This is a genomic window from Cellulomonas endometrii (assembly GCF_949769265.1).
Taxonomy (GTDB): Bacteria; Actinomycetota; Actinomycetes; order Actinomycetales; family Cellulomonadaceae; genus Cellulomonas; species Cellulomonas endometrii.
In genome coordinates this window covers 1-47,917 of the sequence record NZ_CATKPC010000026.1, presented here as the reverse complement: position 1 = coordinate 47,917, position 47,917 = coordinate 1, and the positions used below count along the sequence as shown (strand labels likewise).

Genomic DNA, 47,917 nt, shown 5'->3' with positions numbered 1-47,917 from the left:
ATGATACGCACCGGCCCCCTCCCGCGCCCCGACGGGGCCGGTGCGTATCATGGGAGGCGTTCATCGGTTGCCCGGTCGTCTCGACCACGGTGCTCCGAGCGCGTCGCGACGCCCAGGTGTCACCGGCCGCCCTCGACTGACCTGCACGATCGGCTGCCGGACCACCTGTGGCGATGCCCGTCGCGGATGCCCCCACGCGGGCGCGACGTGCGGCACGCCACCTTCACGAGTGAAGAGCAGTCCGTGACCTCGACCGAACCCACCACCGACGACGGCCTCGCGCCCGAGGACGTCGCCGTGGAGACCATCGACACCCCGACCGCCGCGTCCGTCCAGGCCGCCGACGTGACCTTCGCGGACTTCGACGTCCGCCCGGAGATCGTCGCCGCGCTCGCCGACGCGGGCATCACCACCCCGTTCCCGATCCAGGCGATGACCCTGCCCGTGGCGCTGTCCGGCCACGACATCATCGGCCAGGCGAAGACCGGCACCGGCAAGACGCTGGGCTTCGGCGTCCCGCTGCTGCACCGCGTCGTGGCCCCGGACGAGGAGGGCTTCGACGCCCTGCCCGCGCCCGGCAAGCCGCAGGCCCTCGTCGTCGTGCCGACCCGCGAGCTCGCGGTGCAGGTCGCCGGCGACCTGGAGACCGCGTCGAAGCGCCGGTCCGTCCGCATCGCGCTGCTGTACGGCGGCCGCGCGTACGAGCCGCAGATCGACATGCTGCAGCGCGGCGTCGAGGTCGTCGTCGGCACCCCGGGCCGCATGATCGACCTGATGAACCAGGGCCACCTGGACCTGTCGCGCGTGAAGTGCGTCGTGCTCGACGAGGCCGACGAGATGCTCGACCTCGGCTTCCTGCCCGACGTCGAGAAGCTGCTCGCCCGGACCCCCGCGTCGCGGCACACCATGCTGTTCTCGGCGACCATGCCGGGCGCCGTCGTCGCGATGGCGCGCCGCTACATGACGCAGCCGACGCACATCCGCGCGAGCGAGCCGGACGACATCGGCCAGACCGTCAAGAACATCAAGCAGGTCGTCTACCGCGCCCACGCGCTGGACAAGGTCGAGGTGCTGGCCCGCATCCTGCAGTCCGAGGGCCGCGGCCTGACCATCGTCTTCGCGCGCACCAAGCGCACCGCCGCGAAGGTCGCGGACGACCTGGTCGAGCGCGGGTTCGCCGCCGGCGCGCTGCACGGCGACCTGGGGCAGGGCGCCCGCGAGCAGGCGCTGCGCGCGTTCCGCAACGGCAAGGTCGACGTCCTCGTCGCCACCGACGTCGCCGCCCGCGGCATCGACGTCGACGACGTCACCCACGTCGTGAACTACCAGTGCCCCGAGGACGAGAAGACCTACCTGCACCGCACCGGCCGCACGGGCCGCGCGGGCAACAAGGGCACCGCCGTCACGTTCGTCGACTGGGACGACGTGCCGCGCTGGGGCCTGATCAACAAGGCGCTCGAGCTCGGCTTCCCGGAGCCGCAGGAGACCTACTCCAGCTCGCCGCACCTGTACACCGACCTGAACATCCCCGCCGGCACCACGGGCCGGCTCCCCCGGTCCAAGCGGACCCGCGAGGGCCTGGGCGCCGAGGTGCTCGAGGACCTGGGCGAGACCGGCAAGCGGCACTCGTCGGGCCGCGAGACCGGTCGGGACGGCGGCTCGCGCGACGGCGGGCGCGGCGGCCGGGACGGCGGCTCGCGTGACGGCGGCCCGCGTGACGGCGGCCGCGGCGAGCACGGCGACGGCGGCCGGCAGCGCAACCGCCGGCACGGATCCGGCGAGCGCCCGGCCGAGGCCACCGAGGGCTCGACCGGTCCCGCCGAGGGCACGTCCGGCTCGACCGGCCCCGCCGAGGGCCGCACCGAGGACGGCGGCGCCCCGCGTCGTCGCCGCAACCGTCGTCGCACGCGCGGTGGCGGCTCGTCCGCCGAGGGCGCCGCGGAGCAGCCCACCTCCACGGAGGGCTGACCGCCCCGCACGACCCGACGAGGGCGCTCCCACCACCGGTGGGGGCGCCCTCGCCGCGTCTGCCCTGCGCTACGCCTCGGGCGCGCCGTCCGCGGAGGCGCGCTCCGGCCACTCCTCCAGGAGCCACCGGGCGGCCTCGTCCAGAGCGCCGAGGTGCTGGTCGACCGTCGCCCGGATCACCGCCAGGCTCCGGCGGTGGTAGTGGTGCGTGATGACGTCCCGCATGCGAGCGATCGAGCTCCACGGCACCTCGGGCCTGGCCTCGCGTGCGGCTACGTCGAGGTTCTTCACCGCCTCGCCGATCGTCATCACGCGGTAGGTGAGGGCGTCGACCACCACCGCGTCGACGTCGGCGGCGATGACGGCGTCGGCGCCGCTGCCGGCCACGTGCGCGCCGGTCGCCTCGATCAGCCGGATGGCTCGCACCGCCTCCCGGATGTCCTGCAGCCACCGGTCCTGCGCGCGGTCGGTCACAGCGCCACCGCCTCGGCGAGGGCGTGCTCCGCGACGTGCGGGGCGAGGATCGCCTCGGCGGCCACGTCGACCCGCTCCCCGAGGATGGCCTCCAGGTCGAGGCGCAGGTCGTCCAGCGGCAGCAGGCCGACCGTCTCGACGTCCATGTCCACCAGCACGTCGACGTCCGAGCCCGGACCGTCCTCCCCCCGCGCGACGGAGCCGAAGACACGCACGTTCCGAGCGCCGTGCCGGTGCGCGGCGGCGAGGATCTCGGACCGGTGCGCCCGCACGCGGGTCATCCGCGCCGTGCGCGCGTCGAGTCGCCGGGGCGCGCGCACCAGACGCAGGTCGAGGCGCGCACCGGCCGCCGCGAGGAGGCGGTCGAGCGTGGCGACCGACGGCGAGGCCAGGCCCGACTCGTACCGGGACACCGCCGGCTGCGAGGTGCCGGCGCGGTCCGCCAGCTCCGACTGGCTCAGCCGCGCGAGCTCGCGTGCTTCCCGGATCAGGCCCGCCGTGTCCATGCGTCGAGCATACCGGTACCGGTATGAGCGACCGGTATGCGCGACCGGCAGGCGCCCCGCGGCCGGCCCGCCGCGGCGGGCTGGCCGTCAGGCGAGGGCCGGGGGTGTCGGCGGCGGGGGCTGGGTCGCCAGGGCCCAGCGGACGGCGCGCGTGACCGCGTGCCCGCCGGCGCGCGCGAGCGTCGCGTCGACCCACGGCAGGTCCGGCAGGCCCAGCGGCCGGCGTGCGGCCCGGGGCAGCAGCGCGATCGCGGCGCCCGCGAGCACGCCGTACGGGACCAGCGCGGGCAGGGGCACGGGCGGGCGCGCGAGCAGGAACCGGGCGGCCTCCCGCGCCTCGGGGGTGCCGCGCAGCTCCGGCACGTACGCGTCCAGGTCGGCGCGGAGCTCCGCGACGGTCTCCGGCGGGTGCTCCGCGCCGAGCGCCCGCGCGACCCGGGCGGCCTGCGTCACGTAGGCGTCGCAGCCGGCGGCGTCGAGCGGCCGGGCGCCGTACCGCTGGTGCGCCGTGAGGAACGCGTGCACCTCCGTGATGTGCACCCAGCGCAGCAGGTGCGGGTCGGACGCCGCGTACGGCTCGCCCTGCGGGGTGACGCCCGCGATCTCGTCGTGGATGCGCTGCACCATGCCGACCGCCTGCTGGGCGTGCTCCGCGGTGCCGAACGTGGTCACGGCGAGGAACGTGCTGGTCCGCTGCAGCCGGCCCCACGGGTCGCTGCGGTAGCCGGAGTGGGCCGCGACGGCCGCCATCGCCAGCGGGTGCCACGACTGCAGGAGCAGCGCGGTGAGCCCGCCGACGAACATCGACGCGTCGCCGTGCACGCGGCGGATCTCGTCGTCGGGCCCGAACCACCGGGGGCCGGGCGTGCCGTGGATCCGGTCGCGGACCTGCGCGCCGCGCGGACCGGCGACGCGGGCGAACAGCTCGCCGCCGAGCCGCCCGCGCAGCCGGGTGGTGGTGGAGGTCGTCACGCCGCGATCCTCACCCCGGGGGCGCCGCGCCGCGACCCCGCGCTCTCAGCCGGTCCTCAGCCGGCCTCGACGAACGCCCGCACCGCGTCGGCGACCAGCTGCACCGCGATGGCCGCGAGCAGCAGACCGGCGATGCGGGTGACCAGCGTCGTGCCGGAGTCGCCGAGCAGCCGGTGGATGACGCCGGCGAACCGCATCGCGAGCCACAGGCACAGGTGCACGAGCACGATGCCGACCGCGATGGCCGTCCAGTCGGCGAGGGTGCCGTCGCTCTGCTGCACGAACACCATCACCGCGACGATCGCGCCCGGCCCCGCCAGGAGCGGCGTGCCCAGCGGGACGAGCGCGACGTTGACCTTGGCGTTCCCGGACGGCTGCGGCTCCTCCGACTTGCCGGTCAGCAGCTCCATCGCGACGAGCAGCAGCAGCAGGCCGCCGGACGCCTGGAGCGCGGGCAGGGAGATGTGCATGTACGACAGCAGGCTCTGCCCGAACACCGCGAACGCCAGGATGACGCCGAACGCCACGAGGATCGCTTGGCGCGCGGCCCGGTTGCGCTGCTGCCGGGTCATCGCCCCGGTGAGGCCCAGGAAGATCGGCACCGTCCCGGGCGGGTCCATGATGACGAACAGGGTGATGAAGACCTCGGAGAGGAGTCGCCAGTCGAGCACGGTGCTCATGGTCGCACCACCGCGGTCCGGCCCTGGCGCTCGATCTCGGCGAGCACCTCCGGCGCGGTGGTGTGCTCCCCGAGCCGGTTGTCCTTGCCGGTGCCGTGGTAGTCGCTCGACCCGGTGACGAGCAGCCCCAGGCGGTCCGCGAGCGCCGTGAGCCGCGCGCGCTGCTCGGGCGTGTGGTCGCGGTGGTGCACCTCGAGCCCCGCCAGGCCGGCCTCCGCGAGCTCGGCGATCACGGCGTCGGGCACGATCCGCCCGCGGCCGTCGGCGCCCGGGTGCGCGAACACCGGCACCCCGCCGGACGCGCGGATCGCCTCGACGGCCTCGACCGCCTCGGGCGCGTAGTAGGGCACGTAGTAGCCGCCGCGGGCCGACAGGAGGTCGGCGAACGCAGCGGTCCGGTCGGCGACGAGGCCGAGCGCGACCAGGGCGTCGGCGATGTGCGGCCGGCCGACGACCGTGCCGGGCGACTGCTGGGCGAGCACGTCGTCCCAGGTGATCGGCAGGTCGGCCGACAGCCGCTCGACGATGGCCCGCCCGCGGTGCAGCCGCGCCTCGCGGGTCTGCGCGATCAGCCGGCCGAGCGCGGGGTCGGCCGGGTCCTGCAGGTAGGACAGCAGGTGCACGCTGACGTCGCGCGACAGGGCGGACACCTCCGTGCCCCGCACGAGCGCGACGCCGTGGGTGAGCGCGGCCTCGGCCGCCTCCGCCCAGCCGGACGTCGTGTCGTGGTCGGTGAGCGCGACCACGTCGAGGCCGGCCGCCGCCGCCGACGCCACCACCCCGCCGGGGGGCTCGGTCCCGTCGGAGGCCGACGAGTGGGTGTGGAGGTCGATGCGCACCGCGGAAGCCTACTCACCGGTGCACCCGGGCTCGGCCCGCCGGGTCCCGGGCGGTGCCAGACTGGGGGCCATGGCCACCGACACCACCCCCGAGTCCCCCGCGCCCGCACAGGCCCCGGCCGAGCAGACCCTCGCCGACCGCGGGCAGAACCGCAGCCAGCGCCCGTCGTCCGCCGCGTTCCTCGAGTGGGTGACGTCCGGCTGGGCCGAGCGTCCCGCGAGCACGGCCGTGGCCGCCGACGTGGCGCCGTTCGCGGCCGCCCGCCGCGCCCGCCTGGCGGCGCAGTTCCCCGGCGAGCGCCTGGTGGTGCCCGCCGGCGCGTACAAGGTGCGCTCGAACGACACCGACTACCGGTTCCGCCCGCACTCCGCGTTCGCCCACCTGACCGGGCTCGGCGCGGAGCAGGAGCCGGACGCGGTGCTGGTGCTGCACCCCGCCGCGGACGGCGAGGGCGACGAGCTGCCCGACGGCGGCCGGTCGACGCACCGCGCCGTCCTGTACATGCGCCCCCTGGCCGGCCGGGACACCGAGGAGTTCTTCTCCGACGCCCGGTACGGGGAGTTCTGGGTGGGCCCCCGCCCGACGCTCGAGGACATGGCGACGGTCACGGGCATCCGCACCGCGCACCGCGACGAGCTGCACGACGCCCTGGCCAAGGACGTCGGCGCCGACGGCGTGCGGCTGCTGGTCGTCCCGGAGGTGGACGAGGCCGTCGAGGCAGTCGTCGAGGAGATCCGGGCGGCCGAGGACGCCGGCGAGCGCGACGCCGCCCTGGTCGAGGCCCTCTCGGAGCTGCGCCTGATCAAGGACGCGCACGAGGTCGCCGAGCTGCGCAGCGCCGTCGACGCGACGATCCAGGGTTTCGAGCAGGTCGTGCGGCGGCTCCCCGAGGCGGTCGCGCACCGCCGCGGCGAGCGGGTCATCGAGGGCACGTTCCTGTCGCAGGCCCGCGTCGAGGGCAACTACGTCGGCTACGAGACCATCGCCGCCGCGGGCGCGCACGCCACGACGCTGCACTGGACGGACAACGACGGTCGGGTCCGCGCGGGCGAGCTCGTGCTGATCGACGCCGGCGTCGAGGTCGACTCCCTCTACACGGCGGACGTCACCCGCACGCTCCCGGTCGACGGCACGTGGACCGACGCCCAGCGCCGGGTCTACCAGGCGGTGCTGGACGCCGCCGACGCCGCGTTCGCCGCCGCCGTGCCGGGCAACCGGTTCCGCGACGTGCACGCCGCCGCGATGGAGGTCATCGCCGCGCGGCTGGACGAGTGGGGCATGCTGCCGGTCCCCGCCGCGGAGTCGCTGGCCCCCGAGGGGCAGCAGCACCGCCGGTGGATGGTGCACGGCACGAGCCACCACCTGGGCCTCGACGTGCACGACTGCGCGCAGGCCCGCCGGGAGATGTACCTGGACGCGGTGATCGAGCCCGGCATGGTGTTCACCATCGAGCCCGGCCTGTACTTCCAGGTCGACGACCTGCGCGTGCCGGAGGAGCTGCGGGGCATCGGCGTGCGCATCGAGGACGACGTGCTGATCACCGCCGACGGCAACGAGAACCTGTCGGCCGCCCTCCCCCGGCGCCCCGAGGACGTCGAGGCCTGGATCGCGGGCCTGCTCGGCCGCTGACGCCCCGGACGCGACGACGGCCCGTCCCCCGCTGCGGGGGACGGGCCGTCGTCGTCGGGTCAGTCCTGCTTCGCCGGCGCCTCGGGGTCCTGCGGCTGCTGCGGCGGCTGGGGCGCGAGCTGGCCGTACCGCGGCTCGGCGGGCGGCTGCGGCGCGAGCTGCCCGTAGCGCGGCGGGGCGGGCGGGGTCGCCGGCTGGGCCTGCGGCGTCCCCGGCGTGGCCTGCGGGTGGGCGGCGGCCGGGTCCGAGGGGCGCACGCCGACGGGCGACGCGGGCGGCGGCACGGGCGTCGCGGCACCGACCCGCACACCGCCGACCTCGCGGAGCAGCTGCCGGGCGTCGTGGGCGCGGTCGGACTGGCACAGCACCGCGTACTGGGACGCGACGATCTGGCTCTGCGACGTGAAGTCCCGCTTGCCGCGGCTGGTGGCGTACACGAGCACCGCGAGCAGCAGGCCGGCCGCGCCGCCGAACAGCACGGCGGCGAGCAGGATCCCCTGGCTGCCGCCCGCCATGAGGAACAGCAGGCCGATGAACACGCCGAACCAGGCACCGGAGCCGAAGCCGCCGACGGCCACGCGCGCGTACGTGAGCCGGCCGGTCACCCGCTCGACCATGCGCAGGTCCGTGCCGACGATCGTGACGAGCTGCACCGGGAACTGGTGGTCCGAGAGGTGGTCCACCGCCTTCTGCGCCTCGAGGTAGGTGCCGTAGGACGCGACGGTCTCGCCCTGCGGCAGCGTGGGGGTGTTGGGGACGCGGGCACCACCGGTGAACGACATGCCCCCATCCTCGCCCCCGCGGGCGCGCGTTGGCCAGGCGTCACCCCCTGTACGCAGGGAGTTCATGCGCAGCTCCCAGGACGTGCCCAGCCGCCGCGGACGTGACGTCGGCCACGCGGACGGGCGCGCGCCCGGCGCCGACCCGGCGTCTACGCTGACCCCCGTGAGCGGACCCGGGACCCGAGTGTTCGTCGCGCGCCTCGCCGGAACCTCCGTCTTCGACCCGATCGGCGACCAGGTGGGGCGGGTGCGCGACGTCGTCGTGCTGCTGCGCCCCAAGGGCGCCCCGCGCGCCGTCGGGCTCGTCGTGGAGGTGCCCGGGAAGCGGCGGGTGTTCGTGCCCCTGACCCGCGTCACCGCGATCGACGCCGGGCAGGTGATCTCGACCGGCCTGGTGAACATGCGGCGGTTCGAGCAGCGCCCGTTCGAGACGCTGGTGGTCGGCGAGCTCTTCGACCGGACCGTGCAGCTCGCGGACGGCACGGGCACCGCCACGGTCGAGGACGTCGCCCTGGAGCGGCAGCGCAACGGCGACTGGCTGGTGTCGAAGGTGTTCGTCCGCAAGCACCGCCCCGGCCGCACGGGGCTGCTGCGGCGGCGCGGCGAGGCGGAGCTCCTGGACATCGACGAGATCGCCGGGCTGGCCCGCACCGCCGCCGACGCGCAGGGCGCCGCGCTGCTGCTCGCGCAGTACGACGGGCTCAAGCCCGCCGACCTCGCGGACGTGCTGCACGACATGGGGACGACCCGGCGGATGGAGGTCGCCACGGCGCTCGACAACGAGCGGCTCGCCGACGTCCTGGAGGAGCTGCCCGAGGACGACCAGGTCGCGATCCTGTCGAGCCTGGAGCGCACCCGGGCGGCGGACGTCCTGGAGGCCATGCAGCCCGACGACGCGGCCGACCTGCTGGGTGAGCTGCCCGACGACCAGGCCGCCGAGCTGCTCGAGCTGATGGAGCCCGAGGAGGCGCGCGACGTCCGCCGGCTGCTGGCGTACGAGGACAACACCGCCGGCGGCCTGATGACCACCGAGCCGGTGGTCCTGGGCCCGGAGACGCCGATCGCCGCGGCCCTCGCGCACGTCCGCCGGCGGGACCTCACGCCTGCGCTCGCGTCCATGGTGTTCGTCGTGCGGCCCCCGCTGGAGACGCCGACCGGCCGGTTCATCGGCGTCGTCCACCTGCAGCGGCTGCTGCGCGAGCCCCCGCACGAGGCGATCGGCACGCTGGTCGACACCGACATCGACCCGGTGCTGGTCGACGCCCCGCTGCTCGCGGTCACCCGCCGGATGGCCACCTACGACCTGCTGGCGATCCCGGTCGTCGACGCCGAGCGCCGGCTGCTCGGTGCGGTGAGCGTCGACGACGTGCTGGACCACCTGCTGCCCGAGGACTGGCGCGAGACCGACGAGGAGGAGCACCCCACCGGTGCGGTCCCCGCGGCCCCGCAGCCGCTCGCCGACCGCGCGGGCGCCCGGCACGTCGGACCCGCCCCGAGGGGAGGCCGGCGTGGCTGAGCGCCTCGACACCCCGAAGGCCGCCCGCCGGACGTTCCTGCCCAAGCTGCAGGAGGACGCGTTCGGCAAGGTGTCCGAGGGCATCGCCCGGTTCATGGGCACCCCGCGGTTCCTGCTCTGGCTGAGCCTGTTCTGCGCGGTCTGGCTGGTGTGGAACTCGTGGGGCCCGGAGGCCCTGCGGTTCGACAAGGCGGCGAACGGCTTCACCGCGCTGACCCTGATGCTGTCGCTCCAGGCGTCCTACTCCGCCCCGCTGATCCTGCTCGCGCAGAACCGGCAGACCGACCGGGACCGCGTGCAGGCCGAGCAGGACCGGCAGCGGGCCGAGCGGAACCTCGCGGACACCGAGTTCCTGGCCCGGGAGATGGCCGCCCTGCGCATCGCGCTGTCGGAGGTCGCCACCCGTGACTTCGTCCGCTCGGAGCTGCGCAACCTGCTCGAGGAGCTGGTGGAGGAGCGCGAGGCCGCGGCCGGTGAGGACGGCGACGGGCTCGACCGCCCGGAGCGGGCCGACCGCCCCGACCGCACCGACCGCACGGACCGGCGGGAGCGCACGGACCGCACCGAGCGGCGCGACCGCACCGACCGGCCGGAGCTCCGCGGGCGCGCCTGACGGTCACGGGCGGTCCTCGGCCCCGGGGTCCCGGGGGGTGCGCCCCGGCGCGCACCTACGATGGACGACATGCCGCCCGTCCTGGACACCCGTGACCCCGAGGCCGTCGCCGCCGCCGTGCGGGAGGCCCTCACCCGGGTGATCGACCCCGAGATCCGCCGACCGATCACGGACCTCGGCATGGTGCGCTCGGTGGACGTCGACACGGCGGCCCCGGAGGGCGCCCACGTCACGGTCGGCATCGACCTGACGACGGCCGGCTGCCCCCTGCGCGACACCATCACGAAGGACGTCACCGCCGCGGTGCAGGCCGTCGAGGGCGTCGCGGAGGTGCGGATGGCGCTGGGCGTGATGAGCCCCGAGCAGCGGGCGGCGCTCACGGAGCGGCTGCGCGGCGGCCCCGAGCCCGTCATCCCGTTCAGCAAGCCCACGTCGCTGACCAAGGTGTTCGCGGTCGCGTCCGGCAAGGGCGGGGTCGGCAAATCGTCCGTCACCGCGAACCTCGCCGTCGCGATGGCCGCGGACGGCCTGCGGGTCGGGGTCGTCGACGCGGACATCTACGGCTTCTCGATCCCGCGCATGCTCGGCGTCACGCAGCCCCCCACGCGCGTGGACGAGATGCTGCTGCCGCCGATCGCGCACGACGTCAAGGTCATCTCGATCGGCATGTTCGTCCCGCCCGGCCAGCCGGTGGTGTGGCGCGGGCCGATGCTGCACCGCGCGCTGCAGCAGTTCCTGTCCGACGTGTTCTGGGGCGACCTGGACGTGCTCCTGCTGGACCTGCCGCCCGGGACCGGCGACATCGCCATCTCGGTGGCGCAGCTGCTCCCGGGCTCCGAGCTCGTCGTGGTGACCACCCCGCAGCTCGCCGCGGCGGAGGTCGCGGAGCGCGCCGGGTCGATCGCGACGCAGACGCGGCAGGGCGTGGTCGGGGTCGTCGAGAACATGGCGTGGCTCGAGCAGCCGGACGGCAGCCGGCTCGAGCTGTTCGGCTCCGGCGGCGGGACGCGCGTCGCGGACGGGCTGTCCCGGTCCACGGGCACCCCGGTGCCGCTGCTGGGGCAGGTGCCGCTCGACATCCGGCTCCGCGAGGCCGGCGACGGCGGGACGCCCGTCGTGCTGACGGACCCCGACTCCCCCGCGGCGCAGGCGCTGCGCGGTGTGGCCCGCACCCTGGCGGCCCGCTCCCGCGGCCTGGCGGGGAAGTCGCTGGGGCTGACGCCCGTCGGTCGGTAGGACCGCTCGCACGGGAGGACCGCTCGCGCGGGAGGGCCCCGACGGCCGTGTCGGTGGTCGGCGGCAGCATGGGACCGGTCGCCCCACCCCCGTCGAAGGAGCCGCCGTGCGCGTCGTCGTCAGCACCCCGTCCGGTCGCGTCGGGTCCCGCGTCGCCACCCTGCTGGTCCAGGCCGGCGAGCGCCCGGTGCTGCTCGCCCGCGACCCCGGCCGCCTGGACCCGGCGCTCCGCGAGGCCGCCGACGTGGTCCCCGTCGACCTGACGGACGCGGACGCCGTCGTCGCGGCGACCGCGGGGGCCGACGCGATCCACTGGGTGAGCCCGTCGGTCCCGGCCGACGACCCCGTCGAGGCGTACGCGGGGCTCGGCGCGGTGGTGGCGCGCGCGGTGCGCGAGAACGGCATCGGACGGGTCGTCCACCAGAGCAGCGTCGGGGCGGAGGCGCGGCACGGCGTCGGCGAGATCGACGGGCTCGGCCGCGTCGAGGAGCTCCTGGACGCCACGGGCGCGTCGGTGACGCACCTGCGCTGCGGGTACTTCTTCACGAACCTGCTGTTCGACGTCGCGGGCCTGCTGCGCGGGACGCTCACCACGACGTTCCCGCTGGACCGGCGCCTCGCGTGGGTGGACCCGCGCGACGTCGGGGACGTGGCCGCGGCGCGGCTGCTGTCGACGGCCTGGTCCGGGCGGCACACGCAGGGCGTGCACGGCCCGGAGGACCTGTCGTTCGCCGAGGCGGCGTCGGTGCTCGCGGACGCGCTCGGCCGGCCGGTGCGGGCGGTGCGCATCACGGACGCGGAGGCCGCCGCGCCGCTGCGCGAGCTCGGCCTCACCGACGCGCAGGTGGACGGCATGGTCGGGATGCTGCGGGGGCTGCGTGACCTCACCCCGCAGGACGGCCGGTCGGTGCGGACGACCACGCCCACGACGCTCGCCGCCTGGGCCCGGACGGTGCTGCGCCCCGCGGTCGACGCGGCCCCGGGCTGAGCCGGCACGCACGCGGCCGGCCGGCTGCGTGCTGGTGCGCGCGTGTTGGTTCGTGTGCGGTCGTGGTGGATACTGTCGCGGTGCTCGCGAGTCAACGGCAGGACCGCATCCTCGCGGAGGTGCGTGCCCACGGGGCGGTGCGGGTCGCCGACCTGGTGGAGCAGCTCGACGTCTCCGAGATGACGGTCCGCCGGGACATCACCGAGCTCGACCGTGCCGGGCTCGTGCGGCGGGTGCACGGCGGCGCGGTCGCCCCCGACGGCGCCGGCCGCCCCACCGACGAGCCCGGGTTCGAGGCGAAGAGCTCGTGGTCGACGGACGAGAAGGAGGCGATCGCCGCGCTGGCCGCCGCGACCGTCGAGCCGGGCCAGGCGATCGCGCTGTCGGCCGGGACGACCACGCACCTGCTCGCCCGGCGCATCGCCGCCGACCCGGGCCTGCGGCCGCTGACCGTCGTGACGAACTCGCTGCCCGTGGCCGGGACGCTGCACCGCGCGACCGCGGGCGCCGGTGCCCTCGACGTCATCCTCACCGGCGGCAGCCGCACCCCGTCGGACGCGCTGGTCGGGCCCGTGGCGGACACCGCGCTGGCCACGCTCCGGGTCGACCGCCTGTTCCTCGGCGTGCACGGGCTGGACGAGTCCGGTCTGATGACCCCGAACCTGGCGGAGGCCGCGACCGACCGGGCGCTGCTGCACTGCGCGGCGGCCGTCACCGTGCTGGCCGACCACACCAAGTGGGGCGTCGTCGGGCTCGCCCGGATCGCCGCGCTGGAGGAGGTCGACGTGCTGGTCAGCGACGCCGGGCTGCCCGAGCCGGCCCGTGCCGTGCTCGCCGACGCCGGCTGCACGCTGCTGGTGCCCGCCCCCGACCACGACCCGGCCCGCGTGCCGGCCGAGAACCCCGTGTCCCGTCACCCAGGAGGTACCCCATGAACGCCCCGACGAACGCCCCCGTGTGGGTGGGTGCCTGGGAGCCCGCCGACGGCGCCGCGCGGGTGCGCCAGCTGTTCGCCGACCGGTTCGGCGCCGAGCCGGACGGCACCTGGTCCGCTCCCGGCCGCGTGAACCTGATCGGCGAGCACACCGACTACAACGGCGGGCTGTGCCTCCCGTTCGACCTCCCCCACCGGACCTACGTGGCGGTGCGCCGCACCGACGGCGACGCCGTCCGGCTGGTGTCCGCGCAGGAGTCGACGGGCGTGCGCGAGGTCGCGCTGTCCGAAGTCGCGCCCGGCACGGTCAGCGGCTGGCCGGCGTACGTCGTGGGCGTCGCCTGGGCGCTGCGCGAGGCGGGGCACCAGGTCGGCGGGTTCGACATCGCGGTCGACTCCTGCGTGCCCTACGGCGCCGGGCTGTCGTCGTCCGCCGCGCTGGAGTGCTCGGCGGCGGTCGCGCTGGACGCGCTGTTCGGCCTGGGGCTGGCCGGCACTTCCGAGCAGCCGGACGACGCCGGGCGGGCCGTCCTGGCCGAGGCCTGCATCCGCGCGGAGAACGAGATCGCCGGCGCCAGCACGGGCGGCATGGACCAGTCGGTGTCGCTGCGCGGCCGCGCGGGCCACGCCCTGCTGCTCGACACGCGCGACGGCTCCGTCCGGCACGTGCCGTTCGACCTGACCGCCCACGACCTGGCGCTGCTGGTCATCGACACCAAGGCCGAGCACGCGCTGGTCGACGGGCAGTACGCCGCCCGCCGGGCCGCGTGCGACGAGGCCGCCGCCCGGCTCGGCGTGAGCACCCTGCGGGAGATCGACCCCGACCGGCTCGGCGACGCGCTCGCGACGCTCGCCCACGGAACGGGCGCCGTCGGCGAGGGCTCGCACGACGCCGAGGTGCTCGTGAAGCGCGTGCGGCACGTGGTCACGGAGATCGCGCGCGTCGAGGAGTTCGTGGCGCTGCTCGACGCCGACCGCGTCGAGGAGGTCGGCGGGGCCATGGACGCGTCGCACGCCTCCCTCCGCGACGACTACGAGGTGTCGTGCCGCGAGCTGGACGTCGCGGTCGACGCCGCGCGTGCCGCGGGAGCCCTCGGGGCGCGGATGACCGGCGGCGGGTTCGGCGGCTCGGCCATCGCGCTGGTCCGCGCCGGTGACGTCGACGCGGTGGCCGCGGCCGTCGCACGGGCGTTCGAGGACGAGGGCCTGCACGCCCCGGCGTTCCTGGTGGCGGTCGCGAGCGACCCCGCGGCCTGACGGCGGGCGCCGGCCGGGCCGCTCAGCCGGCGCCGGCCGCGCCGCCCCCGCGCGGGAGGCGGCCCGCGTCCTCGTGCAGCGCGAACAGCAGCGAGTACGGCGTGCCGTCCGGCGTCGGCCGGCGCTCCGCCAGCTCGGCGAAGAAGCCGTCCACGCGGGACATCAGCTCCGCGTGCTCCGCGTCGCTGAGCCGGACGCCGAGCCGGGTCATCCGCACCGACGCGGGATCCGCCTCCGCGACCTCCTCCAGGAACGTCCGGAGCATCAGCTGCCACTTGCCCGGGAAGTCCGGCGACCGCCACGACTTCCCCGTCGCGCGGTAGGGCACCTCGCGCGAGCCGCGGGCACCCCGCCGGACCGGCTCCGCCGCGAGGTACTCGCGGTCGACCAGCGTGCGCACGTGGTGCAGCACGGTCGCGGGGTTCCGGCCCAGCCGCTCGGCGATCTCGCGGTTGGTCAGCGGCTCGTCCAGGCACAGGCGCAGGATCCGCAGGCGGGTCGACGACGCGAGGGCGCGCGCGTCGGCGTCGGCGTCGCGGTCGGCGTCGGCGTCACGGTCGGCGTCGGCGTCGCGGTCGGCGTCGGCGTCGGCGTCGCGGTCGGCGTCGGCGTCGGCGTCGGCGTCGCGGTCCGCGTCGTGGTGGGCGGCACCGTCGACGGCGGCACCGCTGTCGGTCGTCATGCCCCGATCGTAGCCACTGATTGACTTCCCCCAATCAGTGGCCCCACGCTGGCCCCATGACCTCCGCCCCGGGCGCCCCCGCGGGTCCCCGCGGCTCGCTCGCCCGGCACCCGGACTTCCGCCGCCTGTGGCTCGGCGACGCCCTGGGTCAGCTCGGCGCGCAGCTGAGCATCCTCGCGCTGCCGGTGCTCGCCGTGCGGGAGCTCGGCGCCACCGAGTGGCACATGGGGCTGCTCACGGCCGCGGAGACGGCGGCGTTCCTGGTGATCGGGCTGCCCACCGGCGCCTGGGTGGACCGGATGCGCAAGCGGCGGGTCCTGGTCGTCGCCGACCTCGTGCGCGCCGCCGTCCTCGCGACGGTCGTCGCGCTCGCCCTGAGCGGGCACGCCTCGATGACCCTGCTCTACGCGGGCGCGCTCGTGATGAGCGTGGCGACGGTGTTCTTCGACGTCGCGCACCAGTCGTACGTCCCCGGGCTCGTCGGTCTGGACCACGTCGGCGAGGGCAACGCGAAGCTCCAGGCGACCCAGTCGGTCGCGGCGGTCGTCGCACCGGCGCTCGGCGGGGCGCTGCTGCGGGTCGTCGCGCCGCCGTCCGTGCTGGCGGTCAACGCCGTGACGTACCTGCTCTCCGCGGCGTCGGTCCACCGGATCCGGCAGGTCGAGACGCTGCCGCCCGTCGAGGGCCGGCGCCCGCTCCGGGAGGAGATCGCCGAGGGCCTCCGGTTCGTGCTGCACCAGCCGCTGCTCCGCCGGATCGTGGCGTGCACCGCGCTCGGCAACCTGTTCTCCGGCGTCTCGGGCGCACTGCTGGTGCTGTACGCGCTGCGGGACCTCGGGCTCGACGCGGCGCAGTACGGCACCGTCGTCTCGGCCTCCGCCGTGGGCGGGCTCCTGGGGGCGCTGACCGCGGACCGGCTCGCGCGCCGCGTCGGCGAGGCCCGGATCATCCCCCTCGCGGCGCTGGCGTTCGCACCCGGTGCCGCGCTCGTCCCCCTGGCCACCGTGCTGCCCCTGCCGCCGCAGGCCGTGCTGATCGCAGGCGGGGTGCTGTTCTGGGGCGCGGTCGTCGTCTACAACGTGGCGCAGGTGAGCTTCCGGCAGCGCATCTGCCCGCCCGCCCTGCTCGGGCGGATGAACGCGTCGGTCCGGTTCGTCGTCTGGGGGACGACGCCCGTCGGCGGGCTGCTCGGCGGCTGGATCGGGCACACGTGGGGCGTGGTGCCGGCGCTGTGGGTGGCGGCCGCGGGCACCGCCGTCGCGGCGCTGCCGGTACTCGCGTCCCCGCTGCTGCGGATGCGCGACCTGCCGGGGGCGCCGGCGCCGGCCGACGCGCCCACGGCCGGCTGAGTCACCCGCGGGCCGAGCCCCTCAGACGTCGTAGGTCACGACCACGGGCGCGTGGTCGCTGAACCGCGCGTCGTACGTCGCGGCGCGGTCGATCGCGACGCTGCGCACCGTGTCCGCGAGCCCGGGCGTCGCGAGCTGGTAGTCGATCCGCCAGCCGGAGTCGTTGTCGAACGCCTGCCCGCGCCAGGACCACCACGTGTACGGCCCGGGGCCCTCGCCGCCGTGCTCGCGGCCGAGGTCCCGCCAGCCCTGCTCGTCGAACCAGGTGTCGAGGTACGCGCGCTCCTGCGGCAGGAAGCCCGCCGACTTCAGGTTGCCCTTCCAGTTCTTGATGTCCGCCTCGCGGTGGGCGATGTTGAGGTCCCCCGCGACGACGGCGTGCTGGTCCTCGCCCGCGAGCTCGGCCATCCGCTTCGTCATGACGTCGAGGAAGGCGTACTTCTCGTCCATCTTGGGCGTGCCCGCCTGGCCGGAGTGGACGTAGGCCGACACGACGGTGAGCAGCCCGCCGCCCGGCAGCTCCAGGTCGGCCTCCACCCAGCGGCCGCTGTCGGACGGGACGCCGGTGCCGATGCCGATCCGCACGGCGCGCATGGGCAGGCGGGACGCGATCGCGACGCCCGCACGGCCCTTCGTCTCGCTCGCCTCGTGCGCGAGGCGCCACTCCTGCGCCGACAGGTGGTCGCCGAGGATCTCGTCGGACGCCCGCACCTCCTGCAGCAGCAGGACGTCGGGCCGCCGCTGCTCGATCCACTCCCCCATCCCCCGCTTGAAGGCGGCACGGATCCCGTTCACGTTCGCAGTCGCTACCGTCAGCACGCGGACCATCCAACCCCATGCCACCGACACGCGGTCCGTCAGCCGCGGCCCCCCAGCCGGCCCCGGGCCCGCTCCACCAGCGCGGCCACCCCGTCGAGCATCATCCGCAGCGCGAGGTCCGGGTCGTCCCCCTCCCCCGGCTCGTCGGAGGTGTCGTCGAACGCGCCCGCCGCGACGGCCTCGGCGAGCGCCGGGTGCCGCTCGGGGTCCACGACCGCCCGCAGCACCGTGGCGTAGTCCAGCAGCGCGGGGTGCGTCGCCTCGTCGGCCCGCGGCGCGGGGTCGCCGTCCGCCGCCTCCGCCGCCGCGCGGGCGGCCCGCTCGGCCGTCGTCCGCGCGGCCACGACCTGGCTCTCGCTCAGCACGTGCAGCGACAGGTGCCCGACGACGGCCGTCCGCTCCGCCCACGTCAGCGGGGTGCCCTCGAGCGCCCGGAGCCCGCGCTCGAGGAACGCGACCCGGGCGGGACCGGGCAGCGACGCCGTGACCGGGGCCTGCACCGACCACGGGTGCAGCTGCGCGAGCGCCAGCTGGTCGTGGCACCACCGCTCGAGCGCCGTCCGCCAGGGCGGGACGCCGGGGGCCGCCGGGAGCTCCGAGGCCGCCCGCTCGGCCGCGTCGACCGCCTCGCCCAGCGCGGTCTCCATCATCAGCGCCAGCAGGTCGTCCTTGCTCGACACGTACCGGTACAGCGCCATGGTGGTGACGCCGACCCGCTCGGCGACGCGCGCCATGGACGCGGCGGCCAGACCCTCCGCGTCCGCGAGCGCGACGGCGGCCCGGGCGATGCCGGCCAGCGTCAGTCCGGGGCGGGGGCCGCGGCGGCCGACGGGCGCGGGGCGCCAGAGCAGCGCGAGCCCCGGCGGCAGGTCCGGCGGGGCGTCCGGGCCCGGCTCCTCGACCGCCCGGGCGCGCAGGCGCGCGCGCTCCACCTGGCGGGCGGCGCGCTGCGCGGCGAGGCCGGCGTCGAGCGCCGCCTTCTCCGCCTCGAGCTGCGCACGGTCCGCCTCGCGCTCGACCTCGCGCACCTGCCGGTCCTGCTCGGCGCGACGACGGTCCGCGTCCTTCCCGGCCGCGCGCTCGGCCTTCTCCCGCTCCCGCCGCGCCTTCTCCGCCTCGCGGACCGCCTTCTCGCGGTCGCGCTCGGCACGTGCGGCCTCCTTGGCGGCCGCCTGCGCCGCCTTCTCGCGGTCCTTGCGCAGGGCCTCGGCCTGCCGGCGCGCGTCCTCGGCGTCGCGGCGGGCGACCGGGTCGAGGTCGCCGGCCGGGTGCTGCTGGTCCATCGGGACTCCTTGACCTCCGGGCTCGGAACTGTGTACAACATACACACCACGACATCCGTGTACGACGTAGACAGAAAGGAGTCGGCGATGGACGACACCCCGATGATCCGGACGCGGGGCCTGCAGAAGGCCTTCGGCGCGACCCCCGTGCTGACCGCGGTCGACCTCACCGTGCCGCGCGGGCAGGTCCTGGGCCTGCTCGGGCCCAACGGCGCGGGCAAGACCACCACGGTCGAGATCCTCAGCACGCTGCTGCGCCCCGACGGCGGGACCGCGACCGTCGCCGGCCACGACGTCGTGCGCGAGCCCGAGCGGGTCCGCGAGACGATCAGCCTCACCGGCCAGTACGCCGCCGTCGACGAGCTGCTGACCGGGCGGGAGAACCTGCGGCTGATGGCCCGGCTCGCCCACCTCCCGCGGGCGGCGGACCGGCGACGCGCCGACGAGCTGCTCGAGCTCTTCGACCTGGTGGACGCCGCCGACCGGCTCGTGCGGACCTACTCCGGCGGGATGCACCGCCGCCTGGACCTCGCGGTCAGCCTGCTGACGCGCCCGCAGGTGATCTTCCTCGACGAGCCGACGACCGGCCTCGACCCGCGCAGCCGCGCGGACCTGTGGGAGGTCGTCCGCGACGTCGTGGCCGGCGGCGCGACCGTGCTGCTGACCACGCAGTACCTCGACGAGGCCGACGCGCTCGCCGACAGGGTCGCGGTGCTGGACCGCGGCCGGGTGATCGCCGACGGCACCGCCGCGGAGCTCAAGCGCCAGGTCGGCGCCGCGCACGTCGAGCTGCAGCTCGCCGACGGCCGCACCGAGCGCATCGCGACCGACGCCTCCGTCCCGGACGTCCGCCGCATCCTCGCCGACGTCGAGCGACGCGCCCTGCCCGTCGAGACCTGGCGGGTCGCGGTGCCGACCCTCGACGACGTGTTCCTCACCCTCACCGGCCACCACGCCGAGCAGGCGGCCCCCGCGGCCGCCGTCGACGCGCAGGCCCTGCTCGCCCGGGAGGCGTCATGACCACCACCCTCGCCCCGTCCGCGCCCGCGCGGGTGACGGTCCGGCCCCCGCTGGGCGGCTGGGCCCTGCAGGACACCGCGGCCATGATCGGCCGCAGCCTGCGCCGGTCGACCCGCACGCCCGACACCCTGATCATGGGGATCGCGCTGCCGGTCATCCTCATGCTGCTGTTCGTCTACGTGTTCGGCGGCGCGATCCGGACCGGCCAGAGCTACGTCGACTACGTCGTGCCGGGCATCGTCCTGCTGTGCGCCGGGTACGGCGCCGCCACCACCGCGGTGTCCGTGGCCTCCGACATGACGGGCGGCCTGATGAACCGGTTCCGGACGCTGCCCGTGCGGCCGGTCGCCGTGCTCACCGGGCACGTCGTGGAGTCGGTGGTGCGCAACGCTGTCTCGACCGCCCTCGTCGTGGCCGTCGCGTACGCCGCGGGGTTCCGGCCGACGGCGGGCCTGTCCGAGTGGCTCGCCGTGTCGGGGGTCGTGCTGCTGTACGTGCTCGCGCTGACCTGGACCGCGGTGTGCATCGGCATGGTGGCGTCCGGGCCCGAGGCGGCCAACGGGTTCACCTTCGCGATCATGTTCCTGCCGTACGTGTCCAGCGCGTTCGTCCCGCCGGAGTCGATGCCCCGGGTGCTCGAGGTGGTCGCGACGTACCAGCCGGTGACCCCCGTGACCGACACGGTGCGGGCCTGGCTCACCGGCGCCCCGGGCGGGCAGCCGGTGGTCGCGCTCGCCTGGTGCGTCGGGCTGCTGGTGGTCTCCCGGCTGACCGCCGCCTGGCTGTTCCGCCGGCGCGCCGCACGCTGACGGCCCACGGCCCGCCCGCGGTCGTCCCCAGGCTCCGGCCGCGGGGGTGACCGCGGGCGGTTTCGGGTGGTGGGATGGGGGCAGCACGCACCCCCCGACACCGAGGACCAGCACCGATGGCCGTACCGGGCACCGCCACGCACGACGGCTTCGCGGCCGCCGCCGACCGCCGCACGGTCGCCGACCTGCGCGCCGGGGGCGGCATCAAGTGGACGACGTTCCCGGATCAGATCGGCGCGTTCGTCGCGGAGGCCGACTTCGGCACCGCCCCGGAGGTCCGCGCCGCGCTGCGCGAGGCGGTGGACGCCGAGCGGTTCGGCTACCTGCCGCCGCCCGTCGTCGACGCGCTCTCCGAGGCGTTCGCCGGCTGGGCCGGCCGGCGGTACGGGTGGGCGGTCGCGCCCGAGCGGGTGCGGCCGGTCGCGGACGTGATGGCCGCCTTCCGCGCGACGGTCCGGCACTACACGGCCCCGGGGTCGACGATCGTGCTGCCGACGCCCGCGTACATGCCGTTCCTCACCGTCCCCGCCACGCTCGGGCGCCGCGTCGTCCAGGTGCCCCTGGTGCGCGACGGCGACCGGCTGGTGCACGACCTCGACGGGATCGGCCGGGCGCTGGCCGACGGCGGCGGGCTCATCGTGCTGGTCAACCCGCACAACCCGACCGGCCGCGTGCTCGACCGCGACGAGCTGCTGGGGATCGCGCACGTCGCCGACGCCCACGGTGCCCGGGTGTTCGCGGACGAGATCCACGCGCCGCTGGTCTACGCGGGGCGCCGGCACGTCCCGTACGCGTCCGTCGGCCCGGTCGCCGCCGGCCACGCGATCACCGCGGTGTCGGCGTCGAAGGCGTGGAACGTGCCGGGCCTGAAGTGCGCGCAGCTCGTGCTGAGCAGCGACGCCGACGCCGAGCGCTGGGCGGGGCTCGCCGAGGAGTACGAGGAGGGCGCCTCGATCCTCGGCGCCGTGGCGAGCACCGCCGCGTACACGCACGGCGGCCCGTGGCTCGACGCCGCCCTCGACTACCTCGACGGCAACCGGCGGCTGCTCGGCGAGCTGCTGGCGGAACAGCTGCCCGCCGTCCGGTACACCCCGCCGGAGGGGACCTACCTGGCGTGGCTGGACTGCCGCGCCCTCGGGCTGGGCGACCGGCCCGCGGAGCGGTTCGCCGCGGCGGGCGTCGCGCTCACCGACGGGCCGGCGTGCGGCGCGGCCGGCGCCGGCTTCGCCCGGTACACCCTCGCGACGCCCCGCCCCGTCCTGCGCGACACCGTCGCCCGGCTGGCCGCCGCCGTCGCGTCGGGCTGACCGCCCGCGGCCGCACCCACCGCTCGCCCCGACACCCGCCCTCGCGAGGAGGACCGATGTCCGTCCCACCCCCGGCCACCGCCGACCCGGGCGCCCGCCCGGACGCCGGCGCCGTGCCGTCCGGCAGCGCCCTGACCGTCGAGACCGCCGGCGTCGACATCATCGCCGACCGCGACCGCAAGGGGACGCCGCGGCAGCTGTTCTGGCCCTGGTTCGCCGCGAACGTCTCCGTGCTCGGGCTGTCCTACGGCGCCTGGGTGCTGGACTTCGGCGTCTCGTTCACCCAGGCCGTGATCGCGAGCGTCGTCGGGATCGTCTTCTCGTTCCTGCTGTGCGGCGTCGTCGCGCTCGCCGGCAAGCGGGGCTCCGCGCCGACCATGGTCCTGTCCCGGGCCGCCCTCGGCGTGCAGGGCAACCGGGTCGCCGCGGTGCTGTCCTGGCTGCTGACCGTCGGCTGGGAGACGATCCTCACCGCCCTCGCGACCCTGGCCACCGCGACGGTCGTGGAGGCGCTCGGCTGGGGCGGCGGCTCCGGCGTGCAGGTGGTGGCCCTGGTCGTCGTGGCCGCGCTCATCATCGCCGGCGGGGTGTTCGGCTTCGACCTCATCATGCGGATGCAGACCGTCATCACGGTCGTCACCGCGGTGCTCACCGTCGGCTACGTGCTCCTGGTGCTCGACCACGTCGACCTCGACGCCGTGACCTCGCTGCCGTCCGGCACCGCGCAGGCGTTCATCGGGGCCCTGGTGTTCATGATGACCGGCTTCGGGCTCGGGTGGGTCAACATGGCCGCCGACTACTCCCGCTACCTCCCCCGGCACACCTCCGGGCGCGGGGTGGTCGGGTGGACCACGTTCGGCGCCTCCCTCGCGCCGGTGCTGCTGGTCGTGTTCGGCCTGCTGCTGGCGGGGTCCGACGCCGAGCTCCGCGCGGCCATCAGCGGCGACCCGATCGGCGCGCTCACGACGGTGCTGCCCACCTGGTACCTGGTGCCGTTCGCCGTCGTCGCGGTGCTCGGCCTGATCGGCGGCGCCGTCCTCGACATCTACTCGTCGGGGCTGGCGCTCGTGTCGACGGGCCTACCGATCACGCGGCCGGTCGCGGCCGGCATCGACGGCGTCATCATGGTGCTCGGGACGATCTACATCGTCTTCGGCTCCGACACGTTCTTCGGCGTCTTCCAGGGCTTCCTCATCACCCTCGGCGTCCCGATCGCCGCCTGGGCGGGGATCACGCTCGCCGACGTCCTGCTGCGGCGCCGGGACTACGACGACCTCGACCTGTACCGCCCGGCCGGCCGGTACGGCCGAGCGCCCGCGGTGCCGCTGACCCTGCTGGCGCTCGGCACCGTCCTGGGGTGGGGGCTCGTCACCAACGCGTCGGCCGGCTGGCTGACCTGGCAGGGCTACCTGCTCGGACCCGTCGGCCTCGGTGGCAAGGAGGGCGCCTGGGCGTACGCGAACCTCGGCGTGCTCGTGGCGCTGGTCGTCGGCTTCGCCGGCACCGTGCTGCTCCGCCGCGGGGCGGTCCGCCGCCAGGAGTCGCTGCCGCCGTCCGGCCCGGGCGCACCGACCACCACCGGGGCGGTCCGGTGACGGGTCGCAGCGTCCTGGTCGTCGTCGACATGCAGCCCGTGTTCGCGGACGACGGCAGCCCCTGGGCGGCGCCGAGATTCGGCGAGGCGCTGCCCGTGGTCCGCTCGCTCGCCGAGGCCGCCGGCCCGGAGCGGACGGTCTTCACGCGGTTCGTGGCGCCCGAGCGGCCCGAGGGCTCGTGGGTCCCGTACTACGCGGAGTGGCCGTTCGCCCTGCAGCCGCCGGACGCCCCCGCCTACCGCGTGGTGCCCGCCCTGGAGGACCTCGCGGCCGTGTCGCCCGTCGTCACGGCCACGACGTTCGGCAAGTGGGGCGCCGATCTCGCCGCACACGTGCGGCCGGGCGACACGATGCTGCTCGTCGGCGTCTCGACCGACTGCTGCGTCCTGTCGACCGCCCTGGCCGCGGCGGACGCCGGGGTGGCGGTCCGGGTCGTCGCCGAGGGCTGCGCGGGGTCCGACGACGCCGCGCACACGCGGGCGCTCGACGCGATCCGGCTGTACGCGCCGCTCGCCGACGTCGTCGACCTCACCACCGCGCGGGCGGTGCTGGCCACCACCACCTGAACCGGTCCCGCCGCGACGGGCAGGACTCCGCTCGGCCCCCCGAACCGTGACGAGGGGACTCACCGTGCCCACGGTGGTCACCGTGCCCCGGAGCGACCCCACCGGACACCTCCGCCAACCGTGACCACCGCAGTCACCGTGCCCCGCGGGCAATCCGCCGGACACCTCCGCGAACCGCGACCACCGCAGTCACCGTGCCCCGCAGCGACCCCGCCGGACACCTGGGCGAACCGTGACCGCCGCGACCACCGCGACCACCGCAGTCACGGCGGTCACCGTGGTCGCACTCCCCGGAAGCCGACCGCAACCCCTGGAGCCACCGTGGACACGCGCGGGTCGCCCAGGAGGTGACGCGAACGCCCCGAGAGCGACCCGTGATCGAGTCGCCCCCGGGGCGGTGTCGTCCGTGGTTCAGGCCAGGCGCTCGGCCGTCTCCACCACGTTGGCGAGCAGCATCGCGCGGGTCATGGGCCCGACGCCGCCGGGGTTCGGCGACACCCACGCGGCCACCTCGGCCACGCCGGGGTCGACGTCCCCGACGATGCGGCTCTTGCCGTCGCTGTCCGTCACGCGCGAGACCCCGACGTCGATCACCACGGCCCCCGGCTTCACCAGGTCGGCGGTCACCACGCCGGGCACGCCCGCCGCCGCGACGATGACGTCCGCGTTCCGGGTGTGCTCGCCGAGGTCCACCGTGCCGGTGTGCGTCAGCGTCACGGTCGCGTTCACGGCGCGGCGGGTCAGCAGCAGGCCGATGGACCGGCCCACGGTCGTGCCCCGGCCGATGACCGTGACGTCCGACCCGGCCAGCTCGATCCCGTGCCGCGTGAGCAGCTCGATGATCCCGCGGGGCGTGCAGGGCAGCGGCGACGTGATGTCGTCGTTGACCCGCAGCACCAGCCGGCCCAGGTTCGTCGGGTGCAGGCCGTCGGCGTCCTTGTCGGGGTCGACGAGCTCGAGCACCCGGTTGGTGTCGACGCCCCGCGGCAGCGGCAGCTGCACGATGAACCCGGTGCAGGCCGGGTCCTCGTTCAGCCGCCGGACCGCGGCCTCGATGTCCTCCTGCGTCGCGTCGGCGGGCAGGTCCTCGCGGATCGAGGCGATGCCGACCTCCGCGCAGTCGCGGTGCTTGCCGGCGACGTAGGACACCGAGCCCGGGTCCTCCCCCACCAGCAGCGTGCCGAGCCCGGGGCGGACGCCCCGCGCCGCGAGCGCGTCGACCCGCTGCTTGAGCTCCGCCTTGATGGTGGCGGCCGTGGCCTTGCCGTCGAGCGTGCGTGCCGTCATCGTCGCTCCCCGCTCAGTACTGCTGGAGGCCGGGGTACAGCGGGAACGCGTCGGCCAGCTTGGCCACGCGCGCCCGGAGCGCCTCGACGTCGGCCGAGGCGCCCGCCACCAGCGCCGTGGCGATGATGTCCGCGACCTCGGTGAACTCGGCGTCCCCGAACCCGCGGGTGGCGAGCGCCGGGGTGCCGATCCGCAGGCCCGAGGTGACGCGCGGGGGGCGCGGGTCGAACGGCACGGCGTTGCGGTTCACGGTGATGCCGACGTCGTGCAGGAGGTCCTCCGCCTGCTGGCCGTCCAGGGACGAGCTGCGCAGGTCCACGAGGACCAGGTGCACGTCGGTGCCGCCGGTCAGCACGGACACGCCCGCGGCGGCGACCTCCGGCGCGACGAGGCGCTCGGCGATGATCCGTGCGCCGTCGATCGTGCGCTGCTGACGGTCCTTGAACTCCTGGCCGCCGGCGATCTTGAACGACACGGCCTTGGCGGCGATGACGTGCATGAGCGGGCCGCCCTGCTGGCCGGGGAACACGGCGGAGTCGATCTTCTTGGCGTACTCCTGCTTGCTCAGGATGAAGCCGGACCGCGGGCCGCCGATCGTCTTGTGCACGGTCGACGAGACGACGTCCGCGTACGGGACGGGCGACGGGTGCAGCCCCGCGGCCACCAGGCCCGCGAAGTGCGCCATGTCGACCCACAGCTTCGCGCCGACCTCGTCGGCGATCTCCCGCATCGCGGCGAAGTCGAGGTGCCGCGGGTAGGCGGACCAGCCGCCGATGATGACGGCCGGGCGGTGCTTGAGGGCCGCCTCGCGGATCGCCTCCGGCTCGATGAGGAAGGTGTCCGGGTTCACGCCGTACGCGCCGACGTCGTAGAGCTTGCCGGAGAAGTTGATCTTCATGCCGTGCGTCAGGTGGCCGCCGTGCGCGAGCTCGAGGCCCAGGATGCGGTCGCCGGCGTTGGCCAGGGCGTGCAGCACGGCCGCGTTGGCGGTCGCGCCGGAGTGGGGCTGGACGTTGGCGTGCTCGGCGCCGAACAGCTCCTGGGCGCGGGAGATCGCCAGGTTCTCGGCGATGTCGACCTGCTCGCAGCCGCCGTAGTAGCGGCGGCCCGGGTAGCCCTCGGCGTACTTGTTCGTCAGCACGGAGCCCTGCGCCTGCAGGACGGCGCGCGGCACGAAGTTCTCGCTGGCGATCATCTCGAGCGTGCCCTGCTGGCGGGCCAGCTCCCCGTCCAGGACGGCGGCGATCTCGGGGTCGACCTGCGACAGGTTCTGGTCGAGCAGCGGCGTGTTCTCGGCGCTCATGCGTCTCCTCGGCAGTCGGCGTGCGCGGTCTGTCGACCGCACACCGATGGTGTGGGGTGACCGCGGGGCCCAGGCGTCCGACCCGACGTCGTGCTGCTGCGTCGCTCCCCGGTGGTGCCCCACCTGTGCGCCAGTCGCGACCCCGTCAGCCTAGCAACGTCACCGGGCACCGCGGGGAGGCGTCCGCCGGTCGGTCGCCTCAGGCGGACTCGGCGGTCTCGTCGTCGCCCAGGATCCGCCGCAGGTACGCGTACGTGAGGTCGCCCACCGTCTGGTCGTGCTCGTGGGTGTAGCCGTGCTTCTCGTACAGCGCGAGGTTGTGCACGGAGTCCCGGCCGGTGAACACCCAGATCTCCTCCACGTCCTCGGGCAGGTGCGGGAGGATCGCGAGCAGCAGCCGGGTCCCGATGCCGTGGCCCTGCTGGTCGGGCGCGACGGCGAACCGGCCGAGTGTCGCCTTCCTGCCCTCCAGCACCACCCGGATCGAGCCGACGAGCCGGTGACCGGCCCACGCGCCGAGCGTCACGACGCCCTCGGCGGCGAGGTCGGCGCGCAGCTCGCTGAGCGTCTGGGTCAGCGGCGGGATGTGCGGGTCGTCGTACTGCTGCGCCTCGGTGACGAACGCGGCGCGGCGCAGCGTCAGCAGCTCCCCCGCCTCGGCGTCGACGACGGGTCGGATGGTCACCTCGGTCTCGCTCATGCCCCCATCGTCTCAGCCCCTGCGCGGGCTCGACCACTCACAGGTCCCATCACCCGGGTGAACGGCCGCAGTACGGTCGCCACCGGCACGCCGAGGGCGCCCGCCGGTACCCTCCACCTCGTGCCGAACTCGACCCCCACCTCCTGGGTGCTCTCCCTGTCCTGCCCCGACCAGCCGGGCATCGTCGCCGCGGTCGCCGGCCTGCTGGCGGAGCACGGGGGGAACATCACCGAGTCGCAGCAGTTCGGCGACCCCCTGTCGGGCCTGTTCTTCATGCGCGTCGAGGTCGCGTCGCACGCGTCGCGGGAGGAGCTCGAGTCCGCCCTGACGGCGCTCGCCCCGCGGTTCGGCCTGGACTGGTCGCTGGACGTCGCCGGCCGGAAGATGCGCACGCTCCTGCTCGGGTCGACCGCCGCGCACTGCGTCAACGACCTGGCGTTCCGGCAGCGGTCGGAGAACCTGCCGATCGACATCGTCGGGCTGGTGTCCAACCACACCGCCCTGGCGGACCTGGCCCGGTTCTACGACATCGACTTCCACCACGTGCCGGTCACGAAGGACACGAAGGCGGCGGCGGAGGCCCGGCTCCTGGAGCTGGTCGACGAGCTCGACGTCGAGCTGGTCGTGCTCGCCCGCTACATGCAGATCCTGTCCGACGACCTGTGCCGGGCGCTGGCGGGGCGGATCATCAACATCCACCACTCGTTCCTGCCGTCGTTCAAGGGCGCCCGCCCCTACGCGCAGGCCCACGACCGCGGCGTGAAGCTGATCGGCGCCACCGCGCACTACGTGACGGGCGACCTCGACGAGGGCCCGATCATCGAGCAGGACGTCGAGCGCGTCGACCACAGCCGCGGCGTGAACGACCTGGTCGCCCTCGGCCAGGACGTCGAGCGGCGGGCCCTGGCGCGAGCGGTGCGCTGGCACGCCGAGCACCGGGTGCTCCTGGACGGGCACCGCACCATCGTCTTCCGCTGACCGGTCCGGCGCCCGGCCTCAGAGCGACGCGGGGCGGGTCGGCCGGGGCAGCCGGCCGGCCGGCGTGATGCCGGTGATCGCGGCGATCAGGTCCTCGTAGGACGCGTGCTGCGCGTCGAAGTCGCCGTTGATCCGGCCGAGCCGGAGCACGACGATGCGGTCGGCGACCGCCTGCACGTCGACCATCGAGTGGCTGATCATCACGACGCCGAGGCCGCTCTCCCGCAGGCGCTCGACCATGTTGAGCACCTCGGCGGTCTGCGAGATGCCGAGCGACGCCAGCGGCTCGTCCAGGACGACCACGCGGGGGTTCCCGACGAGGGTGCGGGCCACGGCGACGGCCTGCCGCTGCCCGCCGGACAGCGCGCGCACGGGGGCGCGCACGGAGGGCACCCGGGCGGCGAGCCGGCTCAGCACCTCCCACGCGCGGCGCTCCATCAGGCGCTCGTCCAGCATCCCGGCGCGGCGGAGCTCCTGGCCGAGGAAGAGGTTCTGCACCACGTCGAGGTTCTCGCACAGGGCGAGGTCCTGGAACACCGCGGCGATCCCGAGCTCCCGGGCCGCGCGCGTGGACGGCAGGGCGACGGGGGTCCCGTCGACCTCGATGTGCCCCGAGTCGGGGGCGAGCGCGCCGGACATCACGCGCGCCAGCGTCGACTTGCCGGCGCCGATGTCGCCGACGATCGCGACGACCTCGTGGGGGTGGATGTCGAGGTCGACGTCGACCAGCGCGCGCACGGCGCCGTAGTTGCGGGAGACGCCCCGCACCGACAGGACCGGCTGCTTCACCTGGCCTCCTCCGCTGCGTCCCTGCCGCGTGCCCTGCTGCACCCGTGGTTCATCCTGCCACCGCCATCGACTGCGCAATACCGGCGTGGTCCAGCGCCAGGGCCAGAGCCCCCCGGACCTCCGCGGCGGTGCCGAGCTCGGAGACGACCACCTCGACCGGCCCGGCGGTGCTCGGCAGGGTGCGCTGCGCGAGGACGTTCCTGAAGGTGTCCAGCAGGATCGGGCCGGCTTCCGCGAGCCGCCCGCCGACCACCACGAGCTCGGGGTCGAAGAGGTTGCACGTGTTCGCGGCGGCCACGGCGAGCGAGCGCCCGGCGTCAGAGATCACCCGGCGGCACCCCGGGTCGCCCTCCTGCGCGCGGCTGATCACGTCGGGGAGGGTGAGGTGCCCGTGGCTCGCCTCGAGCATGGCGAGCAGCGCGGGCGCACCGATGAACGCCTCGAGGCACCCGCGGTTCCCGCACCGGCAGATCGGGCCGTTGTCGTCGATGGTGATGTGCCCGAACTCCCCCGCCGCGCCCGTCCGGCCGTGGAACACGCGCCCGTCGGCGATCAGGCCGCTGCCCACGCCGTGCGACACCCGCAGGTACAGGACGTGCCGGCGACCGCGGGCGGCACCCAGCCGCAGCTCGGCGAGCGCCCCGAGGTTGGAGTCGTTGTCGACCTGCACGGGCACGCCGAGCCGGCGCTCCAGTACCTCCGGCACCGACACCCCGTCCCAGCCGCGCAGCACGCCCACGGACACGATGCGGCCCGACACCGGGTCGACGGGCGCGGGGACGCCGACCCCGACGGCCAGCACCTCGGACATCGACGCCTCGACGGAGTCCACCAGCTCGGTGAGCAGGAGCGACGCCCGTTCGAGCCCCGCGTCGGCGCGGTGGTCGGGCGGCAGCGGCATGCGCTGGTCGGCGACGATCCGGTGCGCGACGTCCGCGACGGTGACGCGCAGCGACCGGGAGCCGAAGTGGATGCCGCCGACGAGGCCGAGGTTCCGCGCGAGGGTCACCTGCTGCGCGCGGCGGCCGCTGCGGGAGGTGGGCGACGTGTGCAGCACGCCGGCGCCCGTGAGCTCCTTGACGATGTTCGACACGGTGGCGGGTGACAGCCCCGTGAGGCCGGCCAGCTCGACCTGCGTGAGGGAGCCACGCTGCTGGACGGCACTCACGATCCGGGCCCGGTTGGCTTCACGGAGTGAAGATTGCGAGCCCGGAGTCACCCGGTCAGTGCCCACGTCCCCGAGGATACAGCCGCGAACACCTAGCACGGGACGCGGACGGCGCCACTCAGCGATGCGTTCACTGCTCGACGGCAACCCCTGTCCGCGACCGCGCCGGGGACGACGACGGCCGCCGCCCGCGGGATGCGTGGGCGGCGGCCGTCGGGGGCGTCAGCCGAGGCGCGCGGCCAGGTTCTCGTCCAGCGCGGCGAGGAAGTCCTCGGTCGTCAGCCACTGCTGCTCCGGGCCGACCAGGAGCGCGAGGTCCTTGGTCATCTTGCCGCTCTCGACGGTCTTCACCACGACGTCCTCGAGGGTCTCCGCGAACTGCGTGACCTCCGGGGTGCCGTCCAGCTTGCCGCGGTGCTTGAGGCCACCGGTCCAGGCGAAGATCGACGCGATCGGGTTCGTCGACGTCGGCTTGCCCTGCTGGTGCTGGCGGTAGTGCCGGGTCACCGTGCCGTGCGCCGCCTCGGCCTCGACGGTCTGGCCGTCGGGGGTCATGAGGACCGACGTCATGAGGCCGAGCGAGCCGAAGCCCTGCGCGACGGTGTCCGACTGGACGTCGCCGTCGTAGTTCTTGCAGGCCCAGACGTAGCCGCCCTCCCACTTCATGGCGGAGGCCACCATGTCGTCGATGAGGCGGTGCTCGTAGGTCAGCCCGGCCTCGGCGAACGCGGTCGCGAACTCGGCGTCGAAGACCTCCTGGAACAGGTCCTTGAACCGGCCGTCGTAGGCCTTGAGGATCGTGTTCTTCGTGGACAGGTACACCGGGTAGCTGCGCTGCAGGCCGTACGCGAACGAGGCGCGCGCGAAGTCGCGGATCGACTCGTCGAAGTTGTACATGGCCATCGCGACGCCGCCGCCCTCGGGGTACGTCACGACCTCCTGCTGGATCGGCTCGGAGCCGTCCGCGGGGGTGAACGTCAGGGTCAGCGTGCCGGCCCCCTGGACCGTGAAGTCCGTGGCCTTGTACTGGTCGCCGTGGGCGTGGCGGCCGATGATGATCGGCTTGTTCCAGCCCGGCACCAGGCGCGGGATGTTGCTGATGATGATCGGCTCGCGGAACACCACGCCGCCGAGGATGTTGCGGATGGTCCCGTTCGGGGACCGCCACATCTTCTTGAGCCCGAACTCCTCGACCCGCGCCTCGTCCGGCGTGATCGTGGCGCACTTGACGCCGACGCCGTGCTCCTTGATCGCGTGCGCGGCGTCGACCGTCACCTGATCGTCCGTCGCGTCCCGGTTCTCGATCGACAGGTCGTAGTAGCGCAGGTCGATGTCGAGGTACGGATGGATGAGGCGGTCCTTGATGAACTGCCAGATGATCCGCGTCATCTCGTCACCGTCGAGCTCGACGACCGGTCCAACCACCTTGATCTTCGCCATGCGGCCAGATTACTTGACGTCGAGAGACTTCGCGGGCCGCCGGCCCGTCCCGGGGCGTCCAGGCACGGCACAGCGAACCCTGGCATGCTGGACGGATGTGCCCGACCCCGGGCGGCCGACGCGCCGGGACGGGGCCGGCACCGGCGCGGACGCCCTGGACCGCGGACCGCGCCCACCACCGCACTCCCGGACGAACGGATGATCATGCCGCAGGACAAGCCCGAGCCCGACGAGGTCCCCGAGGGCACGCAGCCCGCGACCCCGGCCGCCGCGCCCGCGCCGGCCGCCGTCCCCGTCGGGTTCGGCGCCGCCAGCGGCTACGGCACCGCGTCGGCCCGCGAGGACGACGACATCGAGGTGCAGGCCGCGGTCCGCGCCACGGTCACCGGCCCGTCGCTGGTCGCCCGCGTCGGCGCCGAGCTGTTCGGCACGTTCGTCGTGCTGCTCGCGGGCCTCGGCACCGCGCTGTTCGCGTCGTTCACCGGCGCCCAGACGCTCGGCACCGCGCTGGCGTTCGGCTTCGGCACGATCGCCGCGTTCCTGGCGGTCGCGCACGTGTCGGGCGGGCACTTCAACCCGGCGATCACGCTGGGCTCCGCCCTGGCCGGCCGCACCCCGTGGACGCACGTGCTGCCCTACTGGATCGCGCAGCTCGTCGGCGGCGCGCTCGCCGCGGCGGTCCTGTTCGTGACCGTGTCGTCGTTCCCCGCGCTCGAGGGCGCCGAGCGGCAGTTCTTCAGCCAGGCCGCGAACGGCTACGACACGCACTCCCCGCTGGCCACCGCGACCAGCAGCCCCGAGGGCTTCGGCGTCATCGCCGCGCTGCTCATCGAGGGCGTGCTGACCGCCGTGCTCGTCGGCGTGTACCTGGGGGCGACCGACCGCCGCGGCGCGCGTCGCCAGGCGGCGTTCGCCGTCGGCCTGACCCTCGCCTTCGCGGTGCTCGTCGCGGGCCCCGTCACGAACGCCGCGCTGAACCCGGTCCGCGCGACCGCCACGGCGATCTTCTCGGACTCGTGGGCCTGGGGCCAGGTCTGGGTGTTCTGGGTCGCGCCGCTGGTCGGCGCCGCGCTCGCCGCGCTGCTGTACCGGGCGTTCTCCTCCGCCCCGGAGGACGACGACGTCCTGGACGAGGACCTCGAGCTCGAGGAGATCGACGTGGAGGTCCGCCCGGTCGTCTGACCGAGCACCCCGCGCGCGAGGGGCGGCGACCCGGCCGGGTCGCCGCCCCTCGGCACGTCCGGCCGGGTCAGGACCGCGCTGTCGGGGCGGGCCGCGGTCAGGACCGCGCGGTCAGGACCGCGCGGTCAGGACCGCGCGGTCAGGACGGGGGCGCGGGGACGACCTGGGACAGGACGCCGATCGCCAGGGCCAGCCCGGCCAGCGCCGCGACGTCGACCGCGCGGCTGCGGACGACGAGGGCGGCCGGGCCGCCGCGGACGACCCCACGCACCACCGCGCAGCACGCCAGGAACACGGCCAGGACGAGCGCGCCCGTCGGGGTGCCCGCGACCAGCGCGACGGCGGCCGACAGGATCACGGCGCCGACGATCACCCAGAGCGACCAGTTGCGGTCGGCCGCGAGGGACGCGCGGGCGATGGCGCGGGGTCGAGCGGCCGGCCCTCGGCGTCGTACCACTCGTCACCGGGGACGGGCGCCGGCCGGGGGCGGCCCGGCTGGGCGCCGACCTCCGGCTGGGGGGCGGGCTCCGGTGCGCTCTCGTGCGTCACGTCCACCCCTTCCCCGCTCACGGCGCGGCTGCGGGCCGCGCGACGGCTCCGAGGGTACCGCGGGCGCCTCGACGGCCCGGGACGTCCGCGGCGGCGGATACGGTGGCGGGGTGCCTGCTCCCGGTGCCCCCGCGTCCCCGTCCGTGCCGTCGTCCGTGGTCGTCGTCGGGGCCGGCCTGGCCGGGGCCCGCACCGTCCTGGAGCTGCGCGCGCAGGGGTACGCCGGCCGGGTGACCGTGCTGGGCGCCGAGGGGGTCGCGCCCTACGACCGGCCGCCGCTGTCGAAGCACCTGCTCGACCGCCCGGCCCCCGCCTGGCTCGCCGACGAGCTCGCCGCGGACGCCCTGGCGCTGGCCGACGAGGTGCACCTGGCCCGGCCGGCGACGGTGCTGGCCGTCCACGACGACGGCGTCGAGGTGCAGACGGCCGCGGGTCCGGTGCGCGGCGAGGCGGTCGTGGTCGCGACGGGCGCGTCCGCCGTGCGGCCGCCCGCCTGGGCGGCCGCGCTGACCCTGCACACCGCCGCGGACGCCGAGCGGCTCCGGGCCGGCCTCGGGTTCCACGCCGGCGCGACCCCCGCGGCCGCGGGGCGGCGGCTCGTGGTGATCGGCGCGGGCTGGGTCGGTGCGGAGGTCGCCACGGTCGCCGCAGCCGCCGGTGCCGACGTGACCGTGGTCGAGGCGCGCGACGCGCCGCTCGGCACCGCGCTGGGCCCGGTCGTCGGCGCGCTGACCGCCCCGTGGTTCGAGCGGGCGCGCGTCCGGCTGCGCACCGGGGTCGCGGTGGCGTCGGTGACCCAGGACGCGGTGACGCTCGCCGACGGGTCGGTGCTGCCCGCCGACGTGGTGCTCGCGGCCGTGGGCGCGCGGCCGGCGACCGCCTGGATCGGGGACGCGCTCCCCCGGGACCCCGACGGGTCGGTGCGGGTGGACGAGCGGCACGCCCCCGTCGGCGGCTCGTGGCGGGTGCGCGTGGTGGGCGACGCGGCCAGGCGCCGGTCGGCGCGCCACGGCTGGGTCCCCGGCGGGCACTGGGACGCCGCGCTGCGGGGCCCGGCGGTCGCCGTCGCCGGGCTGCTGGGCGGGACGCCCGCGGAGCCCGACCTCGCGCCGTACGTGTTCTCCACCCAGCTCGGGCACGAGCTGGCGCTGTACGGCCTGCCGGGCGCGGACGACGAGGTGCTGCTGCGGGGCGACCCCGCGGGCGACGCGGGCTGGACGGCGCTGTGGTTCGCGCCCGGCACCGGCACCCTCACCGCCGCGTTCGCCGTCGACCGCCCGCGGGACGTCGGGGGCGCGCGCCGGCTGTTCTCCGGGCCGGCCCTGCCGGTGCTCGACCGCGTGCGGGCCGCCGACCCCGCCGTCCCGCTGACGAAGGCCGTCGCCGGCTGACGCGGGTGCAGCCGCCGGGCGCGGCCGCCGGGCGCGGCCGCCGGGCGCGGCCGCCGGGCTCAGCCGCGTGCCACGGCCCGGAGCCGGGCGACCGACGCCAGCGCCGCCTCGCGCCACGCGTCCGCGCCCGGCTCGGTCCACAGCTCGTAGAGCTCCGAGGTGTCCGGGTCGGCGAGCGCCCGCTCGGCCTGCTCGCACAGCCACACCGTGCGCCCGGGCGTGAGGTGCGGGGCGAACGCCGCGACGACCGCGTCCTCGTCACCGTCGGGCAGCGGGGAGTGCGGCTGCCCGTGCACCGCGAGCGCCAGCTCCACCAGCGCGAGCGCCAGCTGACCGCCGTCGGCCTCCAGGTACTCGTCGTCGGCGAACGCCGCGTCGACGTCCTCGAACGTGAACTCGCCGTGCCGGATGTCCGCCAGCAGGTCGCCCGCCCCGTCGTTCTCGAACGGCGCCGATCCCCAGGTCCCCATGCGCGCCGACCCTAGCGCGCCGCCCGGGGGGACGCCCGGGCGGCGCGGTGAGGCGCCGGGGCGGTCAGGCGCGGCGGATCCGGAGCGTCACCAGCTGGAACGGCCGGACGTCCAGCGCCGCCCCCCGCCCGGGACGTCGCCGCCCCCGACCACCGCCCGCGCGGTGACCTCCCGCTCCAGCAGGTCGACCTCGGCGACCCCCGCGGCGTCGAACCCGGGCGTGACGACGGCCCGCGCCCGGGTGCCGTGCGCCTCGTACAGCCGGACGACCACGTCGCCCGAGCCGTCGTCGGCGAGCTTGACCGCCTCGACGACGACCCCCGGCCCGGACACCGTGACCAGCGGCTCGACCCCCCGGCCGCCGCGGACCTCCCGCACGGGCAGGTTCGCGCGGTAGCCGTCGACCACGGCCTCGGGGATGCCGGCGCCGACGTGCAGCACGGTGCGGAACCGGTGCAAGCCCTGGTCGGCCTCGGGGTCGGGGAACAGCGGCGCGCGCAGCAGCGACTGCCGCACGACGGTCGCGGTGGCGCCGTCGTCGGAGACGGTCCGCGTGACGTCGTGCCCGTACGTCGCGTCGTTCGCCACCGAGACGCCGTAGCCGGGCTCGCCGACGTGCAGCCAGCGGTGCGCGCAGATCTCGTACCGCGCGACGTCCCACGAGGTGTTGGTGTGGGTGGGGCGGTGCACGTGACCGAACTGCGTCTCGGCGGCGGACCGGTCGGCGTGCACGTCGAGCGGGAAGGCGAGCTTGAGCAGCCGCTGCCGCTCGTGCCAGTCGACCTCGGTGTCGATCTCGACGACGCGGGTCCCGGGGCGGAACGTCAGGTCCTGCACGATCGTCGACTCCCCGACCGTCCGGGAGGTCCGGACGACCGCGAGGTCCGGCTTCTCGGCGACGACCTCCAGCGAGTCGGCGTCGAGCAGGTCCTGCACCGTGCGGCGGTACTCCGCGTCGATGTCCCAGGCGTCCCACTGCCGCGGCACGTCGCGGTGCAGCTGCAGCAGGTTCGCGACCGTCCCGGGCGCCACGACCTCGCGGTCGGCGGCGAGGTCCCGCACGGAGGCGAGCTGGCCGCCGGGCGTCAGCCGCACGTCGAGCAGGTCGGTGCGGACCCGCAGCCCGTCCCCCTCGCGCAGCACCTCGACGGTGCCGCCGACCGCCCCGGCGGCGTCCGACGCCAGGACCCCGCCCAGCGCCGGCACCCCGTCGCGGTCGTGCGGGGCCGCGTTCAGGCGGACCGTCGCGTCGCCCTCGCCCACCAGGGCCCCGAGCGCCGCCGCGATCACGGCCTCGGCGCGGTGCTCGACGTCGGCGTACGCCTCCTCCGCCTGCCGGTAGACCCACCCGATCGACGAGCCCGGGAGGATGTCGTGGAACTGGTGCAGCAGCACCACGCGCCACAGCGCGCGCAGCTCGTCGGCCGGGTACGCCGCGCCGGTGCGGACCGCCGCGGTCGCCGCCCACAGCTCCGCCTCGCGCAGCAGGTGCTCGCTGCGCCGGTTGCCGCGCTTGGTCCGGGCCTGCGAGGTGTAGGTGCCGCGGTGGTACTCGAGGTACATCTCCCCGGACCACACCGCGGGGCTGCCCGGGCCCGCCGCGGCCAGCTCCTCCTCCGCGCGCTCGAAGAACGTGTTCGGCGACCCGATCTCGACCTCCGGCAGGCCGGCCAGCGACCGGGAGCGGTCCGCCGCGGCGAGCATCTCCCGCGTCGGGCCGCCGCCGCCGTCGCCCCAGCCGAACGGCACGAGCGAGGTGCTCGCGACGTCCTTGTCGCGGAAGTTCCGCTCCGCGTGCGCGAGCTCCCGCGGGGAGAGGTTCGAGTTGTAGGTGTCGACGGGCGGGAAGTGCGCGAGCACCCGGGACCCGTCGATGCCCTCCCAGCGGAACGTGTGGTGCGGCATCGCGTTCGTGTCGTTCCAGGAGAGCTTCTGCGACAGGAACCACCGCGAGCCCGCCGCGCGCACGATCTGCGGCAGCGCCCCGGTGTAGCCGAACGAGTCGGGCAGCCAGACGTCCTGCGTCTCGACGCCGAACTCGTCCAGGAAGTAGCGCTTGCCCTCGACCATCTGCCGCGCCAGCGCCTCGCCGCCGGGCATGTTGGTGTCCGACTCGACCCACATGCCGCCCACGGGGACGAACTGCCCGGCGGCGACCTTCTCCCGGATCCGCTCGAACAGCTCGGGGTGCCGCTCGGCGACCCACGCGTACTGCTGCGCGGACGAGCACGCGAACACGAAGTCCTCGCGCTCGTCCATCAGGGACACGACGCTGGCGAACGTCCGCGAGCACTTGCGCACCGTCTCCCGCGCCGGCCACAGCCACGCCGAGTCGATGTGCGCGTGCCCGGTCGCGAGCACCCGGTGCCCGCCCGCGGCGGCCGGGACGTCCAGCACCGGGCGCAGGACGGCCCGGCCCTGGGAGGCCGTGCCCGCGACGTCCCGCGGGTCGACGGCGTCGACGACCAGGTCGAGCGCCCGCAGCGCCCGGGCGTACCGGGTGGAGCCGGGGTCGGTGACCTCGACCAGCCCCTGCACGACGAGCAGGTCCTGCCAGAGCTCCCACACCTCGACGTCCCGCAGCACGACCTCCGCCGACCGCAGCGCGTACAGCGGGTCCGTCCCCGCGGTCAGCGGGTCGCCCAGCGGCGTCGGCCCGTACCAGGTGCTGCTGCCGACGTCGGGGTTGCCCGCGGCCTCGACGAAGACGTCCACCGTCGCCTCGGCCCACGGCACCGCCTGGTTCAGCGGGGACAGCCCCTTCACCGCGACGCCGTCGGGCCGCAGCACCAGCCCCTCCGCCTGGAACCCGGGCTGGGTGGTGGTGAACCCGAGGTCGATCGCGAGCTCCACGGCGTGCCGGCCCGCGCGCACGGCGTCGGACGCCAGCCAGCCGTCGGGCACGTCACCGGTCATCCGGAACCACGTGGTGCTCACGGCGCGCCCACGGCGTCCCGGGCGGCGCCGGCGCGTACTCCTGCGCGACGGCCTCGCCGAACAGCACCGGCTCCCCGGCGCCGTCCACGCGGTCACGGTCAGCGGCGCGCGGCCGGCGACCAGGGCGGGGTCAGGCGCTCGTGCAGGAACCGCTGCACGCGCTGCAGGACACGGGCGGCGTCGACGTCGACGGGCATGGATCACCTTCCGGGGTGGCGGGGGTCGTGGCGTGCGAAGGGGCGGAGGGCGGGGCCGGGGGCTGGCGTCAGCCCTTGACCGCCCCGGACATGGCGAACGAGCCCCGGAGAACCGCTGCACCAGCAGGTACAGCACGAGCACGGGGACGGAGTAGAGCAGGGAGAAGGCCGCGAGCCGGCCGTACGCGACCGTGCCGTAGGTGCCGAAGAAGCTGTAGATCGCGACGGCGGCCGGCTGGTTGACCGGCGAGAACAGCAGGACGAACGGGACGAAGAAGTTCCCCCAGGCCTGCGTGAACACGAAGATGAACACCACCGCGATGCCCTGGCGCATCAGCGGGACCACGATCCGGCGCAGGGCGGTCATCGAGCCGGCGCCGTCGACCCACGCGGCCTCCTCCAGGGACACCGGCACGGAGTCCATGAAGTTCTTGGTCATCCAGATCGCCATCGGCAGGGACGTCGCGGCGAGGAAGAACACCGTGCCGGGCACCGAGTCGAGCAGGCCCAGGTTCACGAACAGCGCGTAGACCGGGACCATCATCGCGGTGATCGGCAGGCAGGTGCCGAACAGGATGAGGTAGAGGAACGACTTGCGGAACCGCATCTGGTAGCGGGACAGCGGGTACGCCGCCAGCACCGACGCGATCACGGTGAGCACCGCGGTGCCGCCCGAGATCACGGTGGAGTTCCACAGCGGCCGGAACGTCTGGTCCCACGTGAGGATCTCGGTGAAGTTGTCGGCCGTCACGCTCTCGGGGAGCTTGACCGACACGGTGGCCGCGGGGTCCAGCGACGCGAGCACGATCCACGCCAGCGGGACGAGGAACGCGACGCCGACGAGGACGAGGGCGAGGTTCACGAGCGCCCGGCCGGTCCGCCGGCGCGGGGAGGCCACGGACGGGACGCGCCGCGCGCGCCGGGGCCCGGCGGCCGCCGTGGCGGTGGGGGCGGTGAGCGCGGTCATCAGTCGACCTCCGGCTTGAGCACGCGGATGTACACGATCGAGAACACCGCGCCGACCAGCAGGGTCACCGTGGCGATGGCGGTGCCGTAGCCGACCTGGGCGAACTTGAACGCCTCCTGGTAGGCCAGCACCGGCAGGGTCGAGGAGTCGGTGCCCGGGCCGCCGCCGGTCATCACCCAGATCAGGGTGAACACGGCGAGGGTCTGCAGCGTGGTGAGCATGAGGTTGGTGGAGATGGACCGCCGGATCATCGGCACGGTGATCCGGAAGAACCGCTGCGGCCCGGTGGCCCCGTCGATCGCGGCGGCCTCGGTGATCTCGGGCGGCACCTCGGACAGCGCCGCGCCGTAGACCATCATCGAGAAGGCGGTGCCGCGCCAGATGTTGGCCAGGATGACCGCCAGCATCGGGACCGAGATCAGCCACGTCGGCCCCTCGAGCCCGAACCAGCCGAGCACGTTGTTCAGCGTCCCGTCGGTCGAGAAGAACGCGTAGAGGGCGAACGCGGCGACGATCTCCGGCAGCACCCACGCCACCACGACGATCGCGGACGCCACGGCCCGCACCGGCTTCGCGGCGGCCCGCAGCAGCAGGGCCAGCGCCATGCCGAGCACGTTCTGCCCGATGACCGCGGACGCCCCGACGAACACCACCGTGAGGACGACGGCCTTCCAGAACCCGTCGTCGCCCAGCAGGGCCGTGTAGTTGTCGAGCCCGATGAACTGCGGGCTCGCGGCCTTGTAGCCGGTCAGCGCCTGGTTGGTGAGCGAGCCGTAGAACGACCACAGCACCGGCCCGGCGAGGAACACGAGCATCAGGACGACCGCGGGCAGCAGCGGCAGGAGCCGCAGCGCGGTCCGGCCGGGCCGGCGGCGGGTCCGGGACTGCCCCGGGCCCGCCGCCGTCCCGGCGATCGTGGCGGACGTCATCAGCCCGCGGCCTGCGTCGCGTCCTCGCCGACGATGGAGACGAGCCCCTCGTCGTACGCGGCCGCTGCCTCCTCCGGCGTGGCCTGCCCGGTCGCCACGGACTCCGCCGCGACCTGGATGTTGGAGGAGATCTGCGAGTAGTCCGGGGTGGCCGGGCGGAAGTGCGTGTACTCGACCAGGGAGCTGAAGAACTCGAACGACGGGTTGTAGCCCAGGTACTCCGGGTCCTCCGCCACGTCGGCGCGGACGGCGATCTGGCTGTTCTCCGTGTCGTACTTGAGCGAGTTCTCCCGGTTCAGGGCCACCGAGATGAAGTCGAACGCCGCCTGCGGGTCGCCGGCGTGCGCGCCGACCGCCAGCGTCCAGCCGCCGGACATCGAGGTGAAGCCGGGCTCCTGCCCGTCCTGGGTCGGCATCGCGGCCATGCCCATGGTCTGCTCCCACTCGGGCCAGGCGTTGTCGCCGGTGATCCAGCCGCCGGGCAGCCACGAGCCGTCGACCGCCATGGCGAGCTTGCCCTGCGGCAGCAGCTCGGTGGCGACGCGCGCACCGACCGACGAGTCGAGCGCGATGTCGAGCGACGGGGCCAGGCCCTCGGAGTAGATGGTCTCCAGGAAGCCGAGGGAGTCGACGAAGCCCTGGGAGCCGGTGAGCCACTTCTGGCTGTCGGCGTCGTAGAGCTCGTCCTCGGTGCCGTACATCAGCATCTCGAAGCCCTGCATCGTGGTGGCCTCGCCGGCCGCCTTGCCCGAGTAGACGTTGATCGGCGTGACGTCGGGCAGCTTCTCCTTGATGGTGCGGGCAGCGGTGAGGACGTCGTCCCAGGTCTCGGGCTGCCAGTCGGTGGGCAGGCCGGCCTGGGCGAACAGGTCCTTGTTGAAGTAGATGCCGCGGGTGTCCGTGCCCATGGAGACGCCGTAGACCTTGCCGTCGTCGCCGAGGCCGGCCTCCCGCGCGGTGTCGGGGAACTGCTCCCAGTCCTCCCACGCCTCGACGTACTCGTCGATCGGCTGCAGGTAGCCCGCCGCCGCGTCGGAGCGGATCTGGAACGTGTCCTCGTAGATGACGTCGGGCGCGGTGTCGGCGGACCCGTTCATCAGGGCGAGCTTGGTGAAGTACTGGTCCTGCTCCGCCTCGATCGCGACGAGGTCGACCGTCATGCCCTCGTTGGCGGCCTCGTACTCGGACTTCGCCTTCTGCAGCAGGTCGTCGAGCTGCACGAACTGCGCGGTCTTCTGGTAGGCGACCGTGATGGTGGTGTCGTCGCCTCCGCCGCCCTCGTCGCCCCCGCTGCTGCACGCGGCGAGCGCGAGGACGAGGACACCGGTCGTGGCGATGGGGATCTGCAGACGCATGGATGCTCCTTTGCTCCACGTGCACCGTCCGGGCGGCGCTGCCGCGGACGGGATAACTACATCGACTCGATGAATTGCTGTCAAGAGATCCGGCCCACCCGTGACGGAACCGTGACGAATCCGGACGAACCGCCGCCCCCGTCGCAGCATGTCAAAGATGTTTGACATCAGGGTGGCCCGGACCTACCGTCATGTCAAACATCTTTGACATCAGGAGGCAGCATGTCGTTCCGGGAGAAGAACACCTGGGCGTACCTCGTCATCGCGGTGCTCGGCTACGCGACCTACCTCGCGGTCGTCCTGTCCCGGCTCGACGGCGGCGCCCCCACCGACGTGGCGTACGTCGGCCCCCTGCTCGCGAGCGTCGGCGGCGCGGTCCTGGCCGGCATCGTCGCCGGGATGGTCCTCGGCGCCGCGGCCCGCGGAGAGCGCGCCTCGCAGGACGAGCGGGAGCGGCAGATCGACCGGCTCGGCGAGCACGTGGGGCAGGGCTTCCTCGTCCTCGGCGGGGTCGGCGGGCTGGCCCTCGCGCTGGCGGACGCGGACACCTTCTGGATCGCGAACGTGCTCTACCTCGGCTTCGTGCTGTCCGCGGTGCTGTCCGCGACCGCCCGGCTGGTCGCGTTCCGGCGGGGGTTCGGGTCGTGGTGAGGCCGACGTCGGTCACGAACGCGATCCGCGCGCTGCGCGCCGAGCGCGGGCTGACGCAGGCGCAGCTCGCGGAGGTCCTCGGCGTCACGCGGCAGACCGTCATCGCCGTCGAGCAGGGGCGGTACTCCCCCTCCCTCGAGCTGGCGTTCCAGATCGCGCGCGCCCTCGGGCGGCCGATCGACCAGGTGTTCTTCTACGAGCCGGACGGAGGTGCGTCATGAGGGCTGTGGTGCGGGAGCGGTACGGGGACTCGTCGGTGCTCCGGGTGGTCGACCGGGAGCTGCCGGCTCCGACGGCGGACGGCGTCCTGGTCCGGGTGGCCACCGCCGGGGTGAACATGGGCGACTGGCACCTGATGACGGGGCTGCCCTCCGTGGCGCGGCTGGCGCTCGGCGTGGGCGGGCCGCGGCGGCCGGGGCTCGGCATGGACCTGGCCGGCACCGTCGAGGCCGTCGGCCCGGAGGTCACGGGCCTGCGCGTCGGCGACCGGGTGGTCGGCTGCGGCGACGGGGCGTTCGCCGAGGTCGCGGCGTCGCGGGAGCGCCGGCTCGCCGTGCTCCCGGCGGGCGTCCCGTTCGAGGTGGCGGCCGCCGTGCCCACCGCGGGGACCACCGCGCTGCACGCGCTGCGCGGCGGCCGGGTGGCGGCGGGCTCCCGGGTGCTCGTGCTCGGCGCCGGCGGCGGGGTCGGCTCGCTCGCCGTGCAGCTCGCGGCGCGGGCCGGGGCGCACGTGACCGCCGCGGCGTCGCGGGGGAAGCTGGACGCCGTCCGGGATCTCGGCAGCGCCACGGTGGTCGACCGCGCCGACACCGCCGCCCTCGGCACCGGCTACGACGCCGTGCTCGTCACCGGCGGGCTCACGCCCCTGCGCGACCTGCGGCGGCTGCTGGCGCCGCGCGGGGCGCTGGTGCTCGTCGGCTCCGAGGGCGGCGGCACCGTCGTGGGCGGCGGTCTCGCGCGGCAGGCCCGGGCCGCGCTGCTCGACCCCCTGGTGCGGCACCGCCTGCGCAGCGTCGTGTCGCGGGAGAACCCCGCGGACCTCGCGACGCTCCGGAACGCGCTCGCGGACGGCAGCCTGGTCCCCGCGGTGGAGCGCAGCTACCCGCTGGACGAGGCCGGCGCCGCGATCGACCACCTGGCGGCCGGCGCCGCGCGCGGCAAGGTCGTGCTCGCGGTCAGCTGACCAGCAGCAGGTCGGACGGGCGCGGCGTGAACGCCCGGCCCAGCAGGATGCACCCCGCGCCGACGGCCGCCACCTGCGGGCCGAACGCCGAGGACGCCACCGTCACCCCGTGCCCGCCCGGCACGGGGTGCGCGGCCATCTCCGCCTCGAGCGCCGCGGCCGCGTGCGGGGCCACGCGGTCCCACAGCGGGCCGCCGACCAGCACCGCGCCCACGTCGAGCAGGTCCGTGAGCACGCCCGCCGCCATCGCGACCCGTCGCCCCGCCAGCCGCAGCACGTCGCGGGCGGCGGGGTCGCCGGCGTCGGCCGCCGCGCACAGCGCCGTCACCGCGTCGTCCACCGTCCGAGGGTCGGTGCCGTCCCCCCACGCGGGCAGCGGCACCCCGGCGGCGCGCCCCTGCTCCGCGAGCGCCTCGGCCCGCAGCACCGCACCGAGGCAGCCGCGCCGCCCGCACCAGCAGGCGGCACCCTCCGGGTCGGCGATGAGGTGCCCCGACTCCCCCGCGTTGCCCGAGACCCCGCGCACCACCTCGTCCCGCAGGACCGTCGACACCGCGACGCCGGTGCCCAGGTAGAAGAACACGAAGTCGGACGCGTGCTGCCCGTCGTGGTGCCACAGGTGCGCGCACGCCGCCGCGATCACGTCCTTGTCCAGCACCGCGAGCAGGCCCGTCCGCTCGGCCACGGCGTCCCGGAGCGGCACGTCGTGCCACCCGGGCAGGTGCGGCGGGTCCAGCACGACGCCGGCCTCCACGTCGATCGGGCCGGGCGCGGCGATGCCCACCCCCAGCACGCGGTCGCGGTCCACGCCCGCCCCGTCGATCAGCCCCTCGATCTCCGCGACCAGGCCGTCCAGCACCGCGCCCGGGTCCTCCGGCACCGGCGTGGGGCGCTGCGCCCGGGCCACCACCGCGCCGGACAGGTCCAGCAGCACGAACGTCATGGTCGCGGGGTCCAGGTGCACCCCGACGGCGTACCGGCTGAGCGGGTTGAGGCGCAGCAGCGTGCCCGGGCGCCCCGGGCCGGACCGCACGGCCTCGCCCTCCTCGACGACCAGCCCCAGGTCCAGCAGCCGGCGCGCGACGTTGGTCACGGTCTGCGCCGACAGCCCCGTGCGCCGGGCGACCTCCGCGCGCGCCAGCCCGTCGCCGGCCCGCCGGATCGCGTCGAGCACGACGGTCTGGTTGAAGTCGCCCATCCGGGGCAGGTTCGTCCCGCGACGCATGCCTGCCCTCCCCTCGACCGGCCGGCCCCGCGCGGCGGTGCGCAGGGGGCGGTGCGATGCATTATGGCCGATCGCCCGGCACGCGCGGCGAGGCCGCCGCCACCCGGGTGACTCCCGGGGGCGACGGCCTCGTGCGGGTGCTCGTCCTGCTCAGTGGGCGAAGTGCCGCGTCCCCGTCAGGTACAGCGTCACGCCCGCCGCCCGGGCCGCCGCGACGACCTCCTCGTCGCGCACGGACCCGCCGGGCTGGACGACCGCGCGCACGCCGGCGTCGAGCAGCACCTGCAGGCCGTCCGCGAACGGGAAGAACGCGTCCGAGGCCGCGACGGCGCCGCGCGCCCGCTCGGCGTCCCCGGCGTTCGCCCGCTCGACCGCGAGCCGGCAGGAGTCCACCCGGTTGACCTGCCCCATGCCCACGCCGACCGACGCGCCGCCGTCGGCGAGCAGGATCGCGTTGGACTTCACCGCGCGCACCGCCCGCCACGCGAACGCCAGGTCCGCGAGCGTCGCCTGGTCGGCGGCGTCCCCGGCCGCGAGCGTCCACGTCGCGGGGTCGTCGCCGGGGGCGTCGACGCGGTCCACCTGCTGCATGAGCAGCCCGCCGCTCACCGGGCGGATCTCGACGCCGCCGGACGGCGCGCCGTCGACGACGAGCAGCCGGATGTTCTTCTTGCGCTGCAGGACCTCCAGCGCCTCGGGCTCGTAGGCGGGGGCCACGACGACCTCGGTGAACACCTCGGCGATCTGCGCGGCCGCGGCCGCGGTGACGGTGCCGTTGGCCGCGATGACGCCGCCGAACGCGGAGACCGGGTCGCACGCGTGCGCCTTGGCGTGGGCGTCGGCGATGTCGCTGCCGACCGCGATGCCGCACGGGTTGGCGTGCTTGATGATCGCGACGGCCGGGCCCTCGTGGTCGTGCGCGGCGCGCCAGGCGGCGTCGGCGTCGACGTAGTTGTTGTAGCTCATCGCCTTGCCGTGCAGCTGCCGGGCCTGGGCCAGCCCGGCGGGGCCGTGCCCCGACGTGTAGACGGCCGCGCGCTGGTGCGGGTTCTCGCCGTAGCGCAGCACGTCCGACCGCTCCCACGTCGCGCCGACCCACGCCGGGAAGCCCGTGCTGACGCCGTCGACCTCGTCGGTGGTCGTCGCGACGTTGCCCATCCAGGACGCGACGGCGACGTCGTACGTGGCGGTGTGCACGAACGCCTGCGCGGCGAGCCGGGTGCGCTCGGCGAGCGTGAAGCCGCCGGCGCGCACGGCCTCGACCACGGCCCCGTACCCGGCGGGGTCCACCACGACCGCGACGCTGGGGTGGTTCTTCGCCGCCGCGCGGACCATGGACGGGCCGCCGATGTCGATCTGCTCGACGCACTCGTCGGGGGTCGCGCCCGAGGCGACCGTCGCGGTGAACGGGTACAGGTTGACCACGACCAGCTCGAACGGGGCGACGCCGAGCTCGTCGAGCTGGGCGAGGTGCTCCGGCCGGCGGGTGTCCGCCAGGATGCCCGCGTGCACCCGCGGGTGCAGCGTCTTCACGCGGCCGTCCAGGCACTCCGGGAAGCCGGTGAGGTCCTCGACCCGGGTCACCGGGACGCCCGCGGCGGCGATCGTGCCGGCGGTGGAGCCGGTCGACACCAGCTCCACGCCGGCCTCGTGCAGCGCGGTGGCGAGCTCGACGAGCCCGGACTTGTCGTAGACCGACAGCAGCGCCCGGCGCACGGGACGGCGGGTGGCGTCGGCGGCCGGGTCGGCGACGGTCGGGAGCGGGGCGAGGTCGTGGGACATGCGGTCCTCCGGGTCGGGCGGGCACCACGGGGGTGCCACGGTGTCAGGACCCGAGCACCCAGGCGAACGGTGCGACGGCGGGACTGCTGCGGCCGCTCCCCGGTGGTCAGTTCCACCTCGCGCCAGTCACGACCGGGGTCGAGCCTACCCGAGCCCGACGGTGACCTCCCGGCCCTCGACGCGCATCCCGTCCGCGACGATCCGCCCCACCCAGTCGACGAGCAGCTTGCGCTCGGCCACCTTGATCCGCTCGTGCAGCGTCGCCTCGTCGTCCCCGTCCAGGACGGGGACCGCGACCTGCGCGACGACCGGTCCGGTGTCCACGCCGGCGTCGACCACGTGCAGCGTGCAGCCGGTGACCTTCGCGCCGAACGCCAGCGCGTCCCGGACGGCGTGCGCGCCGGGGAACGACGGCAGCAGCGCCGGGTGCGTGTTCACCACCCGGGCGGGCCACCGGCCCAGGACGGGTGCGCCGAGGATCCGCATGAACCCGGCGGAGACGACCAGGTCCGGGCGGAACACCCCGATCGCGTCGGCCAGCGCCGCGTCCCACGCCGCCCGGTCCTCGAAGTCGCCGGGGGCGACCACGGCCGTCGGCACCCCCGCCTCCCGGGCGAGGGCGAGCCCCCCGGCGTCCGCGCGGTCGGAGACGACCCCGACCACCCGCGCCGGGTACCCGTCCTCGGCGTGGGCCGCGAGCAGGGCGGCCAGGTTGGTGCCGCCGCCGGACACCAGGACGACCAGGCGGCCGCCCGTGCGGGTGGCGGGACGGGGTGCGTCGGGGGCAGTCATGGGCGGAACCCTAACCGGCCCGCCCGCCCGTGCGGCCGCCGGGAGCGGATGCGCGAGAATGCTCGGGTGAGCAACCCGTACGCCCCGCCCGCGACGGACCGCAGCGCCGGTCCGGGCGTGGACGCGCCCGGGACCGCACCCGGCTCGGACGCCCCGGCACCGCCCGGGAGCCCGGCACGCCGCGCCGCGCCGCCGCACCCCGGGCCGCTGCCGCCGCACCCGCCCCGGCCGCACCCGCCCGGCCGCCGCACCGGCCCGGCCCGCCGCCCGACCCCGAGACCCTGGCCCGCGTGGGCCGCCTGGTGCGGCACTTCGGCGTGTGGCTGGTGGCCGGCGTCGCGGCGAGCCTGCTGCCGCTGCCCTGGCAGGCGGCGACCGTGCTGTTCCTGGTCGGCGCCGTGGTCGCCGGTGCCCGGGCCCTGCGCGCCGTGGCGGTGGCCCGGCTGCGCGGGGGCCTGCTGCCGATGCTCGTCGGCGGGCTGCTGCTGACGGGCCTGCTCCTGGCCGGGATGCTGTCGTCGCTCGTCGCGTGGGGACCCGTGACGGACCGCCAGCGGTGCCTCGAGGGCGCGCTCACCGCGTCGGCGCAGGCCACCTGCGAGCGGGACTACCGGCAGGCGGTCGAGGAGATGACGGGGCTCGCGACGGCGCCCTGAGCGTCGACGAGCCGCCGGCGCCCTGCCGTCGAGCGGTCAGCCGGCCGCGTCCCCGGGCGTCGAGGCGGTCGGCCCGGCGGAGTCGCCCGGGTGGCCCACCGGCCGGCGCCGGACCGCGCCCGACGCCCCCCCCCCGACCGCGCGCCGCGCCGGTGCTGGTC

Annotated in this window: 44 protein-coding genes, 1 pseudogene and 2 riboswitches; of the genes and pseudogenes, 21 read left to right on the top strand and 24 right to left on the bottom strand. The window is 75.5% G+C overall.

Annotated elements, in window-relative coordinates; genetic code table 11:
- Positions 1–186: 186 nt before the first annotated feature.
- Positions 187–1,968 (top strand): DEAD/DEAH box helicase, encoded by a 1,782-nt coding sequence (locus tag QNH85_RS18825; RefSeq protein WP_282948862.1) that lies wholly within the window; start codon positions 187–189, stop codon positions 1,966–1,968.
- Positions 1,969–2,037: 69 nt separating this feature from the next.
- Here the strand turns inward: QNH85_RS18825 and QNH85_RS18820 are convergent, their stop codons facing one another.
- The 5 genes from QNH85_RS18820 to QNH85_RS18800 form a co-directional block, all read right to left on the bottom strand.
- A complete protein-coding gene (locus QNH85_RS18820; RefSeq protein WP_282948860.1) occupies positions 2,038–2,442 on the bottom strand; it encodes a HepT-like ribonuclease domain-containing protein in 405 nt (134 codons plus the stop codon).
- Positions 2,439–2,948: a helix-turn-helix domain-containing protein gene (locus tag QNH85_RS18815; protein WP_282948859.1), complete on the bottom strand. Its 510-nt coding sequence runs from the start codon at positions 2,946–2,948 to the stop codon at positions 2,439–2,441. Before QNH85_RS18815 ends, QNH85_RS18820 begins: the two co-directional genes overlap by 4 nt.
- Positions 2,949–3,035: 87 nt before the next feature.
- Positions 3,036–3,920: an oxygenase MpaB family protein gene (locus QNH85_RS18810; RefSeq protein WP_282948857.1), complete on the bottom strand. Its 885-nt coding sequence runs from the start codon at positions 3,918–3,920 to the stop codon at positions 3,036–3,038.
- A gap of 56 nt (positions 3,921–3,976) precedes the next feature.
- Positions 3,977–4,600, bottom strand: a complete 624-nt coding sequence (locus QNH85_RS18805) for a MarC family protein (protein WP_213280988.1) — start codon at positions 4,598–4,600, stop codon at positions 3,977–3,979.
- Complete coding sequence (locus QNH85_RS18800; RefSeq protein ID WP_282948855.1) at positions 4,597–5,439, bottom strand: PHP domain-containing protein; 843 nt, start codon at positions 5,437–5,439, stop codon at positions 4,597–4,599. Before QNH85_RS18800 ends, QNH85_RS18805 begins: the two co-directional genes overlap by 4 nt.
- Positions 5,440–5,509: 70 nt before the next feature.
- On the opposite strand from QNH85_RS18800, the gene QNH85_RS18795 reads away from it, so the two are divergent.
- A complete protein-coding gene (locus tag QNH85_RS18795) occupies positions 5,510–7,069 on the top strand; it encodes an aminopeptidase P family protein (RefSeq protein ID WP_282948854.1) in 1,560 nt (519 codons plus the stop codon).
- Positions 7,070–7,128: 59 nt separating this feature from the next.
- Here QNH85_RS18795 and QNH85_RS18790 read toward each other — a convergent pair whose 3' ends face one another.
- On the bottom strand, positions 7,129–7,851 hold the full coding sequence (locus tag QNH85_RS18790) for a YflT domain-containing protein (protein WP_282948852.1): 723 nt from the start codon (positions 7,849–7,851) through the stop codon (positions 7,129–7,131).
- Positions 7,852–8,014: 163 nt separating this feature from the next.
- Here QNH85_RS18790 and QNH85_RS18785 point away from each other — a divergent pair, with 163 nt between their 5' ends.
- From QNH85_RS18785 to galK, 6 genes are all read left to right on the top strand, one after another.
- Positions 8,015–9,367: a magnesium transporter MgtE N-terminal domain-containing protein gene (locus QNH85_RS18785; protein WP_213280980.1), complete on the top strand. Its 1,353-nt coding sequence runs from the start codon at positions 8,015–8,017 to the stop codon at positions 9,365–9,367.
- Positions 9,360–9,980 (top strand): DUF1003 domain-containing protein, encoded by a 621-nt coding sequence (locus tag QNH85_RS18780; protein WP_282948850.1) that lies wholly within the window; start codon positions 9,360–9,362, stop codon positions 9,978–9,980. The genes QNH85_RS18785 and QNH85_RS18780 overlap by 8 nt, the downstream gene beginning before the upstream one ends.
- Positions 9,981–10,049: 69 nt before the next feature.
- Entirely contained in the window at positions 10,050–11,216 is a 1,167-nt protein-coding gene (locus QNH85_RS18775) for an Mrp/NBP35 family ATP-binding protein (protein WP_213280978.1), read from the top strand.
- Between the two features lie 106 nt (positions 11,217–11,322).
- The gene (locus tag QNH85_RS18770) at positions 11,323–12,204 is read left to right on the top strand and encodes an NAD(P)H-binding protein (protein ID WP_282948848.1); all 882 of its coding nucleotides are present in this window, start codon (positions 11,323–11,325) and stop codon (positions 12,202–12,204) included.
- Between the two features lie 62 nt (positions 12,205–12,266).
- On the top strand, positions 12,267–13,139 hold the full coding sequence (locus tag QNH85_RS18765; RefSeq protein WP_428830438.1) for a DeoR/GlpR family DNA-binding transcription regulator: 873 nt from the start codon (positions 12,267–12,269) through the stop codon (positions 13,137–13,139).
- A complete protein-coding gene (gene galK / locus QNH85_RS18760; RefSeq protein WP_282948846.1) occupies positions 13,136–14,395 on the top strand; it encodes a galactokinase in 1,260 nt (419 codons plus the stop codon). Before QNH85_RS18765 ends, galK begins: the two co-directional genes overlap by 4 nt.
- A gap of 22 nt (positions 14,396–14,417) precedes the next feature.
- On the opposite strand, the gene QNH85_RS18755 is transcribed toward galK, so the two are convergent.
- Entirely contained in the window at positions 14,418–15,077 is a 660-nt protein-coding gene (locus QNH85_RS18755) for an ArsR/SmtB family transcription factor (RefSeq protein ID WP_282948844.1), read from the bottom strand.
- A gap of 56 nt (positions 15,078–15,133) precedes the next feature.
- Here QNH85_RS18755 and QNH85_RS18750 point away from each other — a divergent pair, with 56 nt between their 5' ends.
- A complete protein-coding gene (locus tag QNH85_RS18750) occupies positions 15,134–16,426 on the top strand; it encodes an MFS transporter (RefSeq protein WP_282948842.1) in 1,293 nt (430 codons plus the stop codon).
- 21 nt (positions 16,427–16,447) lie between these two features.
- Here QNH85_RS18750 and QNH85_RS18745 read toward each other — a convergent pair whose 3' ends face one another.
- On the bottom strand, positions 16,448–17,245 hold the full coding sequence (locus tag QNH85_RS18745; RefSeq protein ID WP_282948840.1) for an exodeoxyribonuclease III: 798 nt from the start codon (positions 17,243–17,245) through the stop codon (positions 16,448–16,450).
- Positions 17,246–17,283: 38 nt separating this feature from the next.
- Positions 17,284–18,528, bottom strand: a complete 1,245-nt coding sequence (locus QNH85_RS18740) for a TetR/AcrR family transcriptional regulator (protein WP_282948838.1) — start codon at positions 18,526–18,528, stop codon at positions 17,284–17,286.
- 87 nt (positions 18,529–18,615) lie between these two features.
- Between QNH85_RS18740 and QNH85_RS18735 the strand changes: the two genes are divergently transcribed.
- The 5 genes from QNH85_RS18735 to QNH85_RS18715 all read left to right on the top strand — a co-directional run bounded on the left by QNH85_RS18735 (position 18,616) and on the right by QNH85_RS18715 (position 23,825).
- Positions 18,616–19,548: an ATP-binding cassette domain-containing protein gene (locus QNH85_RS18735; protein ID WP_282948837.1), complete on the top strand. Its 933-nt coding sequence runs from the start codon at positions 18,616–18,618 to the stop codon at positions 19,546–19,548.
- Positions 19,545–20,357, top strand: a complete 813-nt coding sequence (locus QNH85_RS18730) for an ABC transporter permease (RefSeq protein ID WP_282948836.1) — start codon at positions 19,545–19,547, stop codon at positions 20,355–20,357. Before QNH85_RS18735 ends, QNH85_RS18730 begins: the two co-directional genes overlap by 4 nt.
- Before the next feature lie 116 nt (positions 20,358–20,473).
- The gene (locus tag QNH85_RS18725) at positions 20,474–21,664 is read left to right on the top strand and encodes a MalY/PatB family protein (RefSeq protein ID WP_282948835.1); all 1,191 of its coding nucleotides are present in this window, start codon (positions 20,474–20,476) and stop codon (positions 21,662–21,664) included.
- 56 nt (positions 21,665–21,720) lie between these two features.
- A complete protein-coding gene (locus tag QNH85_RS18720) occupies positions 21,721–23,259 on the top strand; it encodes a purine-cytosine permease family protein (RefSeq protein WP_282948834.1) in 1,539 nt (512 codons plus the stop codon).
- The gene (locus QNH85_RS18715; protein ID WP_282948832.1) at positions 23,256–23,825 is read left to right on the top strand and encodes a cysteine hydrolase family protein; all 570 of its coding nucleotides are present in this window, start codon (positions 23,256–23,258) and stop codon (positions 23,823–23,825) included. Before QNH85_RS18720 ends, QNH85_RS18715 begins: the two co-directional genes overlap by 4 nt.
- A 411-nt stretch (positions 23,826–24,236) precedes the next feature.
- Here the strand turns inward: QNH85_RS18715 and QNH85_RS18710 are convergent, their stop codons facing one another.
- The 3 genes from QNH85_RS18710 to QNH85_RS18700 all read right to left on the bottom strand — a co-directional run bounded on the left by QNH85_RS18710 (position 24,237) and on the right by QNH85_RS18700 (position 27,115).
- Complete coding sequence (locus QNH85_RS18710; RefSeq protein WP_282948831.1) at positions 24,237–25,112, bottom strand: bifunctional methylenetetrahydrofolate dehydrogenase/methenyltetrahydrofolate cyclohydrolase; 876 nt, start codon at positions 25,110–25,112, stop codon at positions 24,237–24,239.
- A gap of 13 nt (positions 25,113–25,125) precedes the next feature.
- Positions 25,126–26,415 (bottom strand): serine hydroxymethyltransferase, encoded by a 1,290-nt coding sequence (glyA, locus tag QNH85_RS18705; RefSeq protein WP_282948829.1) that lies wholly within the window; start codon positions 26,413–26,415, stop codon positions 25,126–25,128.
- A 60-nt stretch (positions 26,416–26,475) separates the two neighbouring features.
- Positions 26,476–26,563: riboswitch (ZMP/ZTP riboswitch) on the bottom strand.
- A 51-nt stretch (positions 26,564–26,614) separates the two neighbouring features.
- Positions 26,615–27,115 carry a GNAT family N-acetyltransferase gene (locus QNH85_RS18700; RefSeq protein WP_282948827.1) on the bottom strand — a complete coding sequence of 167 codons (501 nt, stop codon included), beginning with the start codon at positions 27,113–27,115 and terminating at the stop codon, positions 26,615–26,617.
- Positions 27,116–27,235: 120 nt separating this feature from the next.
- Here QNH85_RS18700 and purU point away from each other — a divergent pair, with 120 nt between their 5' ends.
- Positions 27,236–28,093, top strand: coding sequence for a formyltetrahydrofolate deformylase (purU, locus tag QNH85_RS18695; RefSeq protein WP_282948825.1), 858 nt, complete (start codon positions 27,236–27,238; stop codon positions 28,091–28,093).
- 18 nt (positions 28,094–28,111) lie between these two features.
- On the opposite strand, the gene QNH85_RS18690 is transcribed toward purU, so the two are convergent.
- The 3 genes from QNH85_RS18690 to QNH85_RS18680 form a co-directional block, all read right to left on the bottom strand.
- Positions 28,112–28,882 (bottom strand): ATP-binding cassette domain-containing protein, encoded by a 771-nt coding sequence (locus QNH85_RS18690; protein WP_282948823.1) that lies wholly within the window; start codon positions 28,880–28,882, stop codon positions 28,112–28,114.
- A gap of 49 nt (positions 28,883–28,931) precedes the next feature.
- Positions 28,932–30,050 carry an ROK family transcriptional regulator gene (locus QNH85_RS18685; protein WP_282948821.1) on the bottom strand — a complete coding sequence of 373 codons (1,119 nt, stop codon included), beginning with the start codon at positions 30,048–30,050 and terminating at the stop codon, positions 28,932–28,934.
- Positions 30,051–30,272: 222 nt separating this feature from the next.
- Entirely contained in the window at positions 30,273–31,490 is a 1,218-nt protein-coding gene (locus QNH85_RS18680; protein WP_282948819.1) for an NADP-dependent isocitrate dehydrogenase, read from the bottom strand.
- A 204-nt stretch (positions 31,491–31,694) separates the two neighbouring features.
- Between QNH85_RS18680 and QNH85_RS18675 the strand changes: the two genes are divergently transcribed.
- The gene (locus QNH85_RS18675; protein ID WP_282948818.1) at positions 31,695–32,672 is read left to right on the top strand and encodes an aquaporin; all 978 of its coding nucleotides are present in this window, start codon (positions 31,695–31,697) and stop codon (positions 32,670–32,672) included.
- A 139-nt stretch (positions 32,673–32,811) separates the two neighbouring features.
- Here QNH85_RS18675 and QNH85_RS18670 read toward each other — a convergent pair whose 3' ends face one another.
- Positions 32,812–33,030 (bottom strand): DUF3017 domain-containing protein, encoded by a 219-nt coding sequence (locus tag QNH85_RS18670; protein ID WP_346016347.1) that lies wholly within the window; start codon positions 33,028–33,030, stop codon positions 32,812–32,814.
- A 301-nt stretch (positions 33,031–33,331) separates the two neighbouring features.
- On the opposite strand from QNH85_RS18670, the gene QNH85_RS18665 reads away from it, so the two are divergent.
- Positions 33,332–34,612 (top strand): FAD-dependent oxidoreductase, encoded by a 1,281-nt coding sequence (locus tag QNH85_RS18665; protein ID WP_282948817.1) that lies wholly within the window; start codon positions 33,332–33,334, stop codon positions 34,610–34,612.
- 59 nt (positions 34,613–34,671) lie between these two features.
- On the opposite strand, the gene QNH85_RS18660 is transcribed toward QNH85_RS18665, so the two are convergent.
- From QNH85_RS18660 to QNH85_RS18640, 5 genes and pseudogenes are all read right to left on the bottom strand, one after another.
- Positions 34,672–35,082 (bottom strand): DUF4259 domain-containing protein, encoded by a 411-nt coding sequence (locus QNH85_RS18660; protein ID WP_282948815.1) that lies wholly within the window; start codon positions 35,080–35,082, stop codon positions 34,672–34,674.
- Between the two features lie 87 nt (positions 35,083–35,169).
- Positions 35,170–38,115, bottom strand: coding sequence for an alpha-mannosidase (locus tag QNH85_RS18655; RefSeq protein WP_487046876.1), 2,946 nt, complete (start codon positions 38,113–38,115; stop codon positions 35,170–35,172).
- Between the two features lie 169 nt (positions 38,116–38,284).
- Positions 38,285–39,183, bottom strand: a pseudogene (locus tag QNH85_RS18650) (carbohydrate ABC transporter permease).
- Positions 39,183–40,112 (bottom strand): carbohydrate ABC transporter permease, encoded by a 930-nt coding sequence (locus QNH85_RS18645; RefSeq protein WP_282948813.1) that lies wholly within the window; start codon positions 40,110–40,112, stop codon positions 39,183–39,185. The pseudogene QNH85_RS18650 and the gene QNH85_RS18645 overlap by 1 nt, the downstream one beginning before the upstream one ends.
- A complete protein-coding gene (locus QNH85_RS18640) occupies positions 40,112–41,467 on the bottom strand; it encodes an extracellular solute-binding protein (protein WP_282948811.1) in 1,356 nt (451 codons plus the stop codon). The genes QNH85_RS18645 and QNH85_RS18640 overlap by 1 nt, the downstream gene beginning before the upstream one ends.
- A 222-nt stretch (positions 41,468–41,689) precedes the next feature.
- Here QNH85_RS18640 and QNH85_RS18635 point away from each other — a divergent pair, with 222 nt between their 5' ends.
- The 3 genes from QNH85_RS18635 to QNH85_RS18625 are packed head-to-tail and all read left to right on the top strand — an operon-like array spanning position 41,690 to position 43,301.
- Positions 41,690–42,118 (top strand): hypothetical protein, encoded by a 429-nt coding sequence (locus QNH85_RS18635; protein WP_282948810.1) that lies wholly within the window; start codon positions 41,690–41,692, stop codon positions 42,116–42,118.
- Positions 42,112–42,339: a helix-turn-helix transcriptional regulator gene (locus tag QNH85_RS18630; RefSeq protein WP_282948808.1), complete on the top strand. Its 228-nt coding sequence runs from the start codon at positions 42,112–42,114 to the stop codon at positions 42,337–42,339. Before QNH85_RS18635 ends, QNH85_RS18630 begins: the two co-directional genes overlap by 7 nt.
- Positions 42,336–43,301, top strand: coding sequence for an NAD(P)-dependent alcohol dehydrogenase (locus QNH85_RS18625; protein ID WP_282948807.1), 966 nt, complete (start codon positions 42,336–42,338; stop codon positions 43,299–43,301). The genes QNH85_RS18630 and QNH85_RS18625 overlap by 4 nt, the downstream gene beginning before the upstream one ends.
- On the opposite strand, the gene QNH85_RS18620 is transcribed toward QNH85_RS18625, so the two are convergent.
- The 3 genes from QNH85_RS18620 to purN form a co-directional block, all read right to left on the bottom strand.
- Positions 43,294–44,526 (bottom strand): ROK family transcriptional regulator, encoded by a 1,233-nt coding sequence (locus tag QNH85_RS18620; RefSeq protein ID WP_282948806.1) that lies wholly within the window; start codon positions 44,524–44,526, stop codon positions 43,294–43,296. The two genes, QNH85_RS18625 and QNH85_RS18620, sit on opposite strands and share 8 nt — an antisense overlap.
- A gap of 150 nt (positions 44,527–44,676) precedes the next feature.
- Positions 44,677–46,308 (bottom strand): bifunctional phosphoribosylaminoimidazolecarboxamide formyltransferase/IMP cyclohydrolase, encoded by a 1,632-nt coding sequence (purH, locus tag QNH85_RS18615; protein WP_282948805.1) that lies wholly within the window; start codon positions 46,306–46,308, stop codon positions 44,677–44,679.
- A gap of 49 nt (positions 46,309–46,357) precedes the next feature.
- Positions 46,358–46,448, bottom strand: a riboswitch (ZMP/ZTP riboswitch).
- Between the two features lie 4 nt (positions 46,449–46,452).
- Positions 46,453–47,100 (bottom strand): phosphoribosylglycinamide formyltransferase, encoded by a 648-nt coding sequence (gene purN, locus QNH85_RS18610; RefSeq protein ID WP_282948804.1) that lies wholly within the window; start codon positions 47,098–47,100, stop codon positions 46,453–46,455.
- A 290-nt stretch (positions 47,101–47,390) separates the two neighbouring features.
- On the opposite strand from purN, the gene QNH85_RS18605 reads away from it, so the two are divergent.
- On the top strand, positions 47,391–47,756 hold the full coding sequence (locus QNH85_RS18605) for a hypothetical protein (RefSeq protein WP_282948803.1): 366 nt from the start codon (positions 47,391–47,393) through the stop codon (positions 47,754–47,756).
- The last annotated feature ends 161 nt before the right edge of the window (positions 47,757–47,917 follow it).

Bases quoted from the DNA above. Each gene is read 5' to 3' on its own strand.
- QNH85_RS18645 (WP_282948813.1), bottom strand. From the start codon at position 40,112: ATGACGTCCGCCACGATCGCCGGGACGGCGGCGGGCCCGGGGCAGTCC.
- purN (WP_282948804.1), bottom strand. From the start codon at position 47,100: ATGACTGCCCCCGACGCACCCCGTCCCGCCACCCGCACGGGCGGCCGC.
- QNH85_RS18710 (WP_282948831.1), bottom strand. From the start codon at position 25,112: ATGACGGCACGCACGCTCGACGGCAAGGCCACGGCCGCCACCATCAAG.
- QNH85_RS18735 (WP_282948837.1), top strand. From the start codon at position 18,616: ATGGACGACACCCCGATGATCCGGACGCGGGGCCTGCAGAAGGCCTTC.
- QNH85_RS18700 (WP_282948827.1), bottom strand. From the start codon at position 27,115: ATGAGCGAGACCGAGGTGACCATCCGACCCGTCGTCGACGCCGAGGCG.
- QNH85_RS18720 (WP_282948834.1), top strand. From the start codon at position 21,721: ATGTCCGTCCCACCCCCGGCCACCGCCGACCCGGGCGCCCGCCCGGAC.
- QNH85_RS18815 (WP_282948859.1), bottom strand. From the start codon at position 2,948: ATGGACACGGCGGGCCTGATCCGGGAAGCACGCGAGCTCGCGCGGCTG.
- QNH85_RS18725 (WP_282948835.1), top strand. From the start codon at position 20,474: ATGGCCGTACCGGGCACCGCCACGCACGACGGCTTCGCGGCCGCCGCC.
- QNH85_RS18680 (WP_282948819.1), bottom strand. From the start codon at position 31,490: ATGGCGAAGATCAAGGTGGTTGGACCGGTCGTCGAGCTCGACGGTGAC.
- QNH85_RS18625 (WP_282948807.1), top strand. From the start codon at position 42,336: ATGAGGGCTGTGGTGCGGGAGCGGTACGGGGACTCGTCGGTGCTCCGG.
- QNH85_RS18740 (WP_282948838.1), bottom strand. From the start codon at position 18,528: ATGGACCAGCAGCACCCGGCCGGCGACCTCGACCCGGTCGCCCGCCGC.
- QNH85_RS18620 (WP_282948806.1), bottom strand. From the start codon at position 44,526: ATGCGTCGCGGGACGAACCTGCCCCGGATGGGCGACTTCAACCAGACC.
- purH (WP_282948805.1), bottom strand. From the start codon at position 46,308: ATGTCCCACGACCTCGCCCCGCTCCCGACCGTCGCCGACCCGGCCGCC.
- QNH85_RS18750 (WP_282948842.1), top strand. From the start codon at position 15,134: ATGACCTCCGCCCCGGGCGCCCCCGCGGGTCCCCGCGGCTCGCTCGCC.
- QNH85_RS18790 (WP_282948852.1), bottom strand. From the start codon at position 7,851: ATGTCGTTCACCGGTGGTGCCCGCGTCCCCAACACCCCCACGCTGCCG.
- QNH85_RS18660 (WP_282948815.1), bottom strand. From the start codon at position 35,082: ATGGGGACCTGGGGATCGGCGCCGTTCGAGAACGACGGGGCGGGCGAC.
- QNH85_RS18775 (WP_213280978.1), top strand. From the start codon at position 10,050: ATGCCGCCCGTCCTGGACACCCGTGACCCCGAGGCCGTCGCCGCCGCC.
- QNH85_RS18805 (WP_213280988.1), bottom strand. From the start codon at position 4,600: ATGAGCACCGTGCTCGACTGGCGACTCCTCTCCGAGGTCTTCATCACC.
- glyA (WP_282948829.1), bottom strand. From the start codon at position 26,415: ATGAGCGCCGAGAACACGCCGCTGCTCGACCAGAACCTGTCGCAGGTC.
- QNH85_RS18825 (WP_282948862.1), top strand. From the start codon at position 187: ATGCCCCCACGCGGGCGCGACGTGCGGCACGCCACCTTCACGAGTGAA.
- QNH85_RS18635 (WP_282948810.1), top strand. From the start codon at position 41,690: ATGTCGTTCCGGGAGAAGAACACCTGGGCGTACCTCGTCATCGCGGTG.
- galK (WP_282948846.1), top strand. From the start codon at position 13,136: ATGAACGCCCCGACGAACGCCCCCGTGTGGGTGGGTGCCTGGGAGCCC.
- QNH85_RS18755 (WP_282948844.1), bottom strand. From the start codon at position 15,077: ATGACGACCGACAGCGGTGCCGCCGTCGACGGTGCCGCCCACCACGAC.
- QNH85_RS18675 (WP_282948818.1), top strand. From the start codon at position 31,695: ATGCCGCAGGACAAGCCCGAGCCCGACGAGGTCCCCGAGGGCACGCAG.
- QNH85_RS18640 (WP_282948811.1), bottom strand. From the start codon at position 41,467: ATGCGTCTGCAGATCCCCATCGCCACGACCGGTGTCCTCGTCCTCGCG.
- QNH85_RS18795 (WP_282948854.1), top strand. From the start codon at position 5,510: ATGGCCACCGACACCACCCCCGAGTCCCCCGCGCCCGCACAGGCCCCG.
- QNH85_RS18730 (WP_282948836.1), top strand. From the start codon at position 19,545: ATGACCACCACCCTCGCCCCGTCCGCGCCCGCGCGGGTGACGGTCCGG.